Origin of the sequence: Enterobacter sp. SM3, assembly GCF_009811935.2 — a bacterium.
Lineage (GTDB): Bacteria > Pseudomonadota > Gammaproteobacteria > Enterobacterales > Enterobacteriaceae > Enterobacter > Enterobacter asburiae_D.
Genome location: NZ_CP099971.1, coordinates 4,127,354 through 4,185,024, shown reverse-complemented (window position 1 = coordinate 4,185,024; position 57,671 = coordinate 4,127,354). Strand labels below are relative to the sequence as shown.

Here is a 57,671-nt window from a genome sequence, read left to right as displayed (position 1 = left end):
GACGCCAGCGTGGTGTTCAGCGACGAGTCGCCGATGGCGGTGGCCTCCAGCCGTCTGAACGTGGAAACCAACATGCCGGAAGCGCTGGACCGCTGCGAGTTTATGATCAACAACGCGCTGTCTGGCGTAGAGCCGTTCCGCTTCAACGCGGTGTTCTGCAACCCGCCTTTCCACCAGAAGCACGCCCTGACGGATAACGTCGCGTGGGAGATGTTCCACCACGCGCGCCGCTGCCTGAAAATCAACGGCGAGCTGTATATCGTGGCGAACCGTCACCTGGACTACTTCCACAAGCTGAAGAAGATTTTCGGCAACTGCGTCACCATTGCGACCAATAACAAGTTCGTGGTGCTGAAAGCGGTGAAGCTGGGGCGTCGTCGGTAAGATTGTTTTGCCTGGCGGCGCTTCGCTTGCACAGGCCTACGGTTTTGTAGGCCCGGTAAGCGCAGCGCCACCGGGCAATGTTCTAGATTGCCAGAGCCAACTTCGTCCCCTGCGCAATCGCCCGCCGCGCGTCCAGCTCCATCGCCACATCGCACCCGCCAATCAAATGCACCGTTTTACCGGCTTCGCGCAGCGGATCCGCCAGATCGCGCTTCGGCTCCTGCCCGGCACATAAAATGACGTGATCCACGCGCAGCAGCTGCGGCTCGCCGCCGATCGTAACGTGCAGACCCTCGTCGTCGATCTTCTGGTAGCTCACCGCCGGGATCATCTTCACCCCGCGTGAGAGCAGGGTGGCGCGGTGGATCCAGCCCGTGGTTTTGCCCAGCCCTTCGCCCGGCTTGCTGGCCTTACGCTGGAGCATCACGATCTGACGCAGGCTTTTCGGCAGCTGCGGCCCTTCCGGGCGTAGCCCGCCGGACTGGCTCAGGCTGGTGTCGATACCCCATTCCATGCAAAACTCGGCAATGTTCTGGCTGGTGGCCTCGCCCGGCTGGCTTAAGTACATGGCGGTATCAAAGCCGATTCCGCCGCAGCCAATAATCGCCACCTTCTCGCCAACCGGCGTTTTGTCTCGCAATACATCCAGATAGCTCAATACCTTCGGATGATCGATACCCTCGATCGCCGGCAGGCGCGGGACGATCCCGCTCGCCAGGATCACCTCGTCGAAATCGATCAGATCCGCTGCGCTGACAAACTGGTTAAGCCGCAGATCGACGCCCGTAAGCTCGATCATCCGGCGGTAGTAGCGCAGCGTTTCATAGAACTCCTCTTTGCCGGGGATCTGCTTGGCGATATTAAACTGCCCGCCAATCTCCGCCAGCGCATCAAACAGCGTCACGCTGTGCCCGCGCGAGGCGGCATTCACCGCAAACGCCAGCCCCGCCGGGCCTGCGCCCACCACGGCCAGGCGTTTTTTATTCACCGCCGGAACGACCGGCATTTTGGTTTCATGGCAGGCGCGCGGGTTGACGAGACAGGAGGTGACTTTGCCGATGAAGATCTGATCCAGACAGGCCTGGTTACAGCCGATGCAGGTGTTGATCTCATCCGCACGGCCGCTTTGCGCTTTGGACAGGAGTTCGGCATCCGCCAGGAACGGGCGCGCCATCGACACCATATCGGCGTCGCCTCGCGAAATCACATCGTCCGCCACCTGCGGATCGTTAATGCGGTTAGTGGTGACCAGCGGAACAGACACTTTGCCTTTCAGCCTGCGCGTTACCCAACTGAACGCCGCGCGCGGCACCGGCGTGGCGATGGTCGGGATGCGCGCCTCGTGCCAGCCGATGCCGGTGTTGATAATGGTGGCGCCTGCGGCTTCAATCGCCTGCGCCAGCTGCACGGTTTCGTCGAACGTGCCGCCGCCTTCCACCAGGTCGAGCATTGACAGGCGGAAGACGATAATAAAGTCCGCGCCCGCACGTTCGCGCACCGCGCGCACCACCTCCACGGCAAAGCGCATCCGGCGGGCATAGTCGCCGCCCCATTCGTCGTCGCGCTGGTTGGTGCGGGCGGCGAGGAACTCGTTGATCAGGTAGCCTTCTGAACCCATCACCTCAACGCCGTCGTAGCCCGCCTCGCGGGCCAGCGCCGCGCAGCGGGCGAAGTCGTCAATCAATGCCAGGATCTCATCGTGGGTCAGGGCGTGAGGTTTAAAACGGTTAATCGGTGCCTGAAGGGCCGACGGCGCGACCAGGTTCGGCTGATAGCTGTAGCGACCCGTGTGCAGGATTTGCAGGGCGATTTTGCCGCCCTCGCGGTGTACCGCGTCGGTCACAATGCGGTGGTGCGGCAGCTGTGACGCATCGTTCAGGACAGCGCCGCCCTCCATGCCCACGCCGGAAGGCGCAGGGGCCACGCCGCCAGTGACAATCAGCGCCACCCCGTGGCGGGCGCGCTCCGCATAGAAGGCTGCCAGACGCTCGGCCCCGTCCGGATGCTCCTCCAGCCCGGTGTGCATCGACCCCATCAACACGCGGTTTTTGAGTGTGGTGAACCCCAGATCGAGAGGGGCGAATAACGACGGGTAGCGGCTCATAGTCTCTTCCAGTGTAAAATTATTGTTATGTGGTCGGATGAGTTACTAATTTAGCCAGCGGCAGCGGAAAGGTAAAAGCGGGATCGAATGATTGTGATAGATCTCAAAGAACTTCCCCTCACCCTGGCCCTCTCCCCATAGGGGAGAGGGAGAAAGGCCGCACGGAGCAGTCCCCTCTCCCCTATGGGGAGAGGGTTAGGGTGAGGGGGATGTCCGCGCTAACCCCGGTGCCTGCCACATCGACGTCGTCAGCCCGCTGTCCACCAGCCCGAGCTGGTCGGCGTACACCGCCTGCCATTTCTGCATCATGCTGTCGTACAGCTCGCGGTGCTGCGGGTTCGGCGTGAACTCGCGGCTCCACTTCACCAGCCGCTCGCCCGTCGAGGCCATATCCGCAAATAGCCCCGCGCCCGCACCTGCGGCAATCGCGCAGCCGAGCGCCGTCGCCTCTTTCACTTCCGGCACGCGCACCGGCAGGCCGGTGACGTCGCTTAAGATCTGGCTCCACAGGGCGCCCTTAGCCCCGCCGCCCGCAAACACCAGGCTTTCAAACGTCACGCCGGAGAAGCGTGAAATCTGCGCGAGGTTGCAGGCCGAGACGATGGCCGCGTTCTCCTCCAGGGCGCGGAACAGCGTCGCTTTGTTGCACTTTTCCGGGTCGATGGAGAGGTTAATAAACGACGGCGCGGCGTGGTACCACTGCTTAAAATGCATCGCGTCGGAAAATATCGGCATCACCCCATGGGAGCCTGCCGGTACGCGGCTCGCCATCTCTTCCAGCAGGGAGTAGGTGTCCATCCCCATCCGCTCGGCAATCAGCTTTTCCTCCGCGCAGAAGGCGTCGCGGAACCAGCGCATGGTCAGCCCGGTAAAGAAGCTGATGGACTCCGCTTGCGCCATGCCGGGAATCACGTGCGGGTTCACGCGGATGTTCATCTCGGGGTCGGTGCGCACCTGCGGCAGGTTGACCACCTGCTGCCAGAAGGTGCCGCCCAGCACCGCGGTTTGCCCGGCGCGGACCACGCCCAGCCCCAGACAGCCCAGCTGCACGTCGCCGCCGCCCATTACCACCGGGGTGCCTTCGCGCAGGCCGCTCTGCTGCGCGGCTTCTTTGGTGATAGCGCCCAGCACGGTGCCGGTCTCTTTCACCGGAGAGAGGATATCGGCGCGCAGCCCGGCCATGTCGAGCAGCGCCGGACGCCAGTCGCGGGAGAAGAGATCCAGCATGCCGGTGGTGCCCGCGTTAGACGGGTCGACCGCCAGCTCGCCGGAGAGCTTCGCCGCCAGCCAGTCGCTGATCATGGTGATGGTCGCGGCCTTGCGGTAAATATCCGGACGATGGTGCGCCAGCCACAGGAGGCGCGGCATGGCGCTCAGCGCCAGCGTCTGGCCGGAAACCTCATACACTTCGGATTCAAAGCGGTCGTCGTGGATCTCTTTGAGTTCGGCCACCTCGCGGCTGGCGCGGGCGTCGACGTTGGCGCAGGCCCAGATGGCCTCGCCGTTGCGGTCGTATAGCACGATCCCTTCGCGCATGGAGCAGCAGGCGACGGACTGAATGTCCGCCGCGCTCAGGCGCGCGCGCTCCAGCGCCTGATGAATGCACCGGCAGGCCAGCTGCCAGTTGGTCTCGAGGTCGAACTCCATCGACCCCGGCACGTTCTCCACGCTCAGGTGCTTCCACTCGGCCTGGCCGACGGCAATCTGGTTGCCCTGTAAATCGAAAATAACGGCGCGAACGCTGCCTGTCCCTGCATCTAACGCTAAAAGGTAACTCATGAGCTTGCCTCGTTGTTAGCGCAGGGCAACCCCGTTACGTCAGGGCCAGCACCGCGCGGGCTGTCGTCTCCTCCGTCACCAGGCCATTGATACGGCGGCCCTTCAGTGCGGCATAAATCGCATCGGCTTTCTCTTCCCCTCCGGCCACGCCAACGATGGTGGGCAGCTGCGCCAGTTCATCGAGCGTGACGCCCAGCAGTTCTTTGTGGATCTCCAGCTCCTCAACGCACTCGCCCTCGGCATTGAGGAAATAGCCGAGAATGTCGCCGACCGCCCCTTTGCGGGCGTACATCAGCTGTTCACCCTCGCTGATATAGCCGGAGCGCAGTATCGTCGCGTCACGGCGCTGGTTCACCGAACCAATGCCGACCACCGCCACGTCGGCGGCGGTGGCGGCGAGGATCACGTCCCGCACGCTGGTCTCGCGTTTTAAGATCCCGGCCACCTCGGCGGATGACACGCGAAGCGGGGCGGGGATCATGCTGACGCTGCAGGCTGCGTCCAGCTGGCCGATACCGGTCATATACGGCCCGACGCCGCCGGAGAGCGTCACCAGGCGGATCTGCTGCGAGCTGATAAAGCCGCTCAGGTGCTGCAGGCTGCTCATGGTGGTTTCACCAAACCCCACCGCCAGCAGCTGGCCGGGCTCCAGTACGCCCATCAGGGACTGCGCCGCGCCAATGCCCAGCCGCACGTTCATCGGCGGCGTATTTAACGCGGGCATCACCCGCACCAGCTTCAGGCCAAAGCGCTGCTGTAGCTCGGTTTCCAGCGCCAGGCAGCCCTCGTAGCGTGAGTTGATCTGCACGCGGATAACCCCGGACTGACGGCCCTTCTCCAGCAGGCGAGAAATCTTCAAACGCGGCAGCCCGAGCCGCTCGCCGATGTCGTTCTGGGTCAGCCCGTCGTGGTAGTAGCACCATGCGACGCGCGCCACGAGTTCCTCTTCCGCCAGTGCCAGCCCGGCAAACCGTCCTTCTTCCGCAGTGCGTTTATCGCTCATAGTTGAACTCTTATAAAAATTTAGATCATATGTTCGTGATGGCGCGAAGGGAAAATGTGAGCCACGCGACAAAACGGATCTTTTAGATCGTTTCTGGTTTATCTGTATCTCAATCGATAAAACTGTGATCCCTGCACGGTTGTAAATATAGTTCACCGTCTACGCTTTTGAACATTATTAAATCTAAAAATCATTTGTTCAATAGCGGAGCGATGATGACTTCACTTCTCGACGCGCGGAATATTAGCAAGCAGTTCTCAGGCGTGCCGGTTCTAAAAGGTATTGATTTCACGCTGCTTGCGGGCCAGGTACACGCGCTGATGGGCGGAAACGGCGCGGGAAAATCGACGCTGATGAAGATCATCGCCGGGGTCGAAACGCCGGACAGCGGTGAACTTTCTGTCGAGGGGCAGTCATATGCGCGGCTCACGCCCGTACAGGCGCACAGGTTAGGCATTTACCTGGTGCCGCAGGAGCCGCTGCTGTTCCCCAACCTGACGGTGCGGGAAAACATCCTGTTCCGCCTGCCGCGCGAGCGCGATCTGGAAAAGCGGCTGGCGGAGAAACTCCAGCAGCTGCAGTGCCAGCTTAGCCTCGATGCCGCCGCCAGCACGCTGGAAGTGGCGGATCAGCAGATGGTGGAGATCCTGCGCGGGCTGATGCGCAATGCCAGGATCCTGATCCTCGACGAACCTACGGCCTCCCTCACGCCGGGTGAAACCGAGCGGCTGTTCCGCCAGATCCGCGCCCTGCAGGCGCTCGGCGTCGGGATTGTCTTTATCTCGCACAAGCTGCCGGAAATTCGCATGCTTTCGAGCCACGTCTCGGTGATGCGCGACGGCGCGGTGGTGCTGAGCGGCGAAACCGCGCAGTTTGACGATAACGCCCTGATCGCCGCCATGACGCCGGTAAGCCGGGAGAAATCCCTCAGCGATACGCAAAAGCTGTGGCTGGCGCTGCCGGGCAACCGCCGCACCCAGCCGCAGGATTTCCCGGTGCTGCGGGTGGACGATCTCACCGGGGAAGGCTTTATCGATCTTAGCCTTGAGATCTACGCCGGGGAGATCGTCGGCCTGGCCGGTCTGGTGGGATCCGGACGCACCGAGCTTGCGGAAACGCTCTACGGCCTGCGGCCGGTACGCGGGGGCCGCGTCTGGCTTGAGAATCAGGACATTACCGGCGAGCCGGTAAGTTCACGCCTGGAAAAAGGGCTGGTCTACCTGCCGGAAGACAGGCAGGTGTCCGGCCTGTTCCTCGACGCGCCGATCCGCTGGAACACCGTGGCGCTGAACGAGCCGTCGATTTGGCAGCAGCGCAAGCGGGAGTCGGCGGTGGTGGAGCGCTATCACCGGGCGCTGGGGATCAAGCTCAACCATGCGGATCAAACCGTGCGCACGCTCTCCGGCGGCAACCAGCAGAAGGTGCTGCTGGCGCGCTGTCTCGAGGCCAACCCTTTACTGCTGATCGTCGATGAGCCGACGCGCGGGGTGGACGTCTCGGCGCGCGCGGATATCTACCAGCTGATAAAAAGCGTGGCGGCGCAGAAAGTGGCGGTGCTGATGATCTCAAGCGATCTCGACGAGTTTCCCGGCCTTGCGGACCGGGTGCTGGTGATGCATCAGGGCGTGCTCAGCGGCGAGCTACCGCGCCACGCCGTCAGCCTCGATAGGATGATGGCGCTGGCATTCGGAGGGTAATCATGAAAACCTTACTCAAAAACCGCGAGCTGAGCGCGTTTCTCGCCATTCTGGCGCTGTTCGCCGTGCTGGTGGCGCTGAACCCGTCCTACTTCAGCCTGCAGACGCTGGGGATGATCTTCGCCAGCTCGCAGATCCTGATCCTGCTGGCCATCGGCGCGGCGCTGGTGATGCTGACCCGCAATATCGACGTGTCCGTCGGCTCCATCGTCGGGCTGTCCGCCATCGCCGTCGGCGTGGCGCTTAATAGCGGCTACAGCCTGCCCGTTTCCATTCTCTTCGCGCTGTCGATAGGCGCGCTGGCCGGGGCGTTCAACGGGTTTCTGGTGGTGGGGCTGCGTATCCCGGCGATTGTTGCCACCCTCGGTACGCTGGGACTGTACCGCGGGGCGATGCTGCTCTGGACCGGCGGAAAGTGGATTGAGGGGCTGCCGCCGGGGCTGAAATCCCTCTCTGAACCAGCTGCCGTCGGCATTTCGCCGCTCGGCATGCTGGTGTTGATCGTCGCGGCCACGGGCGCATGGACGCTGTCGCGCACCGCATTCGGGCGTGATTTCTACGCGGTGGGGGATAACCTCGCCGCCGCGCGCCAGCTGGGTGTGGCGGTGAACCGCACCCGCATGCTTGCCTTTACTCTGAACGGCATGCTGGCGGCCTGCGCCGGGATCGTCTTTGCTGCGCAGATTGGCTTTGTGCCCAACCAGACCGGCAGCGGGCTGGAGATGAAGGCCATCGCCGCCTGCGTGCTCGGCGGTATTTCGCTGCTGGGCGGCACGGGCACGCTGATTGGCGCGCTGCTCGGGGCCTTCTTTCTGACCCAAATCGACACCGTGCTGGTGCTGTTCAGGCTCCCGGCGTGGTGGAACGACTTTATCGCCGGGCTGGTGCTGCTGGGCGTGCTGGTGCTCGACGGGCGCCTGCGCCAGGCGCTGGCGCGCCATCAGCGGGCGCTGAAGTACGGTCGCTTCCAGCCGGGTAACAAAGGGGGAAAGCACGTCACCCCGTTTCTCAAACGCAAAAAAGAGGTGGCGTAAATGAGGCTTAACTGGGAAAGCGCGCTGCTGATTTTACTGGTGCTGGAGATCCTGCTCTTTGGCGCCATCAACCCGCGCATGCTCGACATCAACATGCTGCTGTTCAGCACCAGCGACTTCATCTGCATCGGCATTGTGGCGCTGCCGCTCACGCTGGTCATCATCAGCGGCGGAATCGACATCTCCCTCGGCTCGACCATCGGCCTGTGCGCCATCGCGCTGGGCGTGATGATGCAGGCGGGGTGGCCGATGGCGGTCGCCGTTCCGCTGACGCTGCTGCTCGGTCTGCTGTGCGGATTATTTAATGCCGCGCTGATTCACTACACCGGCATCAGCCCGCTGGTGATCACCCTCGGCACGCTCTACCTCTACGGCGGCGGCGCGCTGCTGCTCTCCGGCATGGCAGGAGCGACGGGCTACGAGGGCATCGGCGGCTTCCCGGACGGCTTCACGGCGTTCGCTAACCTCACGATGCTGGGTCTGCCGATCCCGCTGGTGCTGTTCGCGGTGATTACCGTCTTCTTCTGGCTGATTACCCATCGCGGGCGCTTTGGCCGTCATCTGTTTTTGATCGGCCAGAATCCGCGCGCGGCGCGCTATGCGGCGCTGTCGGTGAACGGCATGCCCTACGCGCTGTACGGGCTGGTGGGCGTGGCCTCCGCCATTGCCGCGCTGGTGATGGTCTCCTATTTCGGCTCCGCGCGTTCGGATCTGGGGCGCGATTTGCTGATGCCCGCGCTCACCGCCGCCGTGCTCGGCGGGGCCAATATCTACGGCGGGTCAGGTTCGGTTGTCGGTACGGCGCTGGCGGCGCTGCTGGTGGGCTACCTGCAGCAGGGTTTACAGATGGTCGGCATCCCTAACCAGGTGTCGAGCGCGCTGTCAGGGGCGCTGCTGGTTGTGGTGGTGATGGGACGTTCGCTGAGTCTGCACCGCGAGTGGGTGCGTTCTCTCTTTAGAAAACTATCCGGAGCGTAAGATGAAAACAAAACTGTTCGTCCTGGCAATGGCCCTCAGCTTCGCCTCGGCGCAGGCGGCGGACCGCATTGCCTTTATCCCGAAGCTGGTAGGCGTGGGCTTCTTCACCAGCGGCGGCAATGGCGCGAAAGAGGCGGGGAAAGACCTCGGCGTGGACGTCACCTACGACGGCCCCACCGAGCCGAGCGTCTCGGGCCAGGTGCAGCTTATCAATAACTTCGTTAACCAGGGCTATAACGCCATTATCGTCTCCGCCGTGTCGCCGGACGGCCTCTGCCCGGCGCTCAAGCGCGCGATGCAGCGCGGCGTCAAGGTGCTGACCTGGGATTCGGACACCAAACCGGAGTGCCGCAGCATCTACATCAACCAGGGGACGCCGGAGCAGTTGGGCGGCCTGCTGGTGGAGATGGCGGGCAAGCAGGTCACCAAACCGAACGCTAAAGTGGCGTTCTTCTACTCCAGCCCCACCGTTACCGACCAGAACCAGTGGGTGAAAGAGGCGAAGGCCAAAATCGAGAAAGATCATCCGCAGTGGCAGATCGTGACGACCCAGTTTGGCTATAACGACGCCACCAAATCGTTGCAAACTGCAGAAGGGATCTTAAAAGCGTATCCGGATCTGGATGCGATCATCGCCCCGGACGCCAACGCGCTGCCAGCGGCGGCGCAGGCGGCGGAAAACCTGAAGCGCGAAGGGGTGGCGATTGTCGGCTTCAGCACGCCGAACGTGATGCGTCCGTACGTTGAGCGCGGCACGGTAAAAGCCTTCGGCCTGTGGGATGTCGTACAACAGGGCAAAATTGCGGTCAATGTCGCCGATCGCCTGCTGAAAAAAGGCGATCTTAACGTCGGCGACAGCGTGGACGTAAAAAATATCGGGGCGCTGAAGGTCGAGCCGAACAGCGTGCAGGGCTACCAGTATGAGGCGAAGGGCAACGGCATCGTGCTGCTGCCGGAGCGCGTGGTGTTCACCAAAGAGAACATCAGCAAATACGATTTCTGACGGGGGAGCAAATGGCTGATTTAGACGACATCAAAGACGGCAAGGATTTTGGCATCGGCACGCCGCAGCAGAACGTGCCTTACACCCTGAAGGGCTGCGGCTCGCTGGACTGGGGCATGCAGTCCAGGCTTGCGCGCATCTTCAACCCGCAGAGCAACCGCACGGTGATGCTGGCCTTTGACCACGGCTACTTTCAGGGGCCGACCACCGGCCTTGAGCGTATCGACCTCTCCATTGCGCCGCTGTTTGGTGAAACCGACGTGCTGATGTGCACCCGCGGCATCCTCAGGAGCCAGGTGCCAGCCGCGACGAACAAACCGGTGGTGCTGCGCGCCTCCGGGGGTAATTCGATTCTGGGCGAGCTGTCGAACGAGTGCGTGGCGGTGGCGATGGAGGACGCGCTGCGCCTGAACGTCTGCGCGGTGGCGGCGCAGGTGTACATCGGCAGCGAGTTTGAGCATCAGTCGATCAACAACATCATCAAGCTGGTTGACGCGGGCGCGCGCTACGGCATGCCGACGCTGGCGGTAACGGGCGTCGGCAAAGAGATGGCGCGTGACGCGCGCTATTTCTCGCTCGCCAGCCGCATCGCCGCCGAGATGGGGGCGCAGTTCGTCAAAACCTACTACGTGGACGAGGGCTTTGAAAAGGTGACCGCAAGCTGTCCGGTGCCGATTGTCATCGCCGGGGGCAAAAAGCTGCCGGAGCACGAGGCGCTGGAGATGTGCTGGCGCGCGATTGACCAGGGCGCGTCCGGCGTGGACATGGGGCGCAACATCTTCCAGTCCAGCGCGCCGCTCGCCATGCTGAAGGCGGTGAAGAAAGTGGTTCACGAGAACTGGAATGCCCGCGATGCGTTCCAGTTCTGGCAGGAAGAGAAACAGGGAGAAGCAAAATGAACGTGACGCTGGTTGAAATCAACATCAAGCCCGAGCGGGTGGACGAGTTTCTGGAGGTGTTTCGCGCCAACCACGAGGGGGCAATCAAGGAGCCGGGAAACCTGCGCTTTGACGTATTGCAGGACCCGAGGGTCAAAACCCGGTTCTTTATCTACGAGGCCTATAAAGACGAAGAGGCGGTGCAGGCGCATAAGCAAACGCCGCACTACCTGGCGTGCGTGGATAAGCTCGAAGAGCTGATGTCGGAGCCGCGTAAGAAACGCAGTTTTGTGGGGTTGTTGCCGGAGTAGCGGCTTTGCCCGGTGGCGCTGCGCTTACCGGGCCTACGGGGGCGGGATGGTACGGTGTTTGCCCGGTGGCGCTGCGCTTACCGGGCCTACGGGGTGCGGGATGGTGCGGTGTTTGCCCGGTGGCGCTAACGCTTACCGGGCCTACGGGGGCGAGGCTGTGTTGATTTTGTAGGCCGGGTAAGCGCGAGCGCCACCCGGCGTTGTTCAGGCCAGCGCCAGATCCGCAAGTATCGCAGCAAGCGCTTCGCGCGGCTCACCCTGAAGAGCCTGAAGCGGGAAGGGGAGCGCGGGTGTTTCAACTTTCCCCAGCATCTCTGCCGCTGCCGCTACCACCCGTAAGCTGCCGTATCGACGGAACAATTCCCACAGCGGCTCCAGCCGCTCGGATTGTGCCGCCTCTTTCGAACGGGCAATCGCCAGCGCTGCTTGCGGAAACAACCCGCCAACCACCGAATACCAGACGTCAAACCCGGCCTGCAGGGCGGAGGCCGCTCGCCAGTCACCGGCGATGCCCAGCGTGACGTTTTCAGGAAGGCGAGCGCGTACCTGCAACAGGTCCTCCGGCACGCGGCCAAGCTTTATGGACCCAATATTCGGCAGGGCCGCGGCGGCAAATAACAGTTCATCGCTAAACGAAAAACCGGTCGTGGCGGGATTATCGTAAATGCACAGCGGTATGGAGAGCTGGCGGGTCACCGTTTCATAGAGATGAAACACTTCGTCTTCCGTTAATCGCTGGTACGACACGGGTGCCAGAAGCACGCCGGAGACGCATGCCGATTGCGCGTCGTCAGCCAGACGCAGAATATCGTCCAGTCGTAATGCGCCGATGCTGACGATGACCGGAATGTCATCAGCATGCGCCACCGCGCAGCGTGCGATCCGGCCGCGCTCTTCAACGGTCAGATAGGCATAACTTCCCGTTGAGCCCAAAATGCCCAGTGAATCGACGCTAGCGTCGACAACGGGGCGCAGAAGATTGATGAAGGAGTGCTCGTCAAACGTCCCCTCCCTAAGGGGCGTTAACGGAAACGCGCTTAACCCGTGAAACATCGTGTTGTCCTCTTACAGCGTCAGCAGCTGAACCCGAGCCGTGGATCCCGGCATCAGTCGCTGCAGGTTGTTGATCAGCTCTTCTCCTGCTTCTTCCAGTGCCGCAAGCGGCATCGACGGCAGGCTTTCGAGAATAAACCACATAGACGTCGCCCGGCTGTCCAGACGCGTACGCACCCCCTGTCGCCAGTTCCAGCGGCGGCAGGTGACGCCGAGGTCATCTCGCCAGATAACCTCGCCAGCATCCGGGTATTCCACCACCGGCTGGCCCTCTTTCAGGGTATCAAACGGCTCGCTGCCCTCGGCCAGCGTCAGACGCGGCGCGCCCGAGTACGCCGCGAGATTTTCCCCTCCCACCGGAATGGCATAGCGAATGCTCACCGCGTTATAGATATCCACGACCGGATCCAGCGACGGCAGCGAACCGTCTTTCAGCACCCGCTTGCGCAGGGCCGCGGCGGAACAGGGCGTGCGTTTTGGTTTCGCGCCGAAGGCTTTAAACACCTCATCCCAGCCTGAAAGGTGCGCATCAGCCCACGGCACATCATCATTCAACATCTGCTGGCAGGCCTGCGCCAGCGCGGCGGCGGCAACCTCCGGGTGAGTAATCGGCGCAGCTTCAACCAGAATGCTCAGCGCTCGAAAGCCCGGGGCAATCCCGGCAAGACGCGAATCTATTGACGGCGTAACGAGAGACATAAATAATCCTGTATTGACTGTTTTATACCATGGTAGTGACCAATGACTGATAAAGTCAATATAATGACTGATTCGGGTGCCGATGTTGCCCAGGTAAGCTTGGCCGTGGCGAACCGTATCCGCAACTGGCGTAAAGAGAAAAAGCTGTCGCTGGACGAGCTGTCCCGCCGTGCCAGCGTCAGCAAAGGCATGCTGGTGGAGATCGAAAAGGGCGCAGCCAACCCCAGCATCGCCATTTTGTGCAAGCTGGCCGCCGCGCTCGGCATCTCCGTGGCGGATATCGTCAACGTCTCCAGCGAGCCGCTGGTGCATGTTATCGAAGAAGCGGCGATCCCGGTGCTGTGGCAGGGGGCACAGGGTGGACGCGCCAGACTGCTGGCGGGTACGGCAGGCCCGGACATGATTGAATTATGGCAGTGGGAGATGCAGCCGGGGGAGTGCTTTACCTCTCCGGGGCACCCGGCGGGAACCTTTGAGCTGCTGCACGTAAACGAGGGCGTTTTAACGCTGACGGTGGACGAGACGGTGACCCGGGTTAACGCTGGCGCATCGGCGGTGGCGAAAACGGAAGCGGCGCACGGCTACGCCAATGAAGGCGATACCATGCTTCGCTTCACCATGACGGTGGCGGAGTTTCACCGATAAAAAACTGCCGGGTAGCGTAACGCCACCCGGTGTTGATTACGCCTCTTCCACGCTCACCCGCAGCGCTGCCAGCGCTTTACGTGCCGCTTTCAGCACCTGCTCACACTGCTCAATCGTCAGCGTCAGCGGCGGTTCTATGCGGATGGTTTTCGAGTTGTTGAGCGTTCCGGCCACCAGCACACGCTGGCGGAACATCTCGCTCGCGAAGCTATAGCCGGTTTCGTTATCAACAAACTCAATCGCCATCAGCATTCCTTTCCCGCGCGCGTCCTGTACCAGGTCCGGATACTCCCGGCCTAGCTGACGGAAGCCGTCCAGCAGCATGTCGCCTTTCTGCTCCGCCTGGGCGGGCAGGTTTTGCTCCAGCAGTACGTTGATGGTCGCCAGCGCGGCCGCACAGGCCAGCGGGTTGCCGCCAAAGGTGGTGGTATGCAGGAACGGGTTGTCGAACAGCACCGAGAAGACCTCCTCGGTGGCCACCGTCGCGCCAATTGGCATCACGCCGCCGCCCAACGCCTTCGCCAGGCACAGAATGTCCGGCTGAACGTTTTCGTGCTCGCAGGCAAACATCTTGCCGGTGCGCCCCATCCCGGTCTGGACTTCGTCGAGGATCAGCAGGGCGCCAAACTCATCGCACAGCTGACGCACGGTGGGCAGATAGCCCTGCGGAGGGAGGATCACGCCGCCTTCGCCCTGAATCGGCTCCAGGATCACCGCGGCCACGTCATCGCCGGTTTTACGGCATTCGCTTAGCACGGTGCGCATGGCGTTGATGTCGCCAAACGGCACGTGGCGGAAGCCCGGCAGCAGCGGCATAAACGGTTTGCGGAAGGTGGATTTGGCGGTAGCAGACAGTGCGCCCAGGGATTTACCGTGGAACGCGCCGCTGGTGGCGATAAAGGTGAATTTCCCGCGCGGCGACTGGTACGCTTTGGCGAGTTTAATCGCCGCTTCGACCGATTCCGTGCCGCTGTTGCTAAAGAAGCTGTACTTCAGTTTGCCCGGCGTCAAGGCCGCCAGCGTTTTCGCGAGCATGGCGCGAAGCGGGTCGAGCAGTTCCTGGCTATGGAGAGGTTGTTTCGCAAGTTGATTCTGTACGGCGGAAACCACAACTGGATTACGGTGCCCCACGTTGAAAATTCCAAAACCTCCCAGGCAATCTATAAACTCCTGTCCCTGGGTGTCGACAAGCGTGTTCAGACTTCCCGCTTGCCACTCTACGGCTCCGTAATCCCCGCCGGCGGTAACAGATTTGCGATACTCCAGAAACCCTGGATTGACGTGCTCTTTAAAGTAATCGATGACCTCTCGGTTAAGTTGTTTCATCTCCTCATGATCGAGCGTTCGCTTCTCAATGAGATTCAGTGCGTGCGCGGTACAGGCAAGAGCCGAGGCGCTGGAAGGTAACCTGTTCAAAATGTGCTCCCGGGGATCGCGTATCACATGATACTGGTTTAAGTATTGCAGGGATTACGCCACTTCAGATGCCTTAACGAAAATCGGGATAAACGCCAGGTTAAAATAATGTTGCACAATATTTAATCATGCCGGAGCAACCGAAACGGGATTTAGCGGTACAGGGAAGAGAGGATAAATGAGGGCGAAAAAGCGCGGCTGCACTAAAAAAGTGCATTCGCTGCTACTTAAGTGGGCATTAACTGGTCATGCTTTATAGGTAATTTCTTTGCGAAAGTATTTGAAATCAATGAATTATAAAATCGTACAAAAAGTATGGTTTAAGTGAAATCTGCGATCTTCATCAAGTTTAACAACTAAAGATAAATTGTTTACCGCCGAAAAAACATTGACCCACAAAATTAACATTCAAATAACCTGCAAGGGATGCCCACGATGTCCTCTCCAACCTATGTCACCCAGAATGAATACCCTCTGGACGATGACACCACCTTAATGTCTACCACAGACGTCCACAGCTATATCACACACGCCAACGACACCTTTGTGCAGGTGAGCGGCTACCAGCTTGATGAGCTGACGGGCCAGCCGCACAATATGGTGCGCCACCCCGACATGCCAAAAGCCGCGTTTGCCGATATGTGGTACACGCTGCAGCAGGGCGAGCCGTGGAGCGGGATTGTCAAAAACCGGCGTAAAAACGGCGACCACTACTGGGTGCGTGCGAATGCGGTACCGATGGTGCGCCGCGGGCAGGTGACGGGCTATATGTCGATTCGCACCAGAGCCACAGCGGAAGAGATCGCCGCCGTGGAGCCGCTCTACCGGGCGCTGAACGACGGGCGCTGTAAGAAACGTGTGCACAAGGGGCTGGTGGTTGGAAAAGGCTGGCTGGGCAAACTGCCGGCTATGCCGCTGCGCTGGCGCGTGCGCAGCGTGATGGTGGCGCTTTTTGCCGTACTCGCCGCCACGCTGGTCGCGACCTCCGCCGGGTGGATGCCGCTCGCCGCAGCCGCACTGGTGATGCTGCTGGGGGCTCTGCTGTTTGAGCAGCAGATTGTCCGCCCGGTAGAGAATGTGGCCCGACAGGCGCTGAAGGTCGCAACTGGTGAGCGCAACAGCGTGCAGCATCTGAACCGCAGCGACGAGCTGGGGCTGACGCTGCGCGCGGTCGGGCAACTGGGCCTGATGTGCCGCTGGTTAATCAATGACGTGTCGAGCCAGGTGGTGAGCGTCCGTGACGGCAGCGACAGGCTGGCGCAGGGAAATGAAGATCTGAACGATCGGACGCGTCAGACCGTGGCGAACGTGCAGCAGACCGTCGCGACAATGAACCAGATGGCCGCTTCCGTTCAGAGTAACTCTGAAACCGCCGCCGAGGTGGACAAACTCTCCGTGGCCGCGAGCAGCGCGGCGACGAAAGGGGGTAACGCGATGCAGACTGTCGTTAAAACCATGGATGACATTGCCGACAGCACGCAGCGAATTGGCTCGATTACCTCCCTGATTAACGATATCGCTTTCCAGACCAATATTCTGGCGCTGAACGCAGCGGTCGAAGCGGCAAGGGCAGGGGAGCAGGGCAAAGGTTTTGCCGTGGTCGCGGGCGAAGTCCGCCATCTTGCCAGCCGCAGCGCCAGCGCAGCGAATGATATTCGTAAACTGATTGATGCCAGCGCCAACAAGGTGCAGTCCGGCTCCGAGCAGGTGCACGCCGCAGGCCGTACGATGGATGATATTGTCGAGCAGGTGAAAAACGTGACGCAGCTTATCGCCCAGATCAGCCACTCGACCTCCGAGCAGGCAACCGGACTGTCAGAATTGACCCGCGCGGTCGCCGAACTCGACAGCATCACGCAGAAAAACGCCGACCTGGTCGAGGAGAGCGCCCACATTTCCGCGATGGTGAAGCACCGCGCTGGACGCCTTAAGGATGCGGTAACCGTGCTCCACTGATTCAATAATGTTCCGGAAAAGCCGTTTATTCCGTAAGGAATAAACGGCGTTTTATTTTCTGGTTGTGACTATTAATGTATTTTATTGTTAATTTAATATTAAATAACTAAAGAAAGTGCGTCAGTTATTTATCCCTGCCTAAGTCAATTATTCCGAACGCTATTTTGAAAAATACCCTTCCGGTGGTCTGGTAACGATCGATGGAGCAATATTAATAGCCTGTACCTATCCATTGTGACGGTTATGAAATAAAAAAACGATCAAACTCATAAAGTTAGCAAAATCGTTACCGATAACAGCGATCGTCTGAGAAATAATCACATCGATGGAGAAAATATGTTCTTACATGACGTAAAGATCGGCACGAAATTATTTCTGGCGTTTGGATTCTTTATTGTCCTGATGGCGATCAGCGCGAGCCTGTCTCTGCTGAGCCTGAACCGGGCTAATAACGGGATGCAATCCATTATTACCAGTGATTATCCAACCACGGTAAAAGCGAACCAGTTAATCGATAACTTCCAGGAATTTATTAGCACACAACAGCTGATGCTGCTGGACGAGCAGGGCACCTACACGGGGCAATCTCAGCAGCGCCTGAAAGAGATCAGCGAGCACATCACGGTGATCCTGGGCGAGCTGAACAACGCGCTGCAGGATCAAAAGTCTCAGCAGGTGCTGGCGGATATCCGCAGCGTGCGCCAGCAGTATCTGGACTCGCGCTACCGCATTTTGCAGGCGGTGCAGAACAACAATCGTGCGGGCGCTATTCAGGAGATGATGACCACCACCCTCGCCGTGCAGCAGGCTTATAAAGCGAAGGTGAAGGAGCTGATTACCATTCAAAACAGTGAGATGCAGAGTGCAGGGGCGCAGGTGGAAGGAGATTTCAGGTCTAACCGCCTGCTGCTGATCCTGATCACGCTCTTTAGCGTCGTGGCAGGCAGCCTGATTGGCTGGTTTATCGTGCGCGCTATCACACGTCCGCTCGGCGAGGCGGTGCATTTTGCAAAAGCCATTTCAGAGGGCGACCTGACGGGCAGCATCACGCCACACGGCAAAGACGAAACGGGTCTGCTGCTGCATGCGCTGATGGAGATGAAGACGCGACTGCTGGACATTGTGCAGCAGGTGCAAACCGGCTCGGAGAATATCTCCAGCGCGGCCGCGCAGATTGTCGCCGGGAACCAGGATCTGGCCGCGCGCACGGAAGAGCAGGCAAGTTCTGTCGAACAGACCGCCGCCTCGATGGAGCAGATCACCGCGACGGTGAAAAATACCGCCTCGCATACCGGGGAAGCCACCAACCTCTCGGCGGATGCCGCCACGGTGGTCAAAAACAACGGTGAGATGATGAAGCAGGTGACCAGCAAAATGCGCCTGATTAACGAAACATCGAACCGGATGTCCGACATTATCGACCTGATCGACGCCATTGCGTTCCAGACCAACATTCTGGCGCTGAACGCGGCGGTGGAAGCAGCGCGCGCCGGCGAGCACGGCCGCGGCTTCGCGGTGGTGGCCGGCGAGGTGCGCCAGCTTGCCCAGAAGAGCGCGTCGTCTGCCAGCGAAATCCGTGAACTGATTGAGAGCTCCACCAGCCAGACTCAGGATGGGATGAACCTGGTCGAAAAAGCGAGTGGGCTGATCAACGGGATGGTCGGTAACGTGGAAGAGATGGACGTGATCCTGCGGGAAATTCGCCAGGCCAGCCACGAGCAGACGGAGGGTATCTCGCAGATTAACAGCGCGATTGGCCTGATTGACGCCACCACCCAGCAGAACTCCGCGCTGGTGGAGGAGTCTGTGGCTGCGGCGGCATCGCTTAACGAACAGGCGATGCACCTGAAAGAGCTGGTGCGCGTCTTCCGCGTGAGCGAGCACGCTCCGGCTTAATCCAGCTGGGAGATCTCGAGCGCCGCGCGGTCAATGACGCCGATAATCTGCTTGAGCTGCGCGTCGCTGAGCTCTCCCTGATTCACCTTCAGGTCTAACACCGCTTTGAAGTTATCCAGAGCCCGCTTCATCTGCGGGTTTTTGCGCAGCTGAAAACCGACGGAACGCGCTTTGATACGCACCTGGATCTGTTCCAGCTGTTCCCGGTTTTCGTCCAGCCAGCGTTGTCCTTCAGCAGTAATCGCAATCTTCTTACGACCGCTCTCCTCTTCCGTGATGGTGATAAAGGTCTGATCCTGAAGATAATCCAGGGTTGGATAGATCACCCCTGGGCTCGGGGTGTAATTCCCCTGGGTCAGATTCTCGATCTCTTTGATCAGCTCGTAGCCGTGGCTCGCGCTGCGGGTCAGGATATCCAGAATCACCAGCCGCAGATCGCCGTGGCCAAAAAAGCGCGGTCGGCGCCCGCCGCTGTCGTGTTCGTGTCGCATAACAGATCCTTTAATTTGATATATCTAAACTATATCTAAGATATATTCAGATGCAATCTAAAAGATCTTGCATTTTTACTGACTAGTAATCATTATCATTTGAAAATTAATTTAGATATATCGTATTCACCAGAGAAGGGGCTACAAATGGCATCTACCCGTTACCCACAGCGTGTTCGTAATGACCTGCGTTTTCGCGAGCTGACGGTGCTCCGCGTTGAGCGCGCCAGCGCGGGTTTCCAGCGCATTGTTCTAGGCGGCGAGGCGCTGGAGGGCTTTAGCTCCCGGGGTTTCGACGACCATACCAAAGTCTTTTTCCCGGCCCCAGGGGCGGTGTTTGTACCGCCGGTGGTCACCGATGAAGGCATTGAATGGGGCGACGGCGTACGTCCTCAGGCGCGCGACTATACGCCGCTTTACGACGAGGCAAATCATGAGCTGGTTCTCGATTTCTTCATTCACGACGGCGGCATTGCCAGCCGCTGGGCGGTCGAGGCGAAAGCGGGGGACAGGCTGACCATCGGCGGCCCGCGCGGTTCGCTGGTGGTGCCGGAGGATTACGCCTGGCAGCTGTACGTGTGCGACGAGTCCGGCATGCCCGCGCTGCGTCGACGCTTAGAAAGCATTGCTAAACTGCCGGTTCGCCCGCAGGTTCATGCGGTAGTGACGGTCGGGGACGAATCTTATAAAGAGTATCTGGCACACCTGAGCGAGTTCGAAATCACCTGGGTGGTGGGCCATAGCGAGCAGGCGGTAGCGGACCATCTGGCGGCGCTGACCGTTCCTGGGGAAGACTATTTCATCTGGCTGACCGGGGAAGGGAAGGTGGTGAAGACGCTGAGCCGTCAGTTTGAAACCGACGCGATTGACCAGCAACTGGTGCGTGCCAGCGCATACTGGCACGCCAAATAATCAGGCGGCGGAATCCAGCTGCGCTTCGCTCACCTGATGTTCGAGCGAGGCGCGGACCTCGTGCAGCGCCTTCTCCTGCTGAGCGAAGTACGCTTCCATATTGTTGAGCGATGAGACCAGCAGCCAGGACTCCTCTTTCTCCAGTTCCGCCAGCTCGTTCACTAAGATGTCGATCTGCTCGCGGACCTGCGCCATTTTTTTGCGGATACGTTCCAGATCGTTCAGCCTGTCGCTTGCCATCAGCGGCTCAAAGCCCTGCTGCAGGCGGGCCACCAGTGAGCGAATGGTTTTAACGTCACCACGCTGCTTCGCCTGGTTGAGCTGCACCATCATCGCGTTGGCTTCTTCTTTCAGGTCGTCCGCAACCAGATCCGGGTGGCAGAGCTTGCTCGCCTGACGCCACAGGCGTTTCAGCTCGTTCCGATCCTCTTCCGAGAGATCCTTGCCCTTGCGCAGCCGCACTTCGGCATCGTGGTGCTGCTCGCGATACTTCTCGTACTCTTCGTTAGCGTCGTCGCGCGCCTGACGCGCAGGCTCCTCTTCGCGCGTTAAGCCGCTTTCCAGCTCCAGCGCTTCGGCCAGCAGGTTGGCAATCAGATTGCTTTGCTGCTCCAGATGCTTACGCGCCTCAGCGGCCTGGACGGAGTCGGCCGGGAGATCGCGCCAGCGCTGGGTGAGCGTCGCCAGCACCTCTACCGCCTGCGCCATATAGCGCTGGCAGCGACGGTAATCTTCCTCGCGACGACGCGCTTCCGCCTGCTGGCGACGCAGGTTGAGCTCCGCAAGCGTTTTACGCAGGGCGAGGATCTGCTGCATCAGCGGGCCGAGACGGGAGAAATAGAGATCGTTGAACTCATCGAGCTGCTGCACACGGGCGTTGCGGCGGTCAATCAGATCGCGCAGACGCTCTTCCAGCGCCTTTAGCTCCAACTTGCTGGCGGCCACCTGCGGATCGCGCCATTGGGTCACGGCGCGCTGACCCTGCAGCCAGGCGGTAATTGCCGCCATCGCAGAGGTGTAGTTCTTCTCCTCAAGCGCCACGACGATTGCCTGTAGCTCATCGTCAAACGCTTCATTTTTCAGGCGTGTCAGCTGGCTCTGGATGATGTCGTCATCTTCCAGTTCAATGGCATTTTTAATGATTTCTAGCCGTTTGATCGGTGTGCTCATGATGCCTTTCGCTTTGGCGCTTAAGTATTTGAGTTAAGGTTAGTTGTTGTAAAAGCTACAGGAAATAATACACACGGATGATGATCGGCGCGATGGGGGATTTCTTTAATATTGCTTCAGATTTACCCTGCAAAAATCTGAAAATGTGCCAGAAGTATCCTTATTGTTTGTGTTGATATTTACACCATTTACTTTTTGAAATAAGTTGCTCGTTTTTTAACAGTCAAGTTTGAAAGCGGACTTTGAGCGGAGAGTAAATAGTGTTAAGGAAAACATCAACACGCACGGTGCTGGCAGCCATCCTGCTACTGGTGCCAGGCATCGCACTCGCCGCCCCGTTGTCGCCGGCCGACCGCACTACCATTCAGCAGCAACAGCAGCAACTGCTGGATGAAAACCAGCGCCAGCGTGAAGAACTGGAGCGCAGCGTGGTATTGCCTCGCCCTGTCAAGCCAGAAGATACTTCAGCGTCACAAGGTCCGTGTTTCTTCATCAGCCGCATTGAGCTGTCGGGAGCAACCCTGCTTTCGCCTTCTGCAAAAAAACAGTTGATCGCGCCGTGGCTGAATCAATGCCTTGATATTGCCCGTTTAAATACCCTGACTCACGCCGTGTCTGACTGGTACATCAGCCGGGGTTATATTACCAGCCGTGCATTTTTGACCGAACAGGATCTCTCCGGTAGTGTCCTCCAGCTTGCCGTTCTGGAAGGTAAGCTCCAGCAAATACGCCTTGAAGGCGTTCCTGCGCGCGCACTGAAGATGACCTTCCCCGGGCTCGAAGGAAAAGTTCTCAACCTGCGCGATATCGAACAGGGTATGGAACAGCTCAATCGCGTACGCCAGACGCCGGTTGAAATAGAAATATTGCCCGGCGACAGGCAGGGCTACTCGATCGTTAATCTGACGGCTACGCCAGAATTCCCGCTCAGCGGAACAGTGAGTTTCGATAACAGCGGGCAAAAGAGCACCGGGACCGGGCAACTCAATGGCGCGCTGTATGGCAATAACCTGCTGGGTCTGGCGGATAAGTGGTTTGTCAGCGGCGGGCGCAGCAGCGATTTTTCGAATAGCCATGATGCGCAGAATTTTGCCGCCGGGGTCAGCGTGCCTTACGGCTACGGCTTGCTGGACTACAGCTACAGCTGGAGCAACTACCTCAGCACCATCGACAATAACGGTTATCTCTGGCGTTCGACGGGGGATACTGAGACGCACCGCCTGACGGGATCCTGGGTGCTGTTCCGCAATGGCGATATCAAAACCGGCGTGTCGGCGGGCATCACGCACCGTATCAACCATAACTATCTCGACGATGTTCTGCTGGCCACCAGCAGCCGCAAGCTATCCAGTTTCTCACTGGGCCTTAACCACACGCAAAAAATCGCCTCCGGCGTGGCGACCCTGAACCCGACCTTTACTCAGGGGGTGCCGTGGTTTGGCGCAGAAGATGATAACGACAAGCATGGCGATGTGCCGAAAGCTGAGTTTCGCAAATGGAGCGTAAACGGCAGCTTTCAGCGCCCCGTTGCAGACAGGCTGTGGTGGCTGACCAGCGTCTACTTTCAGTGGTCGCCGGACCGGCTCTATGGCAGCGAGCGGCTGACGCTGGGCGGCGAAGCCTCCGTGCGCGGCTTTAAGGAGCAGTACATCTCCGGCGATAACGGTGGTTACTGGCGAAATGAGCTGAATTATTCGCTCTTTACGCTGCCTTGGGGAGGGGATGTCGGCCTGCTGGCTGCAATCGATGGTGGCTGGCTGAAGAAGGACGGTTTTGACCGTTACGCCTCCGGAACGCTGTGGGGGGCGGCACTGGGTCTTACGATGGCGCATCGTAACTACTCAAGCCAGTTTACCGTTGGCACACCGATGGCGTATCCGGACTGGCTGGGTCCGGATCGCCTCACGATTTATTACCGCGTATCAGTGGCTTTCTAAGGGACAGGGATGATGAAACAGGATCAGGTTCGTTTTTCGCAGCGCGCGTTGAGCGCGTTACTGAGCGTGCTGCTGGCGACGCAGCCGCTGCTGCCCGCGATGGCAACAACCATCACCCCGTCCGGCAATACACAGATGGACAAGGCGGCCAACGGCGTGCCGGTGGTGAACATCGCCACGCCGAATCAGTCCGGTGTTTCCCATAACAAGTACAACGATTACAACGTCGGGAAAGAGGGGCTGATCCTCAATAATGCGACCGGGCAGCTCAACCAGACCCAGCTGGGCGGGATTATTCAGAACAACCCCAACCTGAAAGCCGGGCAGGAAGCCAAAGGCATCATCAACGAAGTTACCGGGACTAGCCGCTCGAATTTGCAGGGCTATACCGAAGTGGCGGGCAAGGCGGCCAACGTCATTGTGGCGAACCCCTACGGTATCACCTGTAACGGTTGCGGGTTTATAAACACGCCGAATGTGACGCTCACCACGGGTAAACCGGTACTCGATGCCAGCGGTAAGCTGCAATCGCTTGATGTGACCAAAGGCGCCGTCACCATTGAGGGCGCAGGGCTGAATGGTAGCCAGAGCGACGCGGTGTCGATCATCTCCCGTGCGGCCGAGGTCAATGCGCAACTGCATGCGAAAGATTTACGTCTGATTACCGGGGCGAACCGCGTCGAGGCGGATGGGAGCGTCAGTGCGTTAAAAGGTGAAGGTGAAGCCCCTAAGGTAGCGGTAGACACCGGCGTGCTGGGTGGCATGTACGCTAACCGCATTCGTCTGGTCTCCAGTGAAGCGGGAGTGGGCGTAAACCTGGGCAACATTAACGCGCGTCAGGGCGATATTACGCTCAACAGCGCGGGAAAAGTGGTGCTGAAAAACTCCCTTGCCAGCGGCAGCACCACGGTCAGCGCGGCGGACGTGACGTTACGCGGCGATCATAAAGCGGGTGGCAGTTTAACCGTCTCCGGTCAGAGCGCTTTGATGCTTGACCAGGCCCACATCGCTGCCGATAAAAACCTGCATTTAACAACCGGCGGCACGCTGACGCAGAACGGCGGTACGTTCACGGCCGCAAACGACGCGACGCTCGCGGCCAAAAGCGTTATCCAGAGTGCCGATGCCCAGGCGGGTGCCGCTCGTCACCTTGCCGTGAACGGTGCGGAAAACGCGGTGCTTAACGGCGCTGTCGTCGCGGGTCAGCAACTGTCGGTTCAGGGCGGCGAGCTGGTGCAGCGCGGAAATCTCAGTGCCTCAGAGATTACGCTCAGCGGTCAGACGCTGACTCAGGAAAGCAGCAGCACGACCAATGCCAGCGGAAATATCACGCTCACCACGTCCAGCCACAGCCAGCTGAACGGCAGCAATGCCGCCGGACGATCCCTCGCCGTCAGCGCGGGCAGCCTCAATCACCAGGGCACGCTCGCAGCCGTTGCGGATACCCGGATTAACACCGGAACATTCAGCAATACCGGCACCGTTCAGGGCAGCAGCCTGACCGTCTCGGGGACCGATATCACCAGCTCCGGCACGCTGAACAGTGCCTCCACCCTGGATATCCGCGCACGCAACCTCACCCTTTCCGGCGACACCGGCGCGAAAGGCAAAACCACCGTTATCGCGAGCGGTAACCTGAACAACAGCGGTAGTCTTATCAGCGATGACGCGCTGACGCTGAATGCGGCGCAGATCGTCAACAGCGGTATGCTTTCTGGTGCCCGGGGGCTCACGACCTCCGCGGAGATGTTCACCGCCAGCGAAAAGTCAGTCATCCACAGCGACGGGGATCTGTTGCTTAACAATACCGGGACTACGCTTGCCGGTGAAACCAGCGCGGGTGGCGCCATTACCCTGCAGGGGAATAGCCTCAACACCACGGCGACGGCACAGACGCAGGGCAACGACATCAGCGTGGACGTGCTAAACGCAAAGCTTGAAGGAACGCAGGCTGCCAAAGGCAACCTGATCCTTAAGGCTAATAACAGCCTCAACCACGCGGGAAAATCATCAGCCTCAGGGCTTAAGATTGAAACCGGTCATCTCAGCAACAGCGGGACGCTGACGGCCTCCTCGCTCACGATCGACAGCCCTGACGTCATTAACAGTGGCCTGATCCACGCCGCAACGACGCTTTCACTGGTCACCCGTCTGCTGGATAACCGCAGCAGCGGGGTGCTGTACAGTCCGGCTGCGCTGTCACTTTCACTCGCTGAGCTGAAAAACGCCGGCATTATTGCAAGCGACGCCGCGCTTTCCCTGTCTGGCTCAACCCTGACCAATAGCGGTGAACTGAGCGGTGCCTCACTTCTTGTTGATTACGACTCGCTGAATAACAGCGCGGGTGGTCTGCTGCTTGCTCACGGGGCAAACCGCATCACGGCGCAGTCCGTGTCCAGCGCGGGCAGCATCGTGGGCAACACGCTGACGCTGAATGCCGATCGCCTCGAAAGTGCCGGTCTGTTACAGGGCGATAGCGCACTGTCTATGACCGCCGGAATGCTGGATTTACTGGCAGGTTCCCGCACGCTCACGGCCGGGGAACTCAGCCTTTCAGGAACCACGCTGACCACCGCAGGCCAGCTACAGGGAGAGAACGTCAGCATCCGCGGGCGTGACTGGAATAACCGCGGAAGTTCACTCGCGACCGGCTCACTGGACGCCTCCACCAGCGGAACGCTCAGCAATACCGGCGATCTGATGAGTCAGGGGAACATCACGCTGAATGCCATCAATACCGTGAATAACGGCAGCCTGCTGTCGGCGGGCGATCTCTTGCTCACGGGAAATACGCTGCGCAACAACGGCACGGTTCAGGGGAACCGCGTCACCGCGCATCAGGACAGCATCACGAACAGCGGAACGATCACCGGGATTGCCGCCCTGACGCTCGCTGCCCGCCTTGAGATGGCGGCGCCGTTACTGACGTTGGTGAATGATGCGTCGGGATCGTTGCTGACCGCGGGCGAGCTGTCCGTGACGGGCGGCGATCTGCGAAATACAGGGCAATGGCAGGGGAAACGGGTACTTATTGATGCGCAGGCGCTTACGAACGGCGGTGCGATCCAGGCAGAAAATTTACTGGATGCGCAAATCGACAGCACCCTTACCGGCACTACGGGGAGCAAAATCACCTCAAATGGAGAGCTGGCGCTCGCAGCACTGACGCTGGCGAACAGCGGTCAGTGGATTGCGAAGCACCTCACGCTGAAGGCGAATACGCTGACCAACAGCGGTGAAATTACCGGCGTTGATGCGCTTTCGGTGGCCGTTAACCTGATGAATAACCAGGCCGGAGGAAAACTGCTGAGTGCAGGCACTCTGGCGCTTGATACGGGCAATGCGATTAACGCCGGGCAAATTCAGGGGAAAACGACCGCCGTTACGACCGGGCAACTTATCAACAGCGGACGGCTTCAGGGGGAAGGGCTGACGCTGAATACGGCTGGGGCACTGAGCAATACCGCCAGCGGCGTGCTGTTGAGTGAAAGCGCGCTGACGGTGTCGGCTGCCACGCTGAATAATCAGGGAACGATACAGGGCGGCGGAGAATCTACGGTGAATGCCACCACCCGCGTGCAGAACGACGGCAAAGTGCTCTCTGGCGGCAGACTTACGCTGACCGTGCCGGAGCTGGCGAACAGCAGTAGCGGGCTGGTTCAGGCGGTGAGGTTGCTGCTGAGCGCGGTGAACGCCGTGAATAATGGGCGGATACTTGCGACCGACAAGGCCGAGCTACGGGGAACCACTCTCACCAACGACGGCGCGCTGCAGGGTGCAGACCTGCTGGTTAACTATCAAAAACTGAATAACAGCGGTACGGCACTCGGCACCACTTCGCTTACGGTGAAGGGCGATGCGATGACCAATGCCATCAGCGGTAGGTTGTTCAGCGCGGGTAACCTCACGCTCAACAGCGGCACGCTGAAAAACGCGGGTCAGATTGTGGCGCTGGGGGATGTCACGCTTCACCTGTTAAGTGCGCTGGAGTTCAGTGGAACGCTGGCCGCCAGCCAAACTCTTTCTCTCACTACTGAGGGTGATATCACCAATAATGGCACCCTACAGGGAAACAGCCTCGTTCTGAGCGCCGGTGGGGCGTTAACCAACAACGGCCAGTTCACCACAGGTAGGGGTGACAGCACGTTCAGCGCGCAACGTATTTTGCTCAATGCAGCCGGTAGCCTCTCTGCAGGCGGCGACGTGGCGTTTAATAGCCTGAGCGACATTACCGTAAATGGGTTTACCGGTACGGCAGGCAGCCTGTCGATGAATGCTGCGGGTACCTTGCTCAATACCGCACTGATTTATGCTGCGAATAATATGCAGCTTTTCGCTGACCGTATCCATAACGTCTACGGTGATATTCTGGCAGGGAATAGCCTGTGGTTGCAGAAAAACGCGGCGGGTGCGGTGAACAGTGAAGTGGTGAACACGTCCGGAAATATTGAGACGCAAAAGGGGGATTTGACCGTCGCAACCGCGCTACTGAGCAATAAATGGGAGCAGCTGGATGTGCAAGTGCTGCCTGAGCATGCGGTGACTTCACTGCCGTGGGTAACGATGACGGAAGCGTTGATCCCAGCAGGCTGGTTGCCTCGGGAGGAATATGATTGGTTTGTGACAGATTTTGGTGGCAGTGGTACTGGGGCCCCGGGTTTCAAACCAGAATCCTGGGCGACCCCTTACGAAGCATATTATGAAAAAGCCTTTGCCGTTCTGGAGTCTGAGGTTCGGGTTAACGCAACCGGCAAAGCAGCCAGGATCGCCTCCGGGCGCGATCTCTTTATTAATGCGGGTAAACTTGATAATCAGGCAAGTTTTATTCTGGCGCAACGTGATGCCACGTTAAGCGGTAGCGTATTAAACAATCAGTCATGGGAATCGGGTAAGCGGATCACTTATCAGGTTTATCACTATGACGTATCCCAGACGCAGGGACGCCTGGGAAGCATGAAGCCTAACCCGGCAAAAACCGGGAATAAGCATGATGCCATCCGATACCTTGCAACGGGCGAGAGATACACTGAAACCGAGGGAACAGCAACGAATTACCGTGCCGTTATCCAGGCAGGCGGTAATATCCGCGCTACCTTCACTAACGACATCAGCAACACGCTCGTCACCGCGAACACGGACGGCTTTAGCAATACGATTGCCGCCCCAACGCTGGCCCCACTCAGCAACCAGTCCATCGCCAACGGCGAGCAGGCGCAGTCTCTTATCGAAACCGATACGCAGGACATCACCACGCCGCAATGGCGTGATGCGTTAAGCGACGCCCTGAAAGATATCGCCGGTGGTTCATCACTTGCCGACCAAAACGGCAGCAGCGGTAACTATCCGCTGCCGTCCGGCAACAATGGCTATTTTGTCCCGTCAACCGATCCCGATAGCCCGTATCTGATTACGGTGAACCCGAAGCTTGAAGACCTCGGCAATATGGACGAGAGCCTGTTTGACGGACTATATGCCCTGCTCGGCATAAAACCCGGCAATGCGCCGCGTGAAACCAACAGCGCGTACGCCGATCGGAACCAGTTCCTCGGCTCGGCGTATTTCCTTGACCGTCTGGGCCTAAACCCGGACCGCGATTATCGGTTCCTCGGCGACGCGGCATTTGATACCCGTTACGTCAGTAACGCCATTCTGAACCAGACCGGCAGCCGCTATATCAACGGCATCGGTTCCGATCTCGTTCAGATGCGCTACCTGATGGACAGCGCCGCAGAGCAGCAGAAAACGCTGGGGCTGAAATTCGGCGTGGCGCTCACGGCGGCTCAGGTTGCCGCGCTTGACCACAGCCTGCTGTGGTGGGAAGCGGCGACCCTCAACGGTCAGACGGTGATGATCCCGAAAGTCTACCTCTCACCGAAGGATGTCACCGTTCACAGCGGCAGCGTGATTAGCGGTAATAACATCCAGCTGGCGGGCGGTAACGTCATCAACAGCGGCAGTGCGATCGCGGCGCAGAATGGCCTGACAATCGACAGCAGCAATAGCCTGAGTAACCTCAACGCCGGGCTGCTGAGCGCAGGCGGCGGGCTGAACCTGAGCGCGCTGGGGGACATCAACAACATCGGCTCCACCATCAGCGGTAAAACGGTAGGGCTGGAGAGCGTCGCGGGCAGCATTAACAACGTGACCCGCGCGCAGCAGTGGAATGTCGACGCGGGCAATGTGCGTTTTAGCGGCACGGACGTGGGCGGGGCGGCCTCCATCACCGCCACCGACGGACTGACGATGCGCGCCGGACAGAATATCAACGTGACCGGCGCCAACGTGTCGGCGGGCGGCAGCCTGGCCATGGCGGCAGGGAATGACATCAACATCACCGCCAACGAAATTGCGATGAGCGAGGGACGTGCCGGGCGCAACCGCGCGACCACGGAGACGGCGTCGGTCACGCATCAGGGCAGCACCCTGAGTGCGGGCGGCGATCTCACCCTGCAGGCGGGTAACGACGTGAACGCCCGTACGGCAGCGATGGCCGCAGAAGGGGATGTGGGGATTCAGGCCGGGCGGGATGTGAATCTGCTGGCGGAAGCGTCAACGGAACGCGCCAGCAGCCAGGCGAAGAAAAAAACCTCCATCGATGAATCTGTTCGTCAGCAGGGTACGGAGATTGCCAGCGGTGGTAATACGGCGATCGTCGCCGGGCGCGACGTGACCGCGCAGGCGGCAGAGGTCACTGCGCAGGGCGATATTGGCGTGGCGGCAGGGCGCGACGTGAACCTGACCACAGCAACGGAGAGTGATTACCGCTACCGGGAGCAAACCAAAACCAGCAGCGGGTTCCTCAGCAAGAAGACCACCCACACCATTGAGGAAGACAGTGCGACGCGGGAGAAGGGCTCGCTGCTGAGCGGCGACAACGTGACGGTGTCGGCGGGGAACAACCTGCGGGTTTTAGGTTCGGCGGTCGCCGGAGACGGCGACGTGGCCCTGTCCGCAGGCAATAACGTCGACATCGTGGCGGCCACCAACACCGACACCTCCTGGCGCTTTAAGGAGACCAAAAAGTCCGGCCTGATGGGCACGGGCGGCATCGGCTTCACCATCGGCAGCAGCAAAACCACCCACGACCTTCGCGAGCAGGGCACGACCCAGAGCGAGAGCTTCAGCACCGTCGGCTCGACGGACGGCAGCGTCAGCATTACGGCAGGCAAACAGGCGCATATCGGCGGGGCGGATATCATCGCGCAGAAGGATATCCGCCTGACCGGCGACAGCGTGGTGATTGAACCGGGGCACGACAAACGCACCCGCGATGAGAGGTTTGAGCAGAAGAGCAGCGGGCTGACGGTAGCGCTGTCGGGGGCGGCGGGGAGCGCGGTGAACAGCGCAGTGCAGACGGCACACGACGCGAAAGGCGAGAGCGATGACCGCCTTGCGGCGCTGAAAGCGACCAAAGCGGCACTGTCAGGCGTGCAGGCGGCGCAGGGTGCTGAAGTGGCACAGGTTAACGGTGACCCGAACAACGGCATTGGCGTGAGCGTTTCGCTCTCATCGCAGAAATCGAAATCCGAACAGCACATGCAGAGTGACACGGTTGCGGGCAGTACGCTGAATGCGGGGAATAATCTGTCCATCACCGCGACCGGGAAAGGGAAAGGCGATAACAGCGGCGACATTCTTATCGGTGGCAGCCAGTTGAAGGCGGGCGGCGACACCGCGCTTGTCGCAGCGAACGACATTGTGCTGGGCGGTGCGGCCAGCACGCAGCAGACGACAGGAAAGAACAGCAGCAGCGGTGGCGGCGCAGGCGTCAGCATTGGCGGTGGCAAGAGCGGTTACGGCATCGGCGTGTTTGCGAACGTGAATGCTTCGAAAGGCAGTGAAAAGGGCGACGGTACGGCGTGGACGGAAACAACGCTCGACAGCGGCGGGACGGTCTCCATGACCAGCGGTCGGGACGCCATTCTGAACGGCGCGCAGGTGAGTGGCGATAAAATCGTTGCGGATATCGGACGTGACCTGTGGATGAGCAGCCAGCAGGACAGCAACGATTATAAATCGACGCAGAACAGCGCGGCGGCAGGCGGCAGCTTTTCTTTCGGCAGCATGACGGGATCCGGCTACATCAGCGCCAGCCAGGACAAAATGAAGAGCAAGTATGACTCGGTGCAGGAGCAGACAGGGCTCTTCGCGGGTGAAGGCGGCTTTGATGTGACGGTGGGACGCCACACGCAGCTTGACGGTGCGGTGATTGCCTCGACGGCGACGGCGGACAAAAACAGTCTCGATACGGGAACGCTGGGCTTCCGGGATATCCACAACGAGGCGGATTATAAGGTCAGCCACAGCGGTATCAGCCTCAGCGGCGGCGGTGACTTTGGTGGCGACGCATTCAAGGGCAACCTGCCGGGCGGTGTGGTATCGGTAGCGGGCAGCAGCGGTCATGCGGAAGGCACGACGCAGGCGGCGGTGGGCGAGGGTAACATCACCATCCGTGATACCGCGAACCAGCAGCAGGATGTGGCCAGCCTGAGCCGGGACACAGAACACGCAAATGACAGCATCAGCCCGATATTTGACAAGGAGAAGGAGCAGCAGCGCCTTGCGCAGGTGAGCGCCATCAGTGATATCGGTGGACAGGTGGCCGACATCGCCAGAACGCAGGGCGAGCTGAATGCGCTGAAGGAAGCGCGTAAGACGCACCCTGACCTTACAGTTGAGCAACTGAAAGAGACGCCGGAGTACCGGGATGAGCAGGCGAAGTTTGGTACGGGCAGCACCATTCAGCGTGGTATTCAGGCGGCAACGGCTGCGCTTCAGGGGCTGGCTGGGGGAGATATTACCGGTGCACTGGCTGGGGCATCGGCCCCGGAGCTGGCGCATCTGCTGAAATCGACGGAGGACAATCCTGCGGTCAACACTATCGCGCACGCGATACTGGGTGGCGCGGTTGCGGCGCTGCAGGGGAACAGTGCCGCAGCGGGTGCGGCCGGTGCGGCCACGGGGGAGCTGGCCGCGCGGGCAATCATGGCGGCGATGTATCCGGGTAAAGCGGTGAGTGACCTGAGCGAGGAGCAGAAGCAGACGGTCAGCACGCTGGCGACGATATCGGCGGGGATGGCCGGAGGAATAGCGGGAGACAGCACGGCTTCAGCGGCTGCGGGGGCACAGGGCGGGAAGAATGCGGTTGAGAATAATGCGCTAAGTGCCGATCAGATTGACAGTTTTGCGGCAAGGGCGAGAGGGTGTGAGACTCGTGGCGATTGCAAACAGGTCGTCAAGGAGATGGAAGATCTCAGCCTGAAGCAACAGCAGGAAATGATCGCTGTCTGTGCAACAAACCCGGCGGCCTGTAAAGAAAAATATGGAGATATACCTGCTAACGGAATGCTGGTACGAGAAGCTATAGATCGCGTGTTAGGTGCAGATGTGCCGTCTGCAATGAAGAACGATATGTCCTCGTTGCTAGCGCAACAGATCGAAGCAGAAGGTGTTGTTACCAGTACTGAGTTTGCCAGCCAGTTACAGAGTCGTTATGGTATCGACAAGCAACAGGCTGAAATCCTTGCTGTGGCTGCGCTTGGGGCTGTAACCGGAGGGATGAGTAAAGGCGGGAAACCAGCCGCGGGAACAGAAGGAAAAAACATTGTCATTGTTGACTCCGGTAAGAAAGGGGCTTGGAACAAGACCTTAAATAAACCTGAGCCGAATACGGTTTATAAGGTTGATGGTAACAAGACCTATCATACTGATGAACTTAGCAGACCAAGTGACATTAAAGCCACCCTCGAGTTATCAAAAAATGATCGCAATACTTATCAGCAATGTGTTGGTGGGAAATGCGGTAATCCTGGCGATGAGGGCGGTCATTTAGTAGCCAGTATTTTTGGTGGGCCTGGAGAAAGATTAAATATAGTTCCTATGGATGGGAATCTAAACAAAGGCGTTTGGAAACAGATGGAAAATAGCTGGGCGAAAGATCTTAAAGCGGGTAAAAAGGTTGATGTGCAAATACAACCCATCTATGCTGACAACAGCAAGCGGCCCAGCAGTTTTAATGTGACTTATTCTGTTGATAATGGAAGGCCAACTCGTGTAAACATTGACAACGCTCCAGGAGGCAAAAAATGAGTCTAGATGATGAAATATACAAAGAAATCGGACAGTTGCTTTATAACTCGGCTCCTGGTGATGCAAAGTTAGTCATAATGGAAGCAGAGCTATCTCCGGAAGGCGATAGCTGCCATTTTAATTATGATTATATTAACGAGGAAAACGAAAAAAATTGGTTTTTACCTGAGGATGGGGTAACGGATCAAAGATTAAGGGAGTTATTGGTTTTACTTAGAAGGTTTTTTATAGAGAATTTTAAATCAAAAGAAAAACCGTTTTGGCATGGTTGTATAGCTAAGCTTGATATACCGAAATCAGAGATAACTATCGATTTTAAATACAACTGATGAAAGGATTCCGGAGAGTTGCTTGTACACTGCACATCACTGGTGTACAAGCTCTTTCCTTCCCCCGATATGGCTGTCCGACTTCAAAAGCCGGTCAGAACGTTCTGGCCGGGATCGTTTTATCAGATCTGTCTATACTGTTAATTATCTCGCTTAATCACCGGCACATCTCCCAAATCATTCAACGCCCCTGGAAACGTCTTCAACCACTGCGCCACTTTCTTTTTATTGATATTCACCACGCTCATACCTTCAAGACATCCCCATAATTCACGTGTATGTTGCGGCGTAATCACAATACAGTCTTTCATCACCCGGATTTTGACAGGCATCCCGTTGATAAAACCTGCATTTGCGAGCCATTTTCCACTAAGAGGAAGGTATCGACAGTCTACCCGTGAATAAAGCTCACAGCAGGCTGAACTGTCTTCCTGCGTTTCCGCACGGGGATGAACGGGGGCAGCATCAGTCCGGTTTCCGTGCAAACGGCGGATATCATTTTTGCGTATCAGATCGCGGTTTTCGGTAATACTGTTAAAAGCATCTGATTCTGTTTTGAAAACAGTAAACTCTGGCTTAAAATTCGTCTCAGCCATATTCAACTCCTTGAAAGTTGTTTTTGGTTAGCGGCATGGGGTGGTGGTACACCTTCATGTCGCGTTCTTTAATAATATAAAACTGTTAACGCTTCCTTTGCTGTGAAGTGATTTTATTTGCACTGATTATACCGGACTGAATAAAAATACAGCATCTGATAAAAAGATAATTGTAGGAATTGCGAGGTAGCTTCAGGAAATATTACGGTTTGCTGTAGTGTTGCACAATAAATAGCAATTATGTCTACTTTGTCCCTCCTTCATTCAGAATTCGTTCCCTGGCTCGACGTATTTCCTTGACCGTCTGGGCCTGAACCCGGACCGCGATTATCGCTTCCTCGGTGACGCGGCATTTGATACCCGTTACGTCAGCAACGCTATTCTGAACCAGACCGGCAGCCGCTATACCCGTCATACTTCAAGTTGCCTGTGCGTTGGCTGCACTCGTTCACCCCGGTCACTTACTTATGTAAGCTCCCGGGGATTCACTCCCTTGCCGCCTTCATGCAACTCGAATTATTTAGGGTATATATCAACGGCATCGGTTCCAACCTCGATCAGATGCGCTACCTGATGGACAGCGCCGCAGAGCAGCAGAAAACGCTGGGGCTGAAATTCGGCGTGGCGCTCACAGCTGAGCAGGTTGCCGCGCTCGATAAAAGCATGCTCTGGGGGGAGTCAGCGACCCTCAACGGTCAGACGGTGATGATCCCGAAAGTCTACCTCTCACCGAAGGATGTCACTGTTCACAGCGGCAGCGTGATTAGCGGTAATAACATCCAGCTGGCGGGCGGTAACGTCATCAACAGCGGCAGTACGATCGCGGCGCAGAATGGCCTGACAATCGACAGCAGCAATAGCCTGAGTAACCTCAACGCCGGGCAGCTGAGCGCAGGCGGCGGGCTGAACCTGAGCGCGCTGGGGGACATCAACAACATCGGCTCCACCATCAGCGGTAAAACGGTAGGGCTGGAGAGCGTCACCGGCAGCATTAACAACGTGACCCGCGCGCAGCAGTGGAATGTCGACGCAGGCAATGTGCGTTTTAGCGGCACGGACGTGGGCGGGGCGGCCTCCATCACCGCCACCGACGGACTGACGATGCGCGCCGGACAGAATATCAACGTGACCGGCGCCAACGTGTCGGCGGGCGGCAGCCTGGCCATGGCGGCAGGGAATGACATCAACATCACCGCCAACGAAATTGCGATGAGCGAGGGACGTGCCGGGCGCAACCGCGCGACCACGGAGACGGCGTCGGTCACGCATCAGGGCAGCACCCTGAGTGCGGGCGGCGATCTCACCCTGCAGGCGGGTAACGACGTGAACGCCCGTACGGCAGCGATGGCCGCAGAAGGGGATGTGGGGATTCAGGCCGGGCGGGATGTGAATCTGCTGGCGGAAGCGTCAACGGAACGCGCCAGCAGCCAGGCGAAGAAAAAAACCTCCATCGATGAATCTGTTCGTCAGCAGGGTACGGAGATTGCCAGCGGTGGTAATACGGCGATCGTCGCCGGGCGCGACGTGACCGCGCAGGCGGCAGAGGTCACTGCGCAGGGCGATATTGGCGTGGCGGCAGGGCGCGACGTGAACCTGACCACAGCAACGGAGAGTGATTACCGCTACCGGGAGCAAACCAAAACCAGCAGCGGGTTCCTCAGCAAGAAGACCACCCACACCATTGAGGAAGACAGCGCGACGCGGGAGAAGGGCTCGCTGCTGAGCGGCGACAACGTGACGGTGTCGGCGGGGAACAACCTGCGGGTTTTAGGTTCGGCGGTCGCCGGAGACGGCGACGTGGCCCTGTCCGCAGGCAATAACGTCGACATCGTGGCGGCCACCAACACCGACACCTCCTGGCGCTTTAAGGAGACCAAAAAGTCCGGCCTGATGGGCACGGGCGGCATCGGCTTCACCATCGGCAGCAGCAAAACCACCCACGACCTTCGCGAGCAGGGCACGACCCAGAGCGAGAGCTTCAGCACCGTCGGCTCGACGGACGGCAGCGTCAGCATTACGGCAGGCAAACAGGCGCATATCGGCGGGGCGGATATCATCGCGCAGAAGGATATCCGCCTGACCGGCGACAGCGTGGTGATTGAACCGGGGCACGACAAACGCACCCGCGATGAGAGGTTTGAGCAGAAGAGCAGCGGGCTGACGGTAGCGCTGTCGGGGGCGGCGGGGAGCGCGGTGAACAGCGCAGTGCAGACGGCACACGACGCGAAAGGCGAGAGCGATGACCGCCTTGCGGCGCTGAAAGCGACCAAAGCGGCACTGTCAGGCGTGCAGGCGGCGCAGGGTGCTGAAGTGGCACAGGTTAACGGTGACCCGAACAACGGCATTGGCGTGAGCGTTTCGCTCTCATCGCAGAAATCGAAATCCGAACAGCACATGCAGAGTGACACGGTTGCGGGCAGTACGCTGAATGCGGGGAATAATCTGTCCATCACCGCGACCGGGAAAGGGAAAGGCGATAACAGCGGCGACATTCTTATCGGTGGCAGCCAGTTGAAGGCGGGCGGCGACACCGCGCTTGTCGCAGCGAACGACATTGTGCTGGGCGGTGCGGCCAGCACGCAGCAGACGACAGGAAAGAACAGCAGCAGCGGTGGCGGCGCAGGCGTCAGCATTGGCGGTGGCAAGAGCGGTTACGGCATCGGCGTGTTTGCGAACGTGAATGCTTCGAAAGGCAGTGAAAAGGGCGACGGTACGGCGTGGACGGAAACAACGCTCGACAGCGGCGGGACGGTCTCCATGACCAGCGGTCGGGACGCCATTCTGAACGGCGCGCAGGTGAGTGGCGATAAAATCGTTGCGGATATCGGACGTGACCTGTGGATGAGCAGCCAGCAGGACAGCAACGATTATAAATCGACGCAGAACAGCGCGGCGGCAGGCGGCAGCTTCTCTTTCGGCAGCATGACGGGATCCGGCTACATCAGTGCCAGCCAGGACAAAATGAAGAGCAAGTATGACTCGGTGCAGGAGCAGACAGGCCTCTTCGCGGGTGAAGGCGGCTTTGATGTGACGGTGGGACGCCACACGCAGCTTGACGGTGCGGTGATTGCCTCGACGGCGACGGCGGACAAAAACAGTCTCGATACGGGAACGCTGGGCTTCCGGGATATCCACAACGAGGCGGATTATAAGGTCAGCCACAGCGGTATCAGCCTCAGCGGCGGCGGTGACTTTGGTGGCGACGCATTCAAGGGCAACCTGCCGGGCGGTGTGGTATCGGTAGCGGGCAGCAGCGGTCATGCGGAAGGCACGACGCAGGCGGCGGTGGGCGAGGGTAACATCACCATCCGTGATACCGCGAACCAGCAGCAGGATGTGGCCAGCCTGAGCCGGGACACAGAACACGCAAATGACAGCATCAGCCCGATATTTGACAAGGAGAAGGAGCAGCAGCGCCTTGCGCAGGTGAGCGCCATCAGTGATATCGGTGGACAGGTGGCCGACATCGCCAGAACGCAGGGCGAGCTGAATGCGCTGAAGGAAGCGCGTAAGACGCACCCTGACCTTACAGTTGAGCAACTGAAAGAGACGCCGGAGTACCGGGATGAGCAGGCGAAGTTTGGTACGGGCAGCACCATTCAGCGCGGTATTCAGGCGGCAACGGCGGCGCTTCAGGGGCTTGCGGGGGGAGATATTACCGGTGCACTGGCTGGGGCATCGGCCCCGGAGCTGGCGCATCTGCTGAAATCGACGGAGGACAATCCTGCGGTCAACACTATCGCGCACGCGATACTGGGTGGCGCGGTTGCGGCGCTGCAGGGGAACAGTGCCGCAGCGGGTGCGGCCGGTGCGGCCACGGGGGAGCTGGCCGCGCGGGCAATCATGGCGGCGATGTATCCGGGTAAAGCGGTGAGTGACCTGAGTGAGGAGCAGAAGCAGACGGTCAGCACGCTGGCGACGATATCGGCAGGGATGGCTGGAGGGTTGGCGGGAGACAGCACGGCGTCGGCTGCAGCGGGGGCGCAGGGCGGGAAGAATGCGGTTGAGAATAATCTGCTCGGTGGCGGTACTGAAGATGGCATGGCTGAAGAAGTTCGTAAGCACAGCAAAGACATAGCATCTTGTTCAACAGACCCAGGCTCAGCATCCTGTCAGAAAGGCTTGGCAGTGCAGAACGCTTTGATGGTCGTATTACCTGCAGGTCTTGGTGGTGGGATGCTGGCAGCCGCAACGCCAGAATTAGCTGCTGCGGCTAAGATTGCAATTGAGTCGTGTGTCGGTAATGCCGTATTGTGTTTGAACAATGCAGGCATACAGGTTTCTGAAGCAATTGTTCCCGGTGGGGTTGGTGCTGCAGGTACAATTGGTATTGGCAAGACCACGGCCGAAGCCATGGGTGCGAAAGCAGAATCCCTTGCGGCGAATGCTGCAAAAAGCAGCCAAGTTGCAAATAATTCGAAACCTTTAAATGTAGCAGAACAAATTGGAATACTGCGGGATGCTGCTAAAGGAAATAAAGGCAATTTTGGGTTAGGTAACGCAACAGCAAATGAAGCTAATGCTCTTGATGAAGCATGGGTTGGTCCAGGGTACCGCATTTCGAAGGATGGAACATCTTGGGTAAGTGCCGATGGCCTGAGAGTTTACCGACCACCTTCAGCTAAACCAAATAGCATACTGGCTACAACAGGCGTACAGGCCAATTTTGAGCAAAAACTGACACCTGGTGGGCGCCCTATTAGCAATGGACATTTGGATATAAATAAATGAAACCTTTACTGAAAGAGATTCGTTCATTGGAGCTTGAAGATAGTTTAATTAACTATTGGCCCGGTGAAGCTGATAATTTTGGAAGTTGGGTCAGAGCTATGATTGGACCAGAAGATCAAGAGGGAGCTGAATCTTTTGATATGCTAGTCTGCACTCCAAAGTGGCTACAAAATGAACTTGAAAATAACGGCCCCCTTTTAGGGAGAGGGACAATAATTATCAGAGAATATAATTATGATGAAATTGTTAATTGCATAGAAAAGGCAATATCTCAGTGTTATGCAGATGACTGGCCTAGTATAGCGAAAAAATTGAGTCGTATTAGCTTTTGGGAGTTTGATGACTACCAACCTAGATGAATGAGTTTATGTAATGGTGTCTCAAAGGGGCAGGAGGATGCGCATAAGGCACACCCTGACCTGACCGTTGAACAACTGAAAGAGACGCAGATGTACCGCGACGAACAGGCAAAATACGGTACGGGCAGTAACCTTCAGCGTGGTATTCAGGCGGCAACGGCGGCGCTTCAGGGGCTGGCGGGGGGAGACCTGACGGCGGCACTGGCGGGTGCCTCGGCACCGGAACTGGCGCATCTGCTGAAACCGACAGAGGGAAACCCTGCGGTCAACACCATCGCTCACGCGATACTGGGAGGTGCGGTTGCGGCGCTGCAGGGGAACAGTGCAGCGGCGGGTGTGGCCGGAGCGGCTACGGGTGAGCTTGCGGCGCGTGCAATCATGGCGGCAATGTATCCGGGCAAAGCGGTCAGCGACCTGAGTGAGGAGCAGAAGCAGACGGTCAGCACGCTGGCGACGATATCGGCAGGGATGGCTGGAGGGTTGGCGGGAGACAGCACGGCGTCGGCTGCAGCGGGGGCGCAGGGCGGGAAGAATGCGGTTGAGAATAACTATCTGAGCAGTAAGCAGATAAACGCTTGGTCCGCTGAAATGAAGTCCTGTCAGACCAGCGGTGGTGACTGCGGCGGTATCATTAAGAAATATGAAGAACTGAGCACCGCCCAGCAACAACAGCTTATCAGTGACTGTTCTGCAAACCCGGTAAGCTGCCAGCAGAAATACGGTGATGTGCTGACCGATAGTCTGGCCGTGAAACAGTCAATAGATCGTGCTCTGGGTGAAGATATCCCGATCAAGATGGTCTACGATCTGACAGCGACTTTCGCGCAGCAAATGCAGGTTGAAGGTGTTGTCGCAACCCAGAAAGTCTCGGAAGCTATTCAGAAAGAGTATGGACTGGATGCAATCCAAGCTGATATTGTAGCAGGTGCGGCGGCAGCGGCGTTTGGGGGAATTAGTAAGGCTGGGAAAGGCAGTGCATTACCTACACCAACAGCTACTACGGCAACGAATGGTCTGAGCTATCAATCTAACCCTAAACATACACCTGGGCAGCAAGGGTATAGTTTCAATGCCGGAACTGAGCCTAAAAACTCGATAGACTTATTTGGTTCATCAGTTGTTAGCGGAAAAAAAAGATATTCTATTGATGCTGAAGGAAATGTTCATCAATTTACGAATACAAATGATGGAACTTGGCATTGGTCTGGTAGTACAGGTGATAAGTCAGTTCCTATCAAGAAAAGCGATATACCAAATAGTGTGAAAAAAGAGTTTGGTTTACCTGGGAAATGGAGGTAAGTATGATTTTCGGTGATCCTTATCGTTTTGCCGTTTGGGTTGAGCCTGTCTCACAATGGAGTGGTTCTTACACAAATGGACTGTTCCATTTAATTATAAATGGGAATATGTACCCAAGTGATATTAGAACATCCACGCTCTCTTCAGACCTCAGAGAGATTTCTGATAATGATTGTGCTTTAGTCTCTCAACCATTGAATAGGGACGTTTTTAAACTATCGACACAAGAGGCGTTTAGTAGATTATTTAACTTGGCTTATCCGGAGTCTTCTGAATTAGATGAATATCCTGTCCAAGTATTTGATTATTGTATAACATCCTCTAATGTTAGTGATTTCGGCGCTTGTTTTTTTGCTGTTGCAGATGAGGATAGCGTGAGAATCATCGGAGGAAAGACCGAACAGTTAGTTAAAGTTGAAAATGATGAAAGAAACGTGTGGCGAAAAATAGATAATCCCATCATTGAGGATGTAATAATTTCTAAAGATGATATGAATGAAATAATATCATCTATTAGAAATTTCTCGGAAAAAATTATTAAGTAAGGGTTAACCCCAGCCAGGGCGGCAACGCATTCAAGGGCAACCTGCCGGGCGGCTATGTACCCGGGTAAAGCGGTCAGTGACCTGAGTGAGGAGCTGAAGCAGACGGTCAGCACGCTGGCGACAATATCGGCGGGGATGGCCGGAGGGTTGGCGGGAAGAATGCGGCGGAATCGAATGCACTTAGCCCGAATGACTTCGGTGAAGGTCTTGCGGATTCGGCCCAGTCGGCAACATCCTGGGTTAAATATGCTCAGGACAATAATCTTTCACCGGAACAGGTACAGGCCGGACTGACAGATATAGTGCGTGGTGATTTACCGGAAAGTGCTGATATTATCAAGGCTATCCTGAGTAATAACCCAGGCTCAGATACCGTGATGGCGTTGCTTACGGCGGAAGAAGCGAAGGATTATGCGCTGGCTCTGCTGACGTCGATCCCGGCGGAAAAAGCTTTATCACTGGCGGGTAAAGCCGCGAAGGTCATTGATAACAAGATACTGATCAGTGCTGCTGAGAAGATCTCAGCGGCGAAACCAGGTAAACAATTTACAGCACCGAGGGATTTGAATGAACAAATTGTATGGAAACAAGTGCAGGAAAATCCAGCAGGCGGTCAAATATTACCTGGGATGAACAAAGATCCACGTTTCCCTGCAAGTGCAGGATTCCAAAAAATGCAGGTAGTCCAGAAAAATGCCAAGGGAGAATCAATCACTATTCATTATCAGTACAACTATAATACTGATAAAGCCTATGATATGAAAATTGATACCCCGCAAAGAGCTAACCCTTACCCGGCAGATGTAATAGAAAATATTAAAGGGCTGATTAAATGAAAATAAAAGAGAGAGATGGAACAGTAATAAATGTGTTTGCTATTTATTGGCTTAGAGATGAGACGCTATTCTTAGGGTTTCCCAAGAATTATGGAGGGTTGCTCTCTTATAATTCGAAAAATGTCGAGATAGTGGATTCTACGCTACATGGTAAATTTGAGTATTTTTCAACCCACATAAATGGTCTTTATCACTGGGCTTTAATTAAAGAGTCTTTATTAGACGATATATTAGAGCGAGATGAAACTGCCTACAAACGCTTCCTCAAGGTTCTGAAAAAAGAAGATCTGGTAGACCCAGATTTTTATTAATCGTCGTTGATCCCGACCAGTGAGCCGGGATCGTTTTATCATGAGGTTGTTACGAACCCGGCGGCTTTGATGTGACGGTGGGACGGCACACGCAGCTTGATGGTGCGGTGATTGCCTCGACGGCGACGGCGGACAAAAACAGTCTCGATACGGGCACGCTGGGCTTCCGGGATATCCACAACGAGGCGGATTATAAGGTCAGCCACAGCGGTATAAGCCTCAGCGGCGGCGGTGACTTTGGCGGCGACGCATTCAAGGGCAACCTGCCGGGCGGCGTGGTATCGGCAGCGGACAGCAGCGGTCATGCGGAAGGCACTACGCAGGCGGCGGTGGGTGAGGGTAACATCACCGTCCGCGATAAGGAGAGCCAGAAGCAGGATGTGGCTGACCTGAGCCGCGATGCGGAGCATGCGAACGGCAGCATCAGTCCGATATTTGACAAGGAGAAGGAGCAGCAGCGCCTGCAGGAAGTGCAGCTGATTGGTGAGATTGGCTCGCAGGCGGTGGATATTGCGAACACTTATGGAGAGACAGAAGGGCTGAAGGCAGCGCGGGATGCGCTGGCGAAAGAGGGCGTGACTGAGCCGGACGCGGATGCCAGCGACGCACTGAAAAAGGCCTATCAGGATGCCCTGCGCGGGACCGATGCGTACAAGACCACGACGGCGAAATATGGCACGGGCAGCGACCTGCAGCGGGGTATCCAGGCGGCGACGGCCGCGCTTCAGGGGCTGGCGGGCAGCGACCTGAAGGCAGCGCTGGCGGGGGCCTCGGCGCCGGAGCTGGCAAACTATATCGGACATGGTTCCGGGCTGAGCGATGAGGCTGCGGTGGTGGCGCATGCCATCCTGGGCGGCGCGGTTGCGGCGCTGCAGGGGAACAGTGTGGCAGCGGGTGCTGCAGGCGCGGCGACCAGTGAACTTGCGGCGAAGGCGATAGCGGGTATGCTGTACCCTGACGTCAAAGATTTATCGAAGCTGAGCGAAGAGCAGAAGCAGACGGTTAGTGCACTGGCAACGATATCGGCCGGGATGGCTGGCGGGCTTGCTGGAGACAGTACGGGTTCGGCGGTGGCCGGGGGGCAGGCAGGGAAGAATGCGGCGGAGAATAACTCGCTGGCACTGGTTGCCAGAGGTTGCGCGGTTGCTGCGCCCTGCCGGACGAAGGTCGCAGAGCAGTTCTGGAAATCGGGGTCAAAGCCGGTATTACTGGCGCCGTGGCGAAAACACTTGCCGACAAGCTGACTGCTGATGAACTGGATCATCTTGTTACCCTTGAAATGATGGGTAATGATGAGATCACCAGTAAGTATCTCAATTCGTTGCAGGATAAGTACGGTTCAGGGAGTGCTTCGAAACCGAATATTGGCAAGGATCTGACGGATGGTGAGAAGGCAGAACTGGGCGGTGCGGGTGCGGGCACGCCGGGCGGCTGGGAGCCGCAGGATGAGGAGAATGGACGAGATAATGCGCCATCAAATAGTACTGACAAGATTGGTAAGTGGTCAGTTGATGAGCTATCAGACGGAGCAAGATATACAGATCCAGCCTCTAAAAAAGGTGATTTAACTCTGGCCGGAAGAGCGCTACAAAAGCATGGAAGTCGTCCGGGAAGTGCTTTCCCTTCAGCGAAGGGGAATCCAACAGCAATAAACGAACAGGGACAAAAAATAGTAGATACTATTTTGAATGATCCCAATAAAACCGTTATTCAAAGCAACACTGGTCGCTATGGTCAAGTAACGGATATATTCTCGTCTAACGGGCAAGGGCTGCGTTATGACGCTCAAGGAAAACTTATCGGCTTTTTGGAGCCACCAAAATGAAAAATAAACTTCATGCTCAAATAGCGAGCTTACCAGATCGGGAAAATGTGGTTTACGAAATCTATTTAGATACAGATCAAGTAGCAGAAATATCCAATGAACCAGATGCAGGAATGTGTATAGAGATATTTAATTGTCCAAATGCCAGAAGCTGGAGTTTTGAGCTTGAGGAATTTAACTTTTTGATAGAGCAAGCAAAAAACAACTTATCTGCATAAGAAGAACCCGGCCACCGCGCCGGGATTTCTTCTTGACTGTCATTTATCCCGTTTAATCACAGGAACATCCCCCAAATCATTCAGCGCTCCCGGAAACGTCTTTAACCACTGCGCCACTTTCTTTTTATTGATATTCACCACGCTCATACCTTCCAGGCATCCCCATAACTCACGCGTATGCTGCGGCGTAATCACAATACAATCCTTCATAACCCAGATTTTGACTGGCATGCCGTTGATAAAACCTGTATTAGTGAGCCACTTGCCGCTAAGGGGGAGGTATCGACAGTCCACCCGTGAATAAAGCTCACAGCAGGCAGTGCAACGCCCGGCGTGAATATGCCTCAACCACGCAAAACAACCTGACCTACGCCTAGGCGCTGGTGTGAGTTACACGCCAGTTGAACGCCTGTATGTCGATCTGGGCAAGATCGAAAGCGGATATAACAACCTCACTAACACGCGTGGTTTCAAAGACGAACAGATGAAAGCACACATCGTCTCTAATGAATTTACCCCTGGCATGCGTTATGTCTTTTAACTTGTTGCAGGCATCACTGCCTTAAAAACAGGGCCAACGCCGCAGGAATGCGGGGTTGGCTTTTTCTATTGCGAGCATGCGTTTTTGATTACCCGCACACCCTCAGCTCACCTCGCTGTAAATCCCCACCACTCGGCCCACCGTTTTTATCTCGTCGATACCGCACTCAAACGGAACCTTGCCGCCCGCCACGTGGAGCTTTTTACCCGGCAGCAGCGTTAGGTCGCGGATGCTGGCGGTGCCTTCAATCTCAACCAGCCACAGGCCGTCGGTTAACGATGCGTCTTTTTCAATAAAGTGCAGCTTCCCCTCCGCCCGGACGGCGATGCCGCGCGCCAGCGGTTTGCTAAAGAAAGCAGAGTCAATGCTCAAAATGGTATTTTCTTCCAGCTTTCCATCACCGAGTGTGAATGTGGAAACCGAAACCGGATCGCCCGGCGCGGGGTGACCTTCAAACTGCGCACCTTGTCCGGTCATCAGCCAGCGAAGGCTCGCGCCGGTGTCCAGCGCGCACTGAACCGCAAAGTCATAAGAGATGGTACCGCGCGCGTAGCGGTTCTGAAGCGAGCTGGCGGCGATATTAAAGTGCCGGGCCAGCTGGATTTTCTGCGTGAAACCATATACCTGACAGATTCTATCGAGCAACTCTTCATTATTCACTTGAGAATCTAAAATCAAAATATATTCCTTTGGGGTGTTTACTAATGCTCAATTGGGTATTAGTATCATTACAAATTCGGGCAATCAGCGGCAGACGTTGGCAAACAGAGGCTAATGATTGCAGACCTTATCAAAATGGGAATCATGCAGCATGGCTTCTGAAATCGCAATCCTCAAACGGTGGAAAAGCCGTGCTGTGCCCGTTTTCAGCACATTAGCGTGCGTGAATTTATGCGAGGGGAGATATGGCGATAGAAGCTGCCCGTGCAAGGGTTCCACTTAGCGTGGGAGCGCGTCTTAACGGGCTTAACCACGTCGCTGAGTTGCGCGCCCGATACGGGAGCGATAGCGGAAAAGAGCTGGCGCGGTTTATGGCCGAGCTGCGCGATAAGCGCGACCCCTGCTTTGAGGAGAACAGCAGGGCGCTGGCCGCCCTCTTTTTCCTGGCGAGATTGCCCGTCGCCCGTCATGAGTGCGATATCAGCGAGCTGACGACCGAAGAGAAACGGGCGCTGATTAACGCCATGAACCATTTTCGTGCTGTTGTGAGTTTATTTCCTGAACGGCTGACCATGCCGGTGTAACCCAACCAAAAAACGAATGGCGTAAACCCGCCGGGCACCCTATTGCCTGAAATTAAGGAGAACGCGTGATGCGAAACAGTGAAAACCGCCCTTATCCGATTGGAAGTGAAGAACTGAAGCGCCTGCTGATGGAGGCTAAAACGGAGGAACGATGCGCGCGAGCTCTCGCTGTCTCCCTGCGCCTGGAGGCGCTGGCGAGCCATATCTATAAAACCGGCATGAGGGGAGAAGACGTTGTCGAACTGCTGTGCCACGAGGCGGCCCGCTACGAGCGTGAATCGCAGGAGCTGCACTGATGGCCGATTTTATCGATCTTGCGCAGGCGCGCGAACAGGAGGACAGAGAGCGATACATTAATCGCGCCCGAAGACGACCCGCATCGCCTTCGCGTTTCCTATGCGAGGACTGCGAGGCCCCGATACCGGAGACGCGCCGAATGGCGGTGCCCGGCGTGGCCCTGTGCGTAACCTGCCAGGAGATCGCGGAGATGAAAAATAAACACGTCCGGGGAGGATAAGTTGGCTACGTCATTTGCTTATCCGTGGAATGCCCCGCGGTCGGCCATTGCCAGCCCTTATCTCACCCATGACCAACAGCAGCGCCGCGATCGCCTTTTCGCGGCGCTGCAGCAGGCAAGAATTGCTCTCTCACAGCAGCCTGACTGCGTACGCTTCGAGGTCTGGCGCACGGTTGACGCCCTCGAACAGCATCGGGGCAGCCCGCAGGCCAACGCCTTTTTAATACGCTTCTGCAAAAGGATGTTACCCCGCCTGCGGCGGGTCTCTGAACGCTATGCCTGCACAGGCCTGCGCGACGAGGTCTCCAGGGCCGTGTTTGACGGCCATTTCGACACTCAGCTTCTGCAATACCTCGCCTCGCGAATGGTCGAACTGGTTGCCCGCTATAACCGCCTTCCGGATATGTCCCGCGCGGACATCGACCTGCTGGCCGCAGATATCGCCAGCTTTATTCGCGGCGAGCTGGCGAATATTAACGAGGCTGAAATGGGTGAATACCAGACGCTGTACGTATGGTATCAGCGCGCCGGGCTGATCGCCCGGCAGTTCAACGTGTCGCCTCCGCACTGGGAGCGGGTGTCGAAGACGTTTTTCGACAAAGATGACGTTGCTGCGGCGGTGATTCGCATGTTTTCCGAGGCGTGGTGGCGCGGGCGTCTGCGTCGGGTCGCTGCTGCCTGGCGCGAGCATTTGCAGATTGCCCTCGGCAACGTCAGCAAAAAGAGAACGGCGTATGCGAGCAAACGCTGCGTGACCGAGTGGCGCGAGCAGAAGCGCCGCACCCGCGAATTTCTCAAGGGCATGGAGTTGGAAGATGAAGAGGGCAACCGCATCAGCCTGATTGAAAAATACGATACCTCGGTGGCTAACCCGGCGATACGCCGCTGTGAACTGATGACCCGCATCCGCGGGTTTGAAAATATCTGTGAGGCGCTGGGCTATGTGGGTGAGTTCTATACTTTAACCGCGCCCGCGCAGTATCACGCGACGCTGAAATCAGGTTACCCCAACGCGAAGTGGAACGGGGCCAGTCCGGCGGATACGCAAGGCTACTTAACCCGTCTATGGGCGCGTATCCGCGCAAAGCTCCACCGTGACGGGCACCGAATCTTCGGTATCCGCGTTGCGGAACCCCATCACGACGGTACGCCCCACTGGCACATGCTGATGTTTATGCTGCCGGAAGATGTCGAATGCGTTCGCCAGATTATCGGGGACTACGCGCGGCAGGAGGATGCCGTTGAGCTGCAGAGCGAAAGCGCCAGACAGGCGCGCTTTCACGCGGAAGCGATCGATCCGCAGAAAGGCAGCGCTACCGGCTATATTGCCAAATACATCTCAAAGAATATCGACGGCTATGTGCTCGCTGGCGAGACCGATAGCGAAAGCGGCGGGCTGCTGAAGGAGACGGCATCCGCCGTGTCGGCCTGGGCAGGGCGCTGGCACATTCGCCAGTTTCAGTTTATCGGCGGCGCGCCGGTAACGGTCTACCGCGAGCTGCGGCGTCTGGCGGATCCCGAAGCCGCGCGCGGTCTGAGCGTTGAGTTTGCCGCCGTCCATGAGGCTGCCGATGCCGGGGACTGGGCGGGTTACGTCACTGCGCAGGGCGGGCCGTTTGTGCGTCGCGATGATTTACAGGTGCGCACCCTGTATGAGCCGCGCGCCGGGTTTAACCAGTACGGCGAGGAAACGGTCCGCATCCGCGGCGTGTACGATCCTGCCGTTGGCGCGGGCAGCCCGATTTTAACCCGACTCACGCAGTGGAAAATTGTGCCGAAGCGGGCCGCGGATCTTAAGGACGCGCCCGTATCCTCTCGGAGTTCTGTCAATAACTGTACGCAGACCGATCTTTCTCAACCCCTAAGCCGACGTGCAAGACGGGCGTTAACCGAACGCATCAAATTCATTCGCCCTGGCGCGTCGTCGCCCGTCGTCTTCGCGAGCGACCCGCAGAACGGCGTTCCGGAGAAGGTGATCGATGAGATACGGCTCGCCACCGGAATCGCCATCAGCCGCGGAGAGGCCCTGCATCTTATGGCGGGAGGCATCAGCCGCTTTGACGATAAATGGTGCAGAGGCGCAGCCGACGGATCGCTATTTCCGGCACCGTGCTCTTACCAGCAAAAGGCGCGGAAAATCCTTGAACGTATTGGGTATTTAACGGATCTCTTAGCTCAGAGAGCCCGCTAATCTCCATCCATATCATGTACATACCGTGAAGGGTTCTGATTTTTCGCTTCACTCTTTTTATGAATACGTGCTACTGTATGTTTATACAGTATCTCGTGGTGGAGGTTGTGTGGACAGAGAGTTGAACGAGCAGGTCATGATTGAGCGAGTCGAGCTGATTGCGCGACTGACGACGGAAGGAACGTGTCAGGAAAGAGATCGTGAGATTGCCCTGAATTTGATTGCTGAGATTGCGCGGGGAAATTTAATCAAGAACAACGCATTTACCGTTGTTTTCTCGGCATCGCCTGTTCCGGAACGCATTAAAAAAGAGGGTAACGTTCGGGTGAACATTACTCTCGATAAAGATCAGCAGATTGGCCACGCCGTCGTTGAGGCCTTTCAGTGCGAACTGACCCGCAGAATACGATCCCTGTTTCCGTCATCACGGGTGAACGTGAAAATCGGATCGGTGACGGGGGTCGAGCTCCAGGGGCTTGAAAAAGAAGCCGATCGCGAGGCGCTGGACGCTATTCTCCGGGAAGTCTGGGAAGACGAGAGCTGGCGCTAGCCCCGGCGTCATCACCCGTACCAACACCCTCACTCCTGTTTTGCGCTTCCGTTGAACCACGCTTCGCTGCTCGCGGACGATCTGTTGTGCCCGCGATTGTCCATCTTTCAGCGATAGCGAAAAGCCTGCTGGCCCGGGAAACTCTACGGTACCTGGAAACCGGATGTTGGGAGCGTCTGATGAAAATCTATGCAATGCAGGGGGACACGCTTGATGCCGTTTGCGCTCGCTTTTATGGGCGCACGGCTGGCGTCGTTGAAGCCGTTCTGAAGGCCAATCCTGGCCTCGCGGAGTTAGGCGTTATCTTGCCTCACGGCACGCCGGTAGAGATGCCGGAGGTGAATAGCGCCCCCACAAAAGAATCCGTAAACCTATGGGACTGAGCCTGGAGAAAATCACCACGTTTATCGCCTACTGGCTGGCCGTGGCGCTGGCCTGGTTCGGGGCGATGTCTCCTGAAAAAGTCGCGCTGTACGTGGGGAGTCTTTGCGCCATTTTTACCGCGCTGACGAATTACTGGTTTAAGCGAAAAACCTGGCGCTATCTCCAGTCTCTGGGCCTCGATAAGAAGAGCATTCGTGAACTCAATCATTAAGCGTTGCAGCGTCGCCGGCGTGCTGGCCCTGGCGGTGCTGATGCCTGATTTTCGATTACTGAAAACGTCCCCGGAGGGGCTGGTGTTGATTGCCGATCTCGAAGGATGTCGCCTTTCGCCCTACCGGTGTAGCGCCGGCGTATGGACGTCAGGCATTGGGCACACGGTAAACGTTGTGCCGACGCGGGACATTAACGAGCGTGAGGCTGCGGTAAACCTGGTTGCTGATGTGCTCAACGTTGAGGGGCGTCTGGCGGCGTGTGCGCCGGTTAAGATGCCGCCCAGGGTCTATGACGCGCTGGTGAGTTTTACCTTTAATGTCGGTGCAGGTGCCGCCTGCCGTTCGACGCTGGTGTCGTTTATCAAACGTAAACAGTGGTCGCAGGCATGCGGACAGCTTACCCGCTGGGTGTACGTCAACGGCGTCAAAAATGCCGGGCTGGAAAATCGTCGCGTCCGCGAGAAGGCCTGGTGCATGAAGGGGCTGCCATGAGAACCCTCATGCTGGCGCTGGCCGGGCTGCTGGCCATCACGCTGTGGCTTCGTCATGACAACCTGAACCTGTCCCGTTCCTTAGCCACGACCAACCGTGTCGCCAGCGAGCAAAAAACGGCCCTCGCCACGCTTAACCAGCGGCTGTCCCTGTCGCAGCGGATGGCCAGAGCAAATGAAAACGCCCAGGTCAGGCTCCGTGAGGAGCTTGTTACTGCGGGCGAGGAGAGGGCAAGACGGGAAGCGACTATCGGGAGATTACTCAATGAAAATGAAGCGTTACGCCGCTGGTATACCGCTCAGCTGCCTGATGCTGTCCGCAGGTTGCACACCCGCACCGCCTGCGCCTCCGCAGCCCATTGTTTACAACGCCTGCCCGAAGGTGAGCCGCTGCCCGATGCCGGGAAGCGAGCCCGCCACTAACGGCGATCTCAGCGCGGATATTCGCAGGCTGGAATACGCCCTTATCGCCTGCGCGCTGCAGGTTGAAACCATCAAAGACTGTCAGGATAAACTCGATGCACAAACTCAAGAGCCTGCGTCAGGCATTAATTGACGCGATCCCCCAACTCAATGCCAACCCGGAGCGCCTGCTGATGTCGGTCGATGGCGGCAATATTGACGCCCGACTGGCCTCCTCGCTCTCCTTTGAAAAGCGGTATGCGCTGAACGCGAAGGTCAGCGGCTTCACCGGCGACAGCGACGGTTTTTTCGTCCCGGTACTGGCCTGGCTTCGGGAAAACCAACCGGATATTTTTACCCTCGATGAAGGACGCAAAAACGGTTACACCTTCGCGATCGTCTTAAACGATGACGATACGATGGATATCACCATCAGCGTGCAATTAACCGAGCGTATTCTTGTTTCCCAGGATCAGGGCGCTCTGCACGCGACGTATTCCCCCGAGCCGCCGCTGCCGGAGCCCGTCCCGCGCCCGAAGGCGCTGTACATCAACGGCGAGCTGGTCAGCCAGTGGGAGGACTAAGTTCCCCGCGCTGAAGGCCGCCATTCACCTGCCGTCTGGACCGCTTGTTGTATCATCCCGCATAAAACCCCGTCTCGTTGCTGCCGTTCCTCCTGAACGGCATTCTCTTCTCATGAATACATTAACTTCCATGAACGGCATCGCTCGCGCGATCCGCAATCTGATTCGTATCGGTGTTGTGACCGATGTTGACCTCAACAGAGGGCTTTGTCGTGTCCAGACCGGCGGGATGAAAACCACCTGGCTGAACTGGCTAACCTGTCGTGCGGGACGTTCGCGCGTGTGGTGGGCTCCTTCCGAGGGAGAGCAGGTGCTGCTGCTGGCCATCGGCGGCGAGCTTGATACCGCCTTTGTGCTGCCCGGCATTTTCTCTGACGACCATCCGGCGCCGTCCGGGTCGCCTGACGCGTTCCACGTCTCGTTCCCTGACGGCGCGGTGATTGAGTACGAACCCGGGCGCGGGGCGCTGACGGTTGCTGGCATTAAAACGGCCGATATTACCGCCTCTGAATCGCTGACCGCCACCGTGCCGGAGGTGCGGGTGACGTCAACGTCCCGCATCACGCTGGATACGCCTGAAGTGGTGTGTACCAACAGGTTAATTACCGCCTCTCTTGAAGTGCAGAAGGGCGGCGTGATGGCCGGAAATATTGAGCATTCCGGCGGTAAATTCACCTCCAACGGGGTGCAGGTGGACAACCACGCGCACGGCAGTGTGCAAAGCGGCGGAAGCTGGACTAAGGGGACACAATGACGGTGCGTTACAGGGGGATGAACAGGCAGACCGGGCTGAGCATTACAGAGGCTGAACACATCCGGCAAAGCGTGCGCGACATTCTGGTTACGCCGATCGGCTCGCGGGTCATGCGCCGGGAATACGGCTCGCTGCTGGCGGCGATGATCGACAGGCCGCAGAGTCCGGCGCTGCGTCTGCAAATCATGGCCGCATGCTATTCCGCCATCCAGAAATGGGAGCCGCGGATAAGCCTGATGGCCATCACTTTCGAGCGTTCGGAGAACGACGGGACGTTGTATGTCGATATCACCGGCACGCGCCCGACCTCCGGACAATCCTTTTCTATCACCATTTCACTGAGTTAAACGCTATGGCTATTGTTGATCTGAGCCAGCTCGCCGCGCCTGATGTCGTGGAGGAGGTGGATTATGAAACGCTGTTGGCAGAACGAAAAGCCACCTTTGTCTCCCTCTATCCGGAAGAGGAGCGAGAGGCGATTGCACGGACGCTGACCCTGGAATCCGAGCCGATTGTGAAGCTGCTGCAGGAGAACGCCTACCGGGAAGTTATCTGGCGCCAGCGGGTTAATGAGGCTGCGCGTGCGGTTATGTTGGCCTATGCCGCAGGCAGCGATCTTGACCAGATTGGGGCAAACGCTAACCTTGCGCGTCTGGTCATTACCCCTGCCGATGACACCACGTTCCCGCCCACTCCGGCTGTGATGGAGTCCGATACCGATTTTCGTCTGCGCATCCAGCAGGCGCCGGAAGGGCTTAGCGTGGCCGGTTCGACGGGCGCGTATCAGTTTCATGGTCGGAGTGCAGATGGTCGGGTAGCTGACATTTCCGTAATTAGCCCACAGCCCGCAAACGTCACGGTCTCCGTGCTTTCCCGGGAGAATAACGGCGTGGCGTCCGGGGAGCTGCTCACCGTTGTTCGCAATGCGCTGAACGATGAGGACGTCAGGCCTGTCGCCGACCGCGTCACCGTCCAGTCGGCCAAAATAGTTGACTACAGCATTGAAGCATCGCTTTTCCTATTTCCCGGTCCCGAAAGTGAGCCGGTACTCAACGCGGCAAGGGCCCGGCTACAGGCCTATATCACGGCCCAGCATCGGCTTGGACGCGATATCCGCAAGTCCGCCATTTACGCCGCCCTTCACGTTGAAGGGGTGCAGCGCGTGGAACTCACCGCACCCGCGGCTGACATTGTGCTTGATGAAACTCAGGCCTCATGGTGCAGCCACTACAGCGTAACCGTGGGGGGAAACGATGAGTAATACCCGTCTTCTACCGGTTGGCTCTTCGCCGCTTGAGGTGGCGGCGGCACGCGCCTGCGCGGATATCGAAAACACGCCCGTTCCGCTGCGCCATCTCTGGAGTGCTGACACCTGCCCGGCGAATCTGCTGCCCTGGCTGGCGTGGGCGTTTTCGGTTGACCGCTGGGATGAGAGCTGGCCGGAGGCCACCAAGCGGGATGTCATCCGCGCGGCGTGGTTTATTCATGCCCACAAGGGAACGATTGGCGCCGTGCGCCGCGTGGTGGAGCCGCTCGGTTATCTGATTAACGTCACCGAGTGGTGGCAAACCAACGATCCCCCCGGCACCTTCCGCCTTGATATCGGCGTGTTGGACACGGGCATCACCGAGGAAATGTATTACGAAATGGAGAGGCTTATTGCTGATGCAAAGCCTGCCAGCCGCCACCTTATTGGCCTGAATATCATCCAGGACATTCCGGGTTATCTCTATACCGGGGCCCTGAGCTATGACGGCGACATCATCACGGTTTATCCCGATAAGTGAGAGCACAATGACAGTGAAATATAAAACGGTTATCACCAAAGCCGGTGCCGAAAAACTGGCAGCAGCGACCGTCCCGAACGGCAAGAAAGTCAATTTTACGGCGATGGCGGTCGGCGACGGTGGCGGCACGTTGCCGGTGCCTGATGCCGGGCAGACGAAGCTGGTGAATGAAGTCTGGCGCCACGCGCTGAATAAAATCAGCCAGGACAATAAAAAGCGTAACTATGTGATCGCGGAGCTTCTTATTCCTCCCGAAGCGGGCGGTTTCTGGATGCGTGAAATGGGTCTCTATGATGACACGGGGACACTGATCGCAGTCGGGAACATGGCGGAAAGTTATAAGCCGTTGTTAGATGAAGGATCTGGGCGTGCGCAGACCGTGAGAATGGTGATCATGGTCAGTGATATTGCCTCTGTCGAGCTCTCTATAGATACGTCTACGGTAATGGCGACCCAGGAGTACGTAGATGAGAAGTTCGAAGATCATGAACAGTCTCGCCGCCATCCTGATGCCACGCTAACGGCTAAAGGGTTTACCCAGCTTAGTAGTGCGACTGACAGCTCCTCAGAAGTGCTGGCTGCGACGCCGAAAGCGGTAAAGGCTGCTAATGATAATGCTAATGGTCGTGTGCCATCAGGAAGAAAGGTTAACGGACATACTCTGACGGAAGATATCAGTATTACCGCCCAGGATATTTTTAATGTTCAGGCTGTGGAAATCAGTAATGCTGCTGATCTGAATGCCTACACCACACCGGGACTGTATTATCAACCCTCAAACGCGCAGGCGCAAACCGGGAAAAACTATCCTGAGGCTGTTGCCGGGGCGCTTGAGATTTTTAAACACGCAGGTATTACACAGGTTTACCGAATATATGTTGGATCTCGTTCATATATTCGTACGCTGTACAGCGGTACGTGGTCACCATGGACAAAACAGTATGACGCCGTAAATAAACCCACCCCTGACGAGGTTGGCGCGGTGTCAGCGAATGGCGGAGGTTATAACGGCACATTCAGGTTTAGCAGTGTGGGCACGCTGCCAACTGAAAGAAACACTGCGACACTTGTAAGTGCTCAGCCTGGTACGGGTGGGATTGTCTCTGGCGCGGTGTTTGAATGGTATGACAATTCAATGGCCATCGGCCTGACGAGAGGGGGAGGCACCGATACCACCGGATTTGCTATATGGCTCAACAATCATCTTCTTGCAACAGTTGCTCCAGATGGCGCGATTGCGAACAGTGGAAATATCTATTCAGGGCAAGGTGTATTTGAATCTGGTGGCAGAGTACGAGTTTACTCATCAAACAACCCACCCCCTCAGCAGGATTTAAGCCCTTATGCACGCCAGGACTGGACGTTGCAATACTTTGTCCGCGATGTTGCCATGGGGGCGGAGGGGGCATTTACGATTGTAAAAAATGCCTGGCAGCGTGTGCCTCCTGGATGTGCTATGACAGGCTATAACTTTGAAGGTGATAACCCCGGTGGCGATACTATTTTCTACCGCCCAATTCAGAAGTACATGTCTAATATCGGATGGATTACTGTAGGTCATACAGCATGATTACACTTAAAAATTTCGTTCAGTATGAACCAGAATTTAAAGACTTCTTGTTTAACGCTATATTTCTTCAGTCAGATGAGGGACTTGACTGGTATTACCATATGTCACGCTTTCAGGCCGACACCCTAAAGATATGCTACGACAAAAATAATATTATTCGCTCTTTCAGTAATCAGGTTGATCGCCTCTTTCCTCTTGGTATGTCAGTTTCCGAAGTTGATCAAACAGACGTGCCAGAAGGGCTGAATATACACGGCGAGTGGGTATGGAATGGCACTAAAATTATTCCACGCCAGTTGACCCGAGAGGAATTAATTCAACAGGCGGAAACCAGAAGAGGTGAATTGCTTGCCGAAGCTTCGGATGTTATTGCCCCCCTCCAGGATGCCTCCGATCTCGGTATCGCAGCAGACGAGGAAGCTGCCATGCTGTTACTCTGGAAACGCTATCGGGTGATGCTAAACCGGCTGGATCTCAGCATGTCACCAGAGATTGAATGGCCAGAACGTCCTGCCTGACCCCAAACCCTCCATCCGGAGGGTTTTTCGTTTGTTGTGTAATCCTTTCCCCAACCCCAATACGTCGCATCAATCGCGCGCTCCACAGACAATAGCCTCACCACTAAACGAAGGAGTTAACCGGATGGGCGACTATCACCACGGCGTGGAAGTTATCGAAATCAACGATGGCACCCGCACCATTTCCACCGTCTCGACGGCAATCATCGGCATGGTCTGTACGGCCAGCGATGCTGACGACAAGACATTTCCTTTAAACGAGCCCGTGCTCATTACCAACGTGCAAAACGCGATTGCGAAAGCCGGTAAGGCGGGGACGCTGTCCGCTTCTCTGCAGGCGATCGCCGACCAGTGCAAACCGGTAGTCGTTGTTGTTCGTGTGGCCGAAGGCACCGCAGAAACCCCGGAAGAGGCGCGCAAGCAGACCGTTTCCAACATCATCGGTACCACCGATGAAAACGGTAAATATACCGGCCTGAAGGCGCTTTTGACCGCAAAAACGGTTACCGGCGTTAAGCCGCGTATTCTCGGGGTGCCGGGGCTGGACTCTCAGGAAGTGGCGACCGCACTTGCCGCCATGTGCCAGAGCCTGCGTGCGTTCGGCTATGTCAGCGCGTGGGGCTGTAAAACCATTCCTGAGGCGATCAACTACCGCAAAAACTTCAGCCAGCGCGAGCTGATGGTTATCCATCCTGATTTTCTGGCATGGGATACCACCACGAACGCAACGACGACGGCCTGGGCTACCGCCCGCGCGCTTGGCCTGCGCGCCAAAATCGACCAGACAATCGGCTGGCATAAAACCCTGTCAAACGTTGGCGTCAACGGCGTTACGGGCGTAAGCGCCTCTGTCTCCTGGGATCTGCAGGAACAGGCCACCGATGCGAACCTGCTCAACCAGGCTGGCGTTACCACGTTGATTCGCAACGACGGCTTCAAATTCTGGGGTAACCGTACCTGCTCAGACGATCCGTTGTTCGTCTTTGAAAACTACACCCGTACCGCACAGGTGCTGGCCGATACCATGGCGGAAGCGCACGCGTGGGCGATGGATAAACCCATCACGCCAACGCTTATCCGCGACATCGTCTCCGGTATTAATGCTAAGTTCCGCGAGCTGAAAACCAACGGCTATATCGTCGACGGCTCCTGCTGGTATGACCCTGAGTCGAACGATGCATCAACCCTGAAAGCGGGGAAACTGTATATCGATTACGACTACACCCCTGTCCCGCCGCTGGAAAATCTGACCCTGCGCCAGCGCATCACCGACACCTATCTGGCAGACCTGTCAGATTCGGTTAACAGCTAAGGAGCTGAAGCATGGCGTTACCACGCAAACTTAAATACCTGAATATGTTCAACGATGGCCTGAGCTATATGGGCGTTGTTGAGTCTGTGACCCTACCGAAGCTTACCCGCAAGCTGGAGAAGTATCGCGG

The 57,671-nt window shown here is 57.4% G+C and carries 49 protein-coding genes and 5 pseudogenes (2 of these 54 running past the window's edge); 43 read left to right on the top strand and 11 right to left on the bottom strand.

Annotation, left to right across the window (positions count from 1 at the left end; all coding sequences use genetic code 11):
• Positions 1 to 384, top strand: the final stretch of a protein-coding gene (gene rlmG / locus GVO84_RS19570; RefSeq protein ID WP_023333530.1) for a 23S rRNA (guanine(1835)-N(2))-methyltransferase RlmG. Its footprint begins 753 nt before the window's first position; 384 of the gene's 1,137 nt are visible here — the last part of the coding sequence; its start codon lies off the left edge, out of view; the stop codon is at positions 382 to 384.
• 82 nt (positions 385 to 466) lie between these two features.
• On the opposite strand, the gene GVO84_RS19565 is transcribed toward rlmG, so the two are convergent.
• The 3 genes from GVO84_RS19565 to lsrR all read right to left on the bottom strand — a co-directional run bounded on the left by GVO84_RS19565 (position 467) and on the right by lsrR (position 5,270).
• Entirely contained in the window at positions 467 to 2,488 is a 2,022-nt protein-coding gene (locus GVO84_RS19565; RefSeq protein ID WP_159514966.1) for an NADPH-dependent 2,4-dienoyl-CoA reductase, read from the bottom strand.
• A gap of 195 nt (positions 2,489 to 2,683) precedes the next feature.
• Positions 2,684 to 4,267, bottom strand: a complete 1,584-nt coding sequence (lsrK, locus tag GVO84_RS19560) for an autoinducer-2 kinase (RefSeq protein ID WP_159514965.1) — start codon at positions 4,265 to 4,267, stop codon at positions 2,684 to 2,686.
• Between the two features lie 34 nt (positions 4,268 to 4,301).
• Complete coding sequence (gene lsrR, locus GVO84_RS19555) at positions 4,302 to 5,270, bottom strand: transcriptional regulator LsrR (RefSeq protein WP_010435856.1); 969 nt, start codon at positions 5,268 to 5,270, stop codon at positions 4,302 to 4,304.
• Positions 5,271 to 5,485: 215 nt separating this feature from the next.
• Between lsrR and lsrA the strand changes: the two genes are divergently transcribed.
• The 6 genes from lsrA to lsrG are packed head-to-tail and all read left to right on the top strand — an operon-like array spanning position 5,486 to position 11,171.
• Positions 5,486 to 6,967 (top strand): autoinducer 2 ABC transporter ATP-binding protein LsrA, encoded by a 1,482-nt coding sequence (lsrA, locus tag GVO84_RS19550; protein ID WP_159515674.1) that lies wholly within the window; start codon positions 5,486 to 5,488, stop codon positions 6,965 to 6,967.
• Positions 6,968 to 6,969: 2 nt separating this feature from the next.
• On the top strand, positions 6,970 to 8,001 hold the full coding sequence (gene lsrC, locus GVO84_RS19545) for an autoinducer 2 ABC transporter permease LsrC (protein WP_159514964.1): 1,032 nt from the start codon (positions 6,970 to 6,972) through the stop codon (positions 7,999 to 8,001).
• Positions 8,002 to 8,979 (top strand): autoinducer 2 ABC transporter permease LsrD, encoded by a 978-nt coding sequence (gene lsrD / locus GVO84_RS19540; RefSeq protein WP_121424720.1) that lies wholly within the window; start codon positions 8,002 to 8,004, stop codon positions 8,977 to 8,979.
• A 1-nt stretch (position 8,980) separates the two neighbouring features.
• Positions 8,981 to 9,982 (top strand): autoinducer 2 ABC transporter substrate-binding protein LsrB, encoded by a 1,002-nt coding sequence (lsrB, locus tag GVO84_RS19535; protein ID WP_121424719.1) that lies wholly within the window; start codon positions 8,981 to 8,983, stop codon positions 9,980 to 9,982.
• Between the two features lie 11 nt (positions 9,983 to 9,993).
• Positions 9,994 to 10,881 carry a 3-hydroxy-5-phosphonooxypentane-2,4-dione thiolase gene (lsrF, locus tag GVO84_RS19530; protein ID WP_029741387.1) on the top strand — a complete coding sequence of 296 codons (888 nt, stop codon included), beginning with the start codon at positions 9,994 to 9,996 and terminating at the stop codon, positions 10,879 to 10,881.
• Positions 10,878 to 11,171, top strand: coding sequence for a (4S)-4-hydroxy-5-phosphonooxypentane-2,3-dione isomerase (lsrG, locus tag GVO84_RS19525; protein ID WP_159514963.1), 294 nt, complete (start codon positions 10,878 to 10,880; stop codon positions 11,169 to 11,171). The genes lsrF and lsrG overlap by 4 nt, the downstream gene beginning before the upstream one ends.
• Before the next feature lie 204 nt (positions 11,172 to 11,375).
• Here lsrG and GVO84_RS19520 read toward each other — a convergent pair whose 3' ends face one another.
• A complete protein-coding gene (locus GVO84_RS19520) occupies positions 11,376 to 12,224 on the bottom strand; it encodes a dihydrodipicolinate synthase family protein (RefSeq protein WP_159514962.1) in 849 nt (282 codons plus the stop codon).
• A 12-nt stretch (positions 12,225 to 12,236) separates the two neighbouring features.
• Complete coding sequence (locus tag GVO84_RS19515) at positions 12,237 to 12,923, bottom strand: B3/B4 domain-containing protein (RefSeq protein ID WP_159514961.1); 687 nt, start codon at positions 12,921 to 12,923, stop codon at positions 12,237 to 12,239.
• 42 nt (positions 12,924 to 12,965) lie between these two features.
• Between GVO84_RS19515 and GVO84_RS19510 the strand changes: the two genes are divergently transcribed.
• Complete coding sequence (locus GVO84_RS19510; RefSeq protein WP_159514960.1) at positions 12,966 to 13,568, top strand: helix-turn-helix domain-containing protein; 603 nt, start codon at positions 12,966 to 12,968, stop codon at positions 13,566 to 13,568.
• 36 nt (positions 13,569 to 13,604) lie between these two features.
• On the opposite strand, the gene ygjG is transcribed toward GVO84_RS19510, so the two are convergent.
• A complete protein-coding gene (gene ygjG / locus GVO84_RS19505) occupies positions 13,605 to 14,984 on the bottom strand; it encodes a putrescine aminotransferase (RefSeq protein WP_201283080.1) in 1,380 nt (459 codons plus the stop codon).
• A gap of 435 nt (positions 14,985 to 15,419) precedes the next feature.
• Between ygjG and GVO84_RS19500 the strand changes: the two genes are divergently transcribed.
• Together GVO84_RS19500 and GVO84_RS19495 are read left to right on the top strand one after the other, a co-directional pair.
• The gene (locus GVO84_RS19500) at positions 15,420 to 16,940 is read left to right on the top strand and encodes a methyl-accepting chemotaxis protein (protein WP_159514958.1); all 1,521 of its coding nucleotides are present in this window, start codon (positions 15,420 to 15,422) and stop codon (positions 16,938 to 16,940) included.
• Positions 16,941 to 17,276: 336 nt separating this feature from the next.
• On the top strand, positions 17,277 to 18,836 hold the full coding sequence (locus GVO84_RS19495) for a methyl-accepting chemotaxis protein (RefSeq protein WP_024906426.1): 1,560 nt from the start codon (positions 17,277 to 17,279) through the stop codon (positions 18,834 to 18,836).
• On the opposite strand, the gene GVO84_RS19490 is transcribed toward GVO84_RS19495, so the two are convergent.
• The gene (locus GVO84_RS19490; RefSeq protein ID WP_023333504.1) at positions 18,833 to 19,327 is read right to left on the bottom strand and encodes a PadR family transcriptional regulator; all 495 of its coding nucleotides are present in this window, start codon (positions 19,325 to 19,327) and stop codon (positions 18,833 to 18,835) included. The genes GVO84_RS19495 and GVO84_RS19490 overlap by 4 nt on opposite strands.
• 147 nt (positions 19,328 to 19,474) lie before the next feature.
• Here GVO84_RS19490 and GVO84_RS19485 point away from each other — a divergent pair, with 147 nt between their 5' ends.
• Positions 19,475 to 20,239: a siderophore-interacting protein gene (locus GVO84_RS19485; protein ID WP_159514957.1), complete on the top strand. Its 765-nt coding sequence runs from the start codon at positions 19,475 to 19,477 to the stop codon at positions 20,237 to 20,239.
• On the opposite strand, the gene GVO84_RS19480 is transcribed toward GVO84_RS19485, so the two are convergent.
• Entirely contained in the window at positions 20,240 to 21,409 is a 1,170-nt protein-coding gene (locus GVO84_RS19480; RefSeq protein WP_045353976.1) for a DNA repair protein, read from the bottom strand.
• Between the two features lie 260 nt (positions 21,410 to 21,669).
• Between GVO84_RS19480 and GVO84_RS19475 the strand changes: the two genes are divergently transcribed.
• From GVO84_RS19475 to GVO84_RS19465, 3 genes are read left to right on the top strand one after another with little or no spacing between them, the layout of a single operon-like run.
• Positions 21,670 to 23,346, top strand: coding sequence for a ShlB/FhaC/HecB family hemolysin secretion/activation protein (locus GVO84_RS19475; RefSeq protein WP_159514956.1), 1,677 nt, complete (start codon positions 21,670 to 21,672; stop codon positions 23,344 to 23,346).
• A gap of 12 nt (positions 23,347 to 23,358) precedes the next feature.
• Entirely contained in the window at positions 23,359 to 33,435 is a 10,077-nt protein-coding gene (locus GVO84_RS19470) for a hemagglutinin repeat-containing protein (protein WP_159515673.1), read from the top strand.
• Positions 33,432 to 33,764 (top strand): hypothetical protein, encoded by a 333-nt coding sequence (locus GVO84_RS19465; protein ID WP_159514955.1) that lies wholly within the window; start codon positions 33,432 to 33,434, stop codon positions 33,762 to 33,764. The genes GVO84_RS19470 and GVO84_RS19465 overlap by 4 nt, the downstream gene beginning before the upstream one ends.
• A 140-nt stretch (positions 33,765 to 33,904) precedes the next feature.
• Here GVO84_RS19465 and GVO84_RS19460 read toward each other — a convergent pair whose 3' ends face one another.
• A complete protein-coding gene (locus GVO84_RS19460; RefSeq protein WP_159514954.1) occupies positions 33,905 to 34,360 on the bottom strand; it encodes a SymE family type I addiction module toxin in 456 nt (151 codons plus the stop codon).
• Positions 34,361 to 34,888: 528 nt separating this feature from the next.
• Here GVO84_RS19460 and GVO84_RS19455 point away from each other — a divergent pair.
• The 9 genes and pseudogenes from GVO84_RS19455 to GVO84_RS19415 all read left to right on the top strand — a co-directional run.
• Positions 34,889 to 39,091 (top strand): annotated as a pseudogene (locus GVO84_RS19455) (hemagglutinin repeat-containing protein); the annotation flags it as partial.
• A complete protein-coding gene (locus tag GVO84_RS19450; protein ID WP_159514953.1) occupies positions 39,088 to 39,450 on the top strand; it encodes an immunity 8 family protein in 363 nt (120 codons plus the stop codon). The pseudogene GVO84_RS19455 and the gene GVO84_RS19450, both read left to right, overlap by 4 nt.
• A 72-nt stretch (positions 39,451 to 39,522) precedes the next feature.
• Positions 39,523 to 40,059, top strand: a pseudogene (locus GVO84_RS19445) (VENN motif pre-toxin domain-containing protein); the annotation flags it as partial.
• A 692-nt stretch (positions 40,060 to 40,751) separates the two neighbouring features.
• A complete protein-coding gene (locus GVO84_RS19440) occupies positions 40,752 to 41,294 on the top strand; it encodes an immunity 42 family protein (protein ID WP_159514952.1) in 543 nt (180 codons plus the stop codon).
• Between the two features lie 51 nt (positions 41,295 to 41,345).
• A pseudogene (locus tag GVO84_RS19435) lies at positions 41,346 to 41,447 on the top strand (VENN motif pre-toxin domain-containing protein); the annotation flags it as partial.
• A 149-nt stretch (positions 41,448 to 41,596) separates the two neighbouring features.
• The gene (locus tag GVO84_RS19430) at positions 41,597 to 42,130 is read left to right on the top strand and encodes a hypothetical protein (RefSeq protein WP_236545892.1); all 534 of its coding nucleotides are present in this window, start codon (positions 41,597 to 41,599) and stop codon (positions 42,128 to 42,130) included.
• On the top strand, positions 42,127 to 42,441 hold the full coding sequence (locus tag GVO84_RS19425; RefSeq protein WP_159514951.1) for a hypothetical protein: 315 nt from the start codon (positions 42,127 to 42,129) through the stop codon (positions 42,439 to 42,441). Before GVO84_RS19430 ends, GVO84_RS19425 begins: the two co-directional genes overlap by 4 nt.
• A 59-nt stretch (positions 42,442 to 42,500) precedes the next feature.
• Positions 42,501 to 44,038 (top strand): annotated as a pseudogene (locus GVO84_RS19420) (VENN motif pre-toxin domain-containing protein); the annotation flags it as partial.
• A 224-nt stretch (positions 44,039 to 44,262) separates the two neighbouring features.
• The gene (locus tag GVO84_RS19415) at positions 44,263 to 44,484 is read left to right on the top strand and encodes a hypothetical protein (protein WP_089600182.1); all 222 of its coding nucleotides are present in this window, start codon (positions 44,263 to 44,265) and stop codon (positions 44,482 to 44,484) included.
• Positions 44,485 to 44,523: 39 nt separating this feature from the next.
• Here the strand turns inward: GVO84_RS19415 and GVO84_RS19410 are convergent.
• Positions 44,524 to 44,802 (bottom strand): annotated as a pseudogene (locus GVO84_RS19410) (SymE family type I addiction module toxin); the annotation flags it as partial.
• Between the two features lie 67 nt (positions 44,803 to 44,869).
• Between GVO84_RS19410 and GVO84_RS19405 the strand changes: the two are divergent.
• Positions 44,870 to 45,025, top strand: coding sequence for a hypothetical protein (locus GVO84_RS19405; RefSeq protein WP_155404564.1), 156 nt, complete (start codon positions 44,870 to 44,872; stop codon positions 45,023 to 45,025).
• 102 nt (positions 45,026 to 45,127) lie between these two features.
• Here GVO84_RS19405 and GVO84_RS19400 read toward each other — a convergent pair whose 3' ends face one another.
• Positions 45,128 to 45,703, bottom strand: coding sequence for a phage repressor protein CI (locus GVO84_RS19400; RefSeq protein WP_159514949.1), 576 nt, complete (start codon positions 45,701 to 45,703; stop codon positions 45,128 to 45,130).
• 227 nt (positions 45,704 to 45,930) lie between these two features.
• On the opposite strand from GVO84_RS19400, the gene GVO84_RS19395 reads away from it, so the two are divergent.
• From GVO84_RS19395 to GVO84_RS19305, 19 genes are all read left to right on the top strand, one after another.
• Entirely contained in the window at positions 45,931 to 46,269 is a 339-nt protein-coding gene (locus tag GVO84_RS19395) for a DUF5347 domain-containing protein (RefSeq protein WP_159514948.1), read from the top strand.
• Between the two features lie 68 nt (positions 46,270 to 46,337).
• Positions 46,338 to 46,565, top strand: a complete 228-nt coding sequence (locus GVO84_RS19390; RefSeq protein WP_159514947.1) for a DUF2732 family protein — start codon at positions 46,338 to 46,340, stop codon at positions 46,563 to 46,565.
• The gene (locus GVO84_RS19385; RefSeq protein WP_159514946.1) at positions 46,565 to 46,786 is read left to right on the top strand and encodes a TraR/DksA family transcriptional regulator; all 222 of its coding nucleotides are present in this window, start codon (positions 46,565 to 46,567) and stop codon (positions 46,784 to 46,786) included. The genes GVO84_RS19390 and GVO84_RS19385 overlap by 1 nt, the downstream gene beginning before the upstream one ends.
• A 1-nt stretch (position 46,787) precedes the next feature.
• Complete coding sequence (locus GVO84_RS19380; protein ID WP_159514945.1) at positions 46,788 to 48,977, top strand: replication endonuclease; 2,190 nt, start codon at positions 46,788 to 46,790, stop codon at positions 48,975 to 48,977.
• A 109-nt stretch (positions 48,978 to 49,086) separates the two neighbouring features.
• Positions 49,087 to 49,527 (top strand): DinI-like family protein, encoded by a 441-nt coding sequence (locus GVO84_RS19375; RefSeq protein ID WP_029741403.1) that lies wholly within the window; start codon positions 49,087 to 49,089, stop codon positions 49,525 to 49,527.
• A gap of 179 nt (positions 49,528 to 49,706) precedes the next feature.
• A complete protein-coding gene (locus tag GVO84_RS19370) occupies positions 49,707 to 49,910 on the top strand; it encodes a tail protein X (RefSeq protein WP_023309248.1) in 204 nt (67 codons plus the stop codon).
• A complete protein-coding gene (locus GVO84_RS19365; RefSeq protein ID WP_029741404.1) occupies positions 49,901 to 50,122 on the top strand; it encodes an HP1 family phage holin in 222 nt (73 codons plus the stop codon). Before GVO84_RS19370 ends, GVO84_RS19365 begins: the two co-directional genes overlap by 10 nt.
• Positions 50,106 to 50,615 carry a lysozyme gene (locus GVO84_RS19360; RefSeq protein WP_159514944.1) on the top strand — a complete coding sequence of 170 codons (510 nt, stop codon included), beginning with the start codon at positions 50,106 to 50,108 and terminating at the stop codon, positions 50,613 to 50,615. Before GVO84_RS19365 ends, GVO84_RS19360 begins: the two co-directional genes overlap by 17 nt.
• Positions 50,612 to 51,037, top strand: a complete 426-nt coding sequence (gene lysB, locus GVO84_RS19355; RefSeq protein WP_159514943.1) for an Rz-like lysis system protein LysB — start codon at positions 50,612 to 50,614, stop codon at positions 51,035 to 51,037. Before GVO84_RS19360 ends, lysB begins: the two co-directional genes overlap by 4 nt.
• Positions 50,925 to 51,170: an Rz1-like lysis system protein LysC gene (gene lysC, locus GVO84_RS19350; protein WP_229226321.1), complete on the top strand. Its 246-nt coding sequence runs from the start codon at positions 50,925 to 50,927 to the stop codon at positions 51,168 to 51,170. The genes lysB and lysC overlap by 113 nt, the downstream gene beginning before the upstream one ends.
• A complete protein-coding gene (locus tag GVO84_RS19345) occupies positions 51,133 to 51,600 on the top strand; it encodes a phage tail protein (RefSeq protein ID WP_159514942.1) in 468 nt (155 codons plus the stop codon). The genes lysC and GVO84_RS19345 overlap by 38 nt, the downstream gene beginning before the upstream one ends.
• 112 nt (positions 51,601 to 51,712) lie before the next feature.
• On the top strand, positions 51,713 to 52,354 hold the full coding sequence (locus GVO84_RS19340) for a phage baseplate assembly protein V (RefSeq protein ID WP_032645069.1): 642 nt from the start codon (positions 51,713 to 51,715) through the stop codon (positions 52,352 to 52,354).
• A complete protein-coding gene (locus tag GVO84_RS19335) occupies positions 52,351 to 52,701 on the top strand; it encodes a GPW/gp25 family protein (RefSeq protein WP_159514941.1) in 351 nt (116 codons plus the stop codon). Before GVO84_RS19340 ends, GVO84_RS19335 begins: the two co-directional genes overlap by 4 nt.
• 5 nt (positions 52,702 to 52,706) lie before the next feature.
• The gene (locus GVO84_RS19330) at positions 52,707 to 53,615 is read left to right on the top strand and encodes a baseplate assembly protein (RefSeq protein ID WP_159514940.1); all 909 of its coding nucleotides are present in this window, start codon (positions 52,707 to 52,709) and stop codon (positions 53,613 to 53,615) included.
• Positions 53,608 to 54,141, top strand: a complete 534-nt coding sequence (locus tag GVO84_RS19325) for a phage tail protein I (RefSeq protein WP_159514939.1) — start codon at positions 53,608 to 53,610, stop codon at positions 54,139 to 54,141. The genes GVO84_RS19330 and GVO84_RS19325 overlap by 8 nt, the downstream gene beginning before the upstream one ends.
• Positions 54,142 to 54,148: 7 nt before the next feature.
• Positions 54,149 to 55,711: a phage tail protein gene (locus tag GVO84_RS19320; RefSeq protein WP_236545889.1), complete on the top strand. Its 1,563-nt coding sequence runs from the start codon at positions 54,149 to 54,151 to the stop codon at positions 55,709 to 55,711.
• Complete coding sequence (locus GVO84_RS19315) at positions 55,708 to 56,229, top strand: tail fiber assembly protein (protein ID WP_159514938.1); 522 nt, start codon at positions 55,708 to 55,710, stop codon at positions 56,227 to 56,229. Before GVO84_RS19320 ends, GVO84_RS19315 begins: the two co-directional genes overlap by 4 nt.
• 124 nt (positions 56,230 to 56,353) lie before the next feature.
• Positions 56,354 to 57,541 carry a phage tail sheath protein gene (locus GVO84_RS19310; RefSeq protein WP_159514937.1) on the top strand — a complete coding sequence of 396 codons (1,188 nt, stop codon included), beginning with the start codon at positions 56,354 to 56,356 and terminating at the stop codon, positions 57,539 to 57,541.
• 11 nt (positions 57,542 to 57,552) lie between these two features.
• On the top strand, positions 57,553 to 57,671 hold the beginning of the coding sequence (locus GVO84_RS19305; protein ID WP_159514936.1) for a phage major tail tube protein. 400 nt of this gene lie beyond the right edge of the window; only the first 119 of its 519 coding nucleotides appear in the window; the start codon lies at positions 57,553 to 57,555; the stop codon falls past the right edge of the window.

What these genes read in the sequence shown, in the direction of transcription:
- GVO84_RS19565 (WP_159514966.1), bottom strand. Translation starts at nt 2,488, where the DNA reads ATGAGCCGCTACCCGTCGTTATTCGCCCCTCTCGATCTGGGGTTCACC.
- lsrK (WP_159514965.1), bottom strand. Translation starts at nt 4,267, where the DNA reads ATGAGTTACCTTTTAGCGTTAGATGCAGGGACAGGCAGCGTTCGCGCC.
- lsrR (WP_010435856.1), bottom strand. Translation starts at nt 5,270, where the DNA reads ATGAGCGATAAACGCACTGCGGAAGAAGGACGGTTTGCCGGGCTGGCA.
- lsrA (WP_159515674.1), top strand. Translation starts at nt 5,486, where the DNA reads ATGACTTCACTTCTCGACGCGCGGAATATTAGCAAGCAGTTCTCAGGC.
- lsrC (WP_159514964.1), top strand. Translation starts at nt 6,970, where the DNA reads ATGAAAACCTTACTCAAAAACCGCGAGCTGAGCGCGTTTCTCGCCATT.
- lsrD (WP_121424720.1), top strand. Translation starts at nt 8,002, where the DNA reads ATGAGGCTTAACTGGGAAAGCGCGCTGCTGATTTTACTGGTGCTGGAG.
- lsrB (WP_121424719.1), top strand. Translation starts at nt 8,981, where the DNA reads ATGAAAACAAAACTGTTCGTCCTGGCAATGGCCCTCAGCTTCGCCTCG.
- lsrF (WP_029741387.1), top strand. Translation starts at nt 9,994, where the DNA reads ATGGCTGATTTAGACGACATCAAAGACGGCAAGGATTTTGGCATCGGC.
- lsrG (WP_159514963.1), top strand. Translation starts at nt 10,878, where the DNA reads ATGAACGTGACGCTGGTTGAAATCAACATCAAGCCCGAGCGGGTGGAC.
- GVO84_RS19520 (WP_159514962.1), bottom strand. Translation starts at nt 12,224, where the DNA reads ATGTTTCACGGGTTAAGCGCGTTTCCGTTAACGCCCCTTAGGGAGGGG.
- GVO84_RS19515 (WP_159514961.1), bottom strand. Translation starts at nt 12,923, where the DNA reads ATGTCTCTCGTTACGCCGTCAATAGATTCGCGTCTTGCCGGGATTGCC.
- GVO84_RS19510 (WP_159514960.1), top strand. Translation starts at nt 12,966, where the DNA reads ATGACTGATAAAGTCAATATAATGACTGATTCGGGTGCCGATGTTGCC.
- GVO84_RS19500 (WP_159514958.1), top strand. Translation starts at nt 15,420, where the DNA reads ATGTCCTCTCCAACCTATGTCACCCAGAATGAATACCCTCTGGACGAT.
- GVO84_RS19495 (WP_024906426.1), top strand. Translation starts at nt 17,277, where the DNA reads ATGTTCTTACATGACGTAAAGATCGGCACGAAATTATTTCTGGCGTTT.
- GVO84_RS19490 (WP_023333504.1), bottom strand. Translation starts at nt 19,327, where the DNA reads ATGCGACACGAACACGACAGCGGCGGGCGCCGACCGCGCTTTTTTGGC.
- GVO84_RS19485 (WP_159514957.1), top strand. Translation starts at nt 19,475, where the DNA reads ATGGCATCTACCCGTTACCCACAGCGTGTTCGTAATGACCTGCGTTTT.
- GVO84_RS19480 (WP_045353976.1), bottom strand. Translation starts at nt 21,409, where the DNA reads ATGAGCACACCGATCAAACGGCTAGAAATCATTAAAAATGCCATTGAA.
- GVO84_RS19470 (WP_159515673.1), top strand. Translation starts at nt 23,359, where the DNA reads ATGAAACAGGATCAGGTTCGTTTTTCGCAGCGCGCGTTGAGCGCGTTA.
- GVO84_RS19465 (WP_159514955.1), top strand. Translation starts at nt 33,432, where the DNA reads ATGAGTCTAGATGATGAAATATACAAAGAAATCGGACAGTTGCTTTAT.
- GVO84_RS19460 (WP_159514954.1), bottom strand. Translation starts at nt 34,360, where the DNA reads ATGGCTGAGACGAATTTTAAGCCAGAGTTTACTGTTTTCAAAACAGAA.
- GVO84_RS19450 (WP_159514953.1), top strand. Translation starts at nt 39,088, where the DNA reads ATGAAACCTTTACTGAAAGAGATTCGTTCATTGGAGCTTGAAGATAGT.
- GVO84_RS19440 (WP_159514952.1), top strand. Translation starts at nt 40,752, where the DNA reads ATGATTTTCGGTGATCCTTATCGTTTTGCCGTTTGGGTTGAGCCTGTC.
- GVO84_RS19425 (WP_159514951.1), top strand. Translation starts at nt 42,127, where the DNA reads ATGAAAATAAAAGAGAGAGATGGAACAGTAATAAATGTGTTTGCTATT.
- GVO84_RS19415 (WP_089600182.1), top strand. Translation starts at nt 44,263, where the DNA reads ATGAAAAATAAACTTCATGCTCAAATAGCGAGCTTACCAGATCGGGAA.
- GVO84_RS19395 (WP_159514948.1), top strand. Translation starts at nt 45,931, where the DNA reads ATGGCGATAGAAGCTGCCCGTGCAAGGGTTCCACTTAGCGTGGGAGCG.
- GVO84_RS19390 (WP_159514947.1), top strand. Translation starts at nt 46,338, where the DNA reads ATGCGAAACAGTGAAAACCGCCCTTATCCGATTGGAAGTGAAGAACTG.
- GVO84_RS19385 (WP_159514946.1), top strand. Translation starts at nt 46,565, where the DNA reads ATGGCCGATTTTATCGATCTTGCGCAGGCGCGCGAACAGGAGGACAGA.
- GVO84_RS19370 (WP_023309248.1), top strand. Translation starts at nt 49,707, where the DNA reads ATGAAAATCTATGCAATGCAGGGGGACACGCTTGATGCCGTTTGCGCT.
- GVO84_RS19365 (WP_029741404.1), top strand. Translation starts at nt 49,901, where the DNA reads ATGGGACTGAGCCTGGAGAAAATCACCACGTTTATCGCCTACTGGCTG.
- lysB (WP_159514943.1), top strand. Translation starts at nt 50,612, where the DNA reads ATGAGAACCCTCATGCTGGCGCTGGCCGGGCTGCTGGCCATCACGCTG.
- lysC (WP_229226321.1), top strand. Translation starts at nt 50,925, where the DNA reads ATGCTGTCCGCAGGTTGCACACCCGCACCGCCTGCGCCTCCGCAGCCC.
- GVO84_RS19345 (WP_159514942.1), top strand. Translation starts at nt 51,133, where the DNA reads ATGCACAAACTCAAGAGCCTGCGTCAGGCATTAATTGACGCGATCCCC.
- GVO84_RS19340 (WP_032645069.1), top strand. Translation starts at nt 51,713, where the DNA reads ATGAATACATTAACTTCCATGAACGGCATCGCTCGCGCGATCCGCAAT.
- GVO84_RS19335 (WP_159514941.1), top strand. Translation starts at nt 52,351, where the DNA reads ATGACGGTGCGTTACAGGGGGATGAACAGGCAGACCGGGCTGAGCATT.
- GVO84_RS19330 (WP_159514940.1), top strand. Translation starts at nt 52,707, where the DNA reads ATGGCTATTGTTGATCTGAGCCAGCTCGCCGCGCCTGATGTCGTGGAG.
- GVO84_RS19325 (WP_159514939.1), top strand. Translation starts at nt 53,608, where the DNA reads ATGAGTAATACCCGTCTTCTACCGGTTGGCTCTTCGCCGCTTGAGGTG.
- GVO84_RS19320 (WP_236545889.1), top strand. Translation starts at nt 54,149, where the DNA reads ATGACAGTGAAATATAAAACGGTTATCACCAAAGCCGGTGCCGAAAAA.
- GVO84_RS19315 (WP_159514938.1), top strand. Translation starts at nt 55,708, where the DNA reads ATGATTACACTTAAAAATTTCGTTCAGTATGAACCAGAATTTAAAGAC.
- GVO84_RS19310 (WP_159514937.1), top strand. Translation starts at nt 56,354, where the DNA reads ATGGGCGACTATCACCACGGCGTGGAAGTTATCGAAATCAACGATGGC.